Here is a 57,671-nt window from a genome sequence, read left to right on the forward strand (position 1 = left end):
GTCGATCTGCAGACCTGTTTTTTTATCTTTGATCTCTGAAATAAGAAAGTCACTCTGCTCTTTTGAACGACGCTGCTGTGTCAGGGCGTCTTCGAGATTATTGATTTTCTGCTTATCTGCATAGTAGTTGTCTTCCAATTCTTTAAGACCATCTTCTAAAGCAATCTTCTGCTCATACATGGCAATAAGATCCTGATCTTCTTCATCTTCAAATGGAATGGTTGTTCTTAACGCTTCTTGCACTTCAACTAATTCTGCACTGTTTCGCTCCACACGGAGTTCGTGGTCATCTTTCTGCGTCTCTCTAAATTCGAGATCTTTCGTGATATTGGAAACTTTGTTTAACTGTTGATGATAAGCGATATTCTCTTGATTGTATGCGGTCGATTTTTCGTTAAGTATTTCAGCTATTTCATGGAACTGGTCCTGTAATGTCGATAATTCGGCGATACTCTGTTCTTTTTCCTGGCGCAGCTCCTGAAGCTGTGGCTCGGCAATCCTTAAATCTGATTCTATACTTTCAATTTTCTCCTGAATATCTTTTTTACGGGCCTGGGAGTTATTGATGAAGGCTTGATATTGCTCTTGCTTTGTTTTGACAGTAATTAATTCATTATTCAGTCTATTGAGCTGAAAACGAAGCTCATCGATTAACTCTTTCTGCGAATTGCCGCGTAGTACATCCAAGCGAGCTGTTTCGGCCGTTATTTTATCTTCAAGTTTTGCTATTTCCTGATTTAAGGTTTTGATCTCTTGGGATAGCACTTCGAGGTTTTTCGCTCTTCCGATACGTTTGCCCTCAAATAATCCCACGGAACCACCAGAAAGACCCAAATGATGTTTCGAATAACGTCCATTTTTTTGCAGAATCACCTGTCCCAGAGCAGGTAGCTTTTCATCCAGTTCTTTTTCATTGTCATGTTTAAGAATAAAGACCTGCTGGAGCAGCATCGTACATAAAGCCTTGTACTTTTCGTCTACTGTAATCACATCCAACGCAGATATCAAATTGTCATTTGGTGCAGGGGCAGCGTTTGGCGAGTGTGTTATGGCGTCTAAAACAAAGAAATTAGCTCTTCCTTTTGCGGAATCGCTCAATAGCTGAATTGCTTGAACAGCATCTTGTTGTGTTTCGACAACATAGTGATTCATTATAGGCTCTAGATAGTTCTCAATAGCCACGCGATAATCTTCCTGACAGAAAAGGACATCTGATAGGAGCGGAGGTTGCTTTTTCCATCCTGCATTTTTCTTGAGGAACCGAATGGAATCGGGGAAACCTTCTAAATTATCAACAAGAGATTTCGTGAGGTTGTATTCGTTTTGTTTGGCATCTACCAGGCGGAGGTCTTTGGCAAGCTGGGCCTTAAGTTCTTCTAGGTTTGCCTGGCACTGACTGATCTGTCCTTGGAGCTCTTCTTCCAGCTGGTTTGCTGAGTCATACTGTAACTGCTGTGCTTCCACACGGCCTTCCAGTTCAGTAACAGCAGAATTAAACTGCTGCAATTCGGCTTCTTTTGCTTCTGTATCTACACTATTGCGAACAGATTCTTGGAGGAGGGCTTCTTTCTGAATGGTAAATACGGCAAGATCTTTTTCTAATTTGTAGATTTTTGCCTGTAATTCAGCATTACTCTTATTAAAAAGATCAAGCTTTCCCTTTGCCGATTGTTGCTGTCCCCTCAGTTCGTCGACTTCGGATTTATCCGATTCAAGATTCGTTTTTAACGAATCGAGTTTATTTTGTTCATCAAACAATTCTTCATTCAGTCGTTTGATGGTGTAGAGTACATGATTAAGCTGTTGTTTATCGCTGTTGATATCGAGGTTCAACCGGTTCTCTTTATCTTGAAGATTTTTGACCTTTTCGTTTTTGATCTTCTTTTCCGATTCATAACCTCGGATTTTATTGACAAATTCCTGCGTTGTTTTTTGCTGTACCGAAAGGTTTTTTTCCTGTTCCAAATTTGTCTGGCGGAGTGATTGGAGTTCCGTTTCCGCATTCAGGATATTTTGATGTGCATTGGTAGCATCTTTCTGAACCTTGGATTCTTGTGTTTGAAGTCTTTCCAATTCAGTCGAGAAATCTGCTATTTTATAATAAGCCAAATCTATACTGCTCTGGCGGTATTCTGCTTTAAGTGAGGTATATTTTTCAGCTTTTTTAGCTTGATTTTCTAATGATTTGAGGTTCTTTGTGATTTCGTAAAGCAAGTCATCTACACGGCTAAGATCGGCCTCAGTATCTCTCAGCTTTGCCAAAGTCTGTTTTTTACGAACTTTATACTTAGAGATTCCAGATGCTTCTTCGAAGAGGTTGCGACGTGAATTATCTTTATTATTGATAATTTCATCAATCATTTTCAATTCGATGATCGAATAGCTGTCCGCACCAACTCCGGTATCCAGGAACAGATCTGTGATATCTTTTAAACGACATTTGACATCATTCAATCGATATTCACTATCGCCGTTGCGAAACAGCTTCCGCGTGACGGTCACTGTAGAGAATTCCGTTGGCAAAATATTATTGTTGTTGTTGAAGGTCAGCGAGACCTCTGCAAGGTTTGCCGGTTTTCTATTTTTCGTTCCATTGAAGATAATATTTTCCATCTTATCGGAGCGAAGCATCTTTGTGCTCTGCTCTCCCAGCACCCAGCGTATGGCGTCGACCACATTGGACTTCCCACATCCATTGGGGCCAACAATCGCTGTGACACCATCATTGAAGTTGATCGTGATCTTGTCTCCGAAACTTTTAAATCCTTTAATTTCTAGTTTGGTTAACTGCATTTATACCAAATTTGTTTGTCGTTATAAGCTTGCGAAAATAGTAAAATTAAACAATAATTTTTCCTTTCTTTATTCACATTTTCCTGTTTCACGATCACATGAAGGGCCTTCTTCGCCTCTGCGTTCAAGCGGTGTTGGCTGACTGGCCAAGCATTCATTTATGGTGTTGTGAAAGACTTCCATGGGCTGTGCACCGGGGATAGCATATTTTCTGTCAAATACAAAGAAAGGGACACCTCGGAGTCCTAAGCTGACACCTTCTTGAATATCCTGTGCAACATCATAAGCATATTCATCAGATTCCAATAAGTTTTTTACCTCCTGAGCGGAAAGATGCTCTTGCGTAGCAATCGTGCTGAGCACCTCGTTGTTATTTACATCAAGACCATCCGTAAAATGAGCTTTAAATAAGGCTTTCTTGATTTGAGTGCCTTTTTGTTGCGCTTGGGCAAAATGGATCAGACGATGTGCTTTTTTGTATTTACAACGATTGCTTTTTCAAAGTTCAGATCAATACCCAGCTCTTTTCCTTGGGCACTGAGCTGTGAGGTCATCGCAACGACATCGTCCATACTCATGCCTTTCGTTTGAACGAGGTAATCGTAGGTTGGCATTGCCGGAGCATCTTGGGGATAATCAGGGTTAAGCTGATATGATTTCCAGATGATTTCAGCGGATGGCTTACTTGTGGAATCCTGAAGAGCTAGTTCAAGCTTTGTCAGACCAATATAACAAAAAGGACAAATGATGTCCGACCAAATTTCTATTTTCATATTTCTTTTTTTACTGCGTATATTGTAATCAAAAATACATATAATAACGATGATTATCTGTTTACATTGTTGCATGGATGTAAACAAGTGTTTCAAGTATTTGTATAACTATGGTGGAGAAAGCTTTTTTAAATCGTAAAGTTACCCTTGTTCTGGGCGGGGGTGGTGCAAGAGGCCTGGTGCATATTGGTATTATTCGACGTCTTGAAGAGCTGGGCTACGAAATCGATGAGGTGGTAGGTTGTTCAATAGGAGCGCTTGTCGGTGGTATCTATGCACAGGGGAAGATGGATGTTCTGGAAGAATGGATGCAGCGCCTGACGAAGAAATCGGTCTTTAATATGATGGATTTTAGCTGGAAGGGACTGGGGATGATGAAGGGGATCAAGGTGTTTAACGCCTTGAAATCTGTGATTCCGGATGCTAATATTGAGACTTTCCCTATTTTGTTTAAAGCCGTTGCGACAGATCTAAACTACGAAAAGGAGGTTGTGCTGGACTTTGGAAGTATGTATGATGCTATTCGGGCGTCGATTGCCATTCCCGCGGTGTTTACAGCTGTAGAAGACGACAATCATGTCTATGTTGATGGCGGGGTACTCAATCCATTGCCTATAAATCATGTCACCAAGAAAGAGAACCTAATCATAGCGGTTAATCTGGAATCTAAACCGGATAAACAATATTCTGTTATCAAAAAACTGGATACAAGGACTTCGAATTCGTTGGATATACTCCAAGCGTCATACTATGTGATGCGCAGGAAAATGAGCCGTATGATTGTTGATTTGTACCGGCCCGATGTGGTGGTAGACATTCCCTATAATATCTGTAACCTTTGGGATTATCACCGCTCTGAATTTTTGGTCCAGAAGGGGCGGGAATATATTGACAAAGCATTAAAAAACAAAGCCAAAGCAAAGTAGTTTAGGACGATCAAGGGACTACTTTGCTTTGGCTGTACATGGTTTCTCTGGCATTGAAACATACTGAAACTGATATTTTTATTCTAAGCGAACCATGTGAAGTATTTATTAAAACAAATTGGGGTAATCGCTAATAATGCCATCAACTTTCACGGCTTTTAGTTGCTCGATTTCTTCTTTCATATTGACTGTCCAAGGAATGACCTTGATACCAGCTTTGTGACACTGCTTGACATAATCGCTTGTTACTATTTTATAATGCGGACTTATAATAAAAGGCGTGAAACCCAAAGCTGCAATTGTTTGCTCAACACTTTTTGTATGGTTTGCATCAATAAGATAAGAAACTTTGATTTGAGGATATGCTTTGTGCAGATAGTTAATGGCTCTGCTATCAAACGATTGAATAACGGTTCGCGCAGCAATTTTTTTATCGGTGATTACCTGTACCATAAGATCCACAAATTCTTCAACCCTTGGATGGAAAATACCATCTTTATCTTCCTTACTTTTCACTTCGATATTGTAAAACATCGGCGCTTTCCTTTTTAGATTTGCGTAGGCTTCAGTACTATCAATAAGGTCTGCTAGTTTTGCTATACGTGTAACCTGTTTTTTTTGTTCAGGAAACTCTTTGTAAAATTTCGATCCGATATCGTACTTAACCAGATCTTTATAAAGCATATCGTAAATTCTCAACGGTTTGTCCTTGTCAGAAATTTCGGTGCCATTGGGTTTCAATACAAACTTCGGGTTAAGGTAATCGTCGTGAAAGACAACAACCTTACGGTCTTTGGTAATATGACAATCCATTTCCAGTGTGGTCACCTTTGCAAAATCTATTGCATTTTTCATGGCAGCGATAGACTCTTCAGGGTATAGGCCGCGGCCACCACGATGCGCTTCCAGGCTAAGTTTAGGGAAATTGTCTGAAGTTGATTTTGCTGAATCTTTCATAACTGAACAAGATGCAAATGGTAATAACGTGCCCCAAAAGGCAATTCTGAGAAGACTTCTTTTCATTATTAAAATATTTAAACAAAATAGCGGAGTTGTTAATATTGCCCTTTTGAATAAGCGAATATACATATATATTTTGCTTTTACGTATTTTAACTGTTTCGAATACTTGATTTTGCAACTTTATGAAGGTGAATTCGAAACCGAATAAAGTTAAATGAATTTGTTTTGGTCTGAAATTGAGGGGCACAAAGTAGTTCGATGGGCAAATTACCTTGATCTGACAGCGTTTCTATGCCAACCATGAGCTCGTTACCTGCTTCTTTATTGTAGGATAAATTTCTTAATTGTCGACATGAAATCTATTTTTTTTGTCTTTTTTGTAAGAAATTATTGTCATTCCTTTCAGAATTCCCTTTATTTGCACAAATCTCAAATTAGATGGCGAAAAATTTATTGATAGTTGAGTCTCCGGCGAAAGCGAAAACGATAGAAGGGTATTTAGGAAAGGATTTTTTGGTCAAGTCAAGTTATGGACATATTCGCGACTTGGTGAAAACCGATGATGCAATTGATACCGAAAAGAATTTTGAACAAAAGTATGAAGTTCCATCCGACAAGAAGGCGGTTGTAAGTGAACTGAAGAAATTGGCTAAAGCTGCAGAAACCGTTTGGTTAGCGTCCGATGAGGACCGCGAAGGAGAGGCTATTTCATGGCATTTATTTGAGACTTTGGGATTAAAAGATGAAAGCACAAAAAGAATTGTGTTTCATGAGATTACAAAGCCAGCTATTTTGAAGGCTATTGACAACCCGCGTAAAATAGATTATAACCTCGTAAATGCACAACAAGCGCGAAGGGTGTTAGATCGATTAGTCGGATTTGAATTGTCTCCGGTTCTATGGAAAAAGGTGAAACCTTCTTTATCTGCCGGACGCGTGCAGTCAGTTGCGGTTCGTCTGATTGTAGATCGTGAGCGTGAAATCAATAAATTTGAACCCGAAGCGGCTTTTAAGATCGTTGCTTTTTTTCATACGGGAAAAGTTAAGGATAGTTTTAAAGCCGAGCTTCCGCAGCGTTTTGCGACAGAGGCAGAGGCGACCAAATTTTTGGAGGATTGTAAAGCAGCGCTTTTTTCTGTAAAAAATCTCGAAACAAAACCTGCGAAGCGTTCACCAGCAGCGCCATTTACAACATCAACATTACAGCAGGAAGCAAGCCGGAAACTTGGATTTTCGGTTGCCCGCACCATGCAGGTGGCTCAAAGGCTGTATGAATCAGGACGAATTACCTATATGCGTACCGATTCTGTTAATTTGAGTGATACGGCGATTGAGGCTGCTGAAAAGGAAATCAAATCGGCTTATGGTAACCAGTACCATAAAGTCAGAAAATATAAAACAAAGACATCGGGTGCACAAGAGGCGCACGAAGCTATTCGTCCTACTTATTTCTCTGAACACACCATCGATGGCGATGCATCCGAAAAAAGATTATACGAGCTTATTTGGAAAAGAGCAATTGCTTCTCAAATGAGTGAAGCGGAGTTTGAACGTACATTGGCAAAAATCGACATATCAACTCGTACTGAAGATTTGAATGCTTCGGGAGAGGTGATGAAATTTGATGGATTCTTGAAAGTTTACATGGAATCCTTGGATGACGATCAAGACAGCGCGATGGACGAAGATAGTGACAATGCTATTCTTCCACCATTAGCTGTTGGTATGCCATTAACGTTGAAAAACATGTCGGCGACGGAGCGTTTTACACGACCGCCAGCACGTTATACGGAAGCTGCTTTGGTGAAAAAATTAGAGGAATTGGGAATTGGCCGTCCTTCAACCTACGCCCCTACAATTTCAACGATTCAAAACCGCGGGTATGTCATAAAGGAAGAGCGTGAAGGTAAATCGCGCGATTACCGTGTACTGACATTAAAGGATGCCGAATTAACAGCGGTAACAAAAACCGGAAATAACCGGTGCCGAAAAAGGAAAAATGTTTCCAACAGATATCGGTGTTGTCGTGAATGACTTTTTGGTTGAACACTTCAACGGTATTGTGGATTTTCATTTTACGGCCAACGTAGAAAAAGAATTTGATGATATTGCGCATGGACTGACCGAATGGACAAAAATGCTGCATGATTTCTATGGGCCTTTTCATTCTGAGGTAGAAGATACTTTAGTCAATGCAGATCGTGCGAATAATGAGCGTGAGCTCGGTGTCGATCCGGTTTCCGGTAAGCCTGTTTCGGTTCGCATTGGTAAGTTCGGCCCATTGGTACAGATTGGTTCTCCTGACGATGAAGAGAAACCTCGTTTTGCTTCCTTGAGAAAGGGACAGATGATCGAAACCATTACTTTTGAGGATGCCATGGAATTGTTCAAATTACCGAAAAAAGTTGGTTTATTTGAAGATAAGGAAATGACGGTTGCTGTTGGGCGATTTGGACCTTATATCCGTCACAATTCGGCGTTTTACTCACTACCAAAAGGTGTTGACCCATTGGATGTGACAGAAGAAGAGGCGATACAGATTATCAAGACAAACGTCAGAAAGATATCGAAAAAGTGATTCGGGTTTTTGATGAAAATCCGGATGCTCAGATTGAACAGGGACGCTGGGGGCCATTTATTCGTTTTGGCAAGCAGAATCTGAAGATTCCTAAGGGAACGGAAATTGAAAAAATTACCTATGAAGATGTGTTAAAATGGGCTGAGGCGGATGCGCCAAAAGGAAAAGCAACTAAAACAAAAACAACAGAAAAGAAAACTGTAGCAAAAAAGACTACCGCTAAGAAGGCTCCAGCTAAAAAAACTACAAAGTCTAAATAAGGATGAAAGCAGATTTGCCTGAAAATATTGTCAAAGACATTATGATCGCCGTTGTTTTGGAAGGTGAGACGGTGGAGACAAAAAACTGGACTGTCTATGTTATCAACGACAAGAACATTGCTATTCAGAACGTGCTGATTAGCTCAAAAGGTTATGGCGAAAAGGATGGCCGACAAGTAACAACAACGACTTTGCGTCATTTTATTGGTAATATAGAAGCTAAATCTTTCGATCGTGTTGAAGCGATTGATGAACAGGTATTCGGGCTTACAAATGAATATTGGTTGAGTTTTTATATTGATAACATTATTTACGATAAAAAATATATCTTTTTACCTGAAAGCATTGTGGATGGTAACCTGACTAAGGTTCCTTTGGTCAATCGCCCAGGTGTAATCATAGGAGGAAACGAATAATGAGTGGACGTCACAATTTTATTATTGCCATAGATGGTTTTTCCTCCTGCGGTAAGAGTACACTGGCAAAAGCTTTGGCAAAAAAACTGAAGTTTGCCTTTATTGATAGCGGAGCCATGTATAGGGCTGTCACACTCTATTTTATCCGGCATAAAATAGCGCTGGATGATCAAGAAGCGATCGAAAGCGCACTAAAAGATATCCATATTGATTTTATCCCAAATGCAATAAAGACGGAGATCCATCTAAATGATGAGGATATTTCGGAAGAGATCCGTCAGATGTATATTTCTGATAAAGTTAGTGATGTGAGTGCAATTAAAGCTGTCCGGGTTGCCATGGTCGCCCAGCAGCAAAAATTGGGTAGCAGACGAAATATTATTATGGATGGCCGTGATATCGGTACTACTGTTTTTCCAGATGCTGATCTGAAGATTTTTATGACGGCCGATCCTAAAGTACGTGCTGCGCGACGTTATCTGGAGTTGACGGAAAAAGGGGAGGATGTGACGTTGGAAGAAGTCGTGGAAAATCTTGCAACACGTGACCGTATCGACAGTACCCGTGCGGAAAGTCCATTACGACAAGCGGAAGACGCGATTGTTTTGGATAATTCTAATCTGACACCAGAACAACAGCTCCATTTTGTTGAAGAAGAGTATTTGAAAGCTAAGGCTGCAAAAGTCCAATTATAAAACACAAAGAAGGCCGATTATTTAGTCGGCCTTCTTTGTGTTTGGAATATCATTATTTTATACTGTTAATTTGTTGTTGTTCCAATAATTTTCCAACATTGTTCTTTTCCCCAAACTCTGCTGTCTCATCTTGAAAAGATTCCAGAAGAGCTTTAATAGCATCTGAATTATCTGCTGTACGTTGATAGATATCGGGAATTGTTTTTTCGATATTTTTATCGCCGAGTTCAATGTTATCAACTTCGATTTTACCTATTTTTTCCAAAACAGCTTGCTGGCTATTTCTGACATCTTCTAATTCTCTTGCTATCTTTTCCATCAATTGGAATTTCTTCAATTTATCCATATGAAATCGCTTTTGTTACTATTAGAAGAACAAGATGCTTCAAAACTTTGTTTTGTTTTTTTTAAAAAAGAAATAGAATTGGGGTTTATGGGAAGGAACCATGAAAAAAGAAAAAGGCGGAACATGCATGTCCCGCCTTTCTTAAGTGCTATTGACTTATTGTTAATTTGTGCGTCCCGGATACACTTGGAGTGCTTTCTCTAAGCAAACTAAAGCGCTTTTAAGATCATCCTGATTCAGTACATAGGCCAGGCGGACTTCATTTACTCCAGCACCCTCTGTACTATAAAAGCCCGTAGCTGGAGCCATCATAACTGTTTCGTTATTGTAAGAGAACTCTTCCAACATCCATTGACAGAATTTATCTGCATTATCAATTGGTAATTTGGCTACGACGTAAAATGCGCCACCCGGGTTAGGAGAGTAAACTCCTTCAATGGCATTGAGCCCTTTTACGAGGGTATCTCTTCTTGCTGTATATTCTTTGGATACCGCCTCGAAGTAACTGTCTGGTGTATCAACAGCAGCTTCACCCGCTATTTGTCCTTCTAAGGATGGGCTTAAGCGCGCTTGTGCAAATTTCAGTGCTGTCTGATATAGTTCTTTATTTTTGGTAATGATACATCCAATACGCGCACCACAAGCGGAATAACGTTTTGATACTGTATCAAAAATAACGACATTATTTTCGAGACCATCTAAATGCATTGGTGAGATAAACGCTCTGCCATCGTAACAAAATTCACGATAAGCCTCGTCTGAAAAAAGGTAAAGATCATATTTTAGACAAAGTTCACGAAGAGCTTCGAGTTCTTCTCTGGAATAAAGGTAACCCGTAGGGTTATTTGGATTACAGATGCAGATCGCTTTGGTTTTAGCGGTAATTACCTTTTCAAATTCGGCGATGGAAGGTAATGCAAATCCACTTTCAATATAGGACATGATTGGTTTGATTACCACATCGGAGGAACAAGCAAAACCATTGTAATTTGCATAAAATGGCTCTGGAATTATGATCTCTTCGCCTTCATTTAAACAGGCTTGCATAGCGATCATAATCGCTTCCGAACCACCATTTGTCACTAATATATCTGTCGGCTCGATATTATAATTTAGCTTATTATAATATTCTGCTAACTTGTTTCGGTAAGAGGCTGTACCTTCAGAAGGTGTGTAGGCCCACACTTTGAACTGTATATTTTTCAAAGCATTAAGCATCACTTCAGGTGTTTGGATATCAGGTTGTCCGATATTGAGGTGATATATCTTTTTACCTTCTTTTTTTGCTTGATCAGCATATGGCGTCAACTTTCTAATAGGCGACGCAGGCATATTCAGCCCTTTTTCTGATATTACTGGCATTATAGTTTTTTTAAAATTAGTAGTGCAAAGCTAACCAAAATAAAACGAAAAAAGCCACATGATGATGTGGCTTTTTTCGTTTTATCTATGGGAATTGTTATTCTACAATACCCTTAATGTATAGCGTTTTTACAGGAGTCTTGGTATTCGACTGCACCGTGAAGCTCTTTGTGAATGGCGCTTTTGCTGCAGCATTGTAAGTCACTTTAATCGTGCCACTTTCTCCTGGTTTGATTGGCGTTTTTGTAAATTCTGCTACAGAACATCCACAGGTAGGCACCACATTGGAAATGATAATTGGCTCGCTACCGGTGTTAGAAAATTTGAAATTATACGAAACGGGCGTGCCGGCCGGAATTTTACCAAAATCATGTGTTTCTTTTTCGAATTTAAATTCTCCTTGTCCTGTTTGCATCGAAGAAAAACCAATAAAGGAAATGATGACTGCTAAGATTGTTATATACTTTTTCATGCTTCTAAAATATTACTTTACGATTAAAATAGTACAACTGATATGCCAAATTTAATATTTATTGCCAATTTATTGTACATCTAACAACTTTATTACAGTTATATTATCCCTTCTTTCAATAGATCCTGTATGTGGATAACACCAGCGTAATTTCCTTTGTCGGAAACCAATAGTTGTGTGATGTTGTTTTCACGCATAATATGGAGCGCATTGGCGGCCAATTCATCTTTATCGATAATTTTAGGTGATTTTCCCATGATATCGGCGGCAGTAATTGTCGCTAAATCCGTGTGTTTCTCCAGCATACGGCGGATATCACCATCTGTGATGATGCCAAGTATGTTTTCATCATCCAACACGGCGACAGCTCCCAGTCTAAACTGTGTTATGGTGATGATGATATCACTTACTGTGGCTTGTTGTGGGACGCTAGGTTTGCCATTCTGATCGGATAGATCGCCGACTCTTAAGTACAGCTTTTTGCCTAATGCTCCTCCTGGATGGTATTTTGCAAAATCTTTATCCGTGAAATCACGGCACTCTTGTAATACCACGGCAAGCGCATCACCCATTGCCAACTGAGCAGTTGTACTTGAAGTTGGTGCAAGGTTGTTGGGACAAGCTTCTTTCTCAACGGTGGTATTTAAAATATAGTCGGCATTTTTAGCGAGGTAGGAATCTGTATTTCCGACCAAAGCAACCAATACATTCTTTGTCTGTTTTAAAAAGGGAACAAGTACTTTAATCTCAGGTGTATTACCACTTTTAGAGATGGCAATAATCAAATCATTTTGTTGGATGATACCAAGATCTCCATGGATAGCATCAGCAGCATGCATAAAAATCGATGGTGTACCTGTCGAATTGAGCGTTGCAACTATCTTTTGAGCGATAATAGCGCTTTTACCAATTCCAGTTACAATAACTCGGCCGTGCAAATTAAGAATACGATCGACAACGGTAACAAAATCATCATCAATATATTGAGCTAAAGCAGCTACTGCCTTGGCTTCTTCTTGAATAGCTTGAATAGCTATATTTTTTATTTCGTAGTTGTTTTTCACAAAAAATACTCTTACTTTTATGTATTAGAATAGATTGCAAAAATAGATTATTTTTCAAGATTATTTCTTCATTTATCTATCTTATTTTTGCCCAAGGCGCAATGGAAATAGAAAAATCACTTTTCGACAATTTACAAGATTTTTTTGGTTTTGATACTTTTAAGGGGGATCAGGAGGCAATTATAACCAGTATTCTTCAACGGAGAGACACGTTTGTAATTATGCCAACCGGAGGAGGGAAATCAATTTGCTATCAACTTCCAGCACTGATGAGTGAGGGAACTGCAATTGTTATTTCTCCGTTGATTGCTTTAATGAAAAACCAAGTAGATCAGCTTCGTGCATTCGGTGGCGAAGATAGTATCGCTCATTTTTTGAATTCTTCATTGAATAAAAGTGAGATTACAAAGGTTAAGGATGATGTAATCGCTGGGAAGACCAAATTGCTGTATGTCGCTCCGGAATCTCTTGCTAAGCAAGACAATTTGGACTTCTTACACCAAATCACCGTGTCATTTGTAGCGGTTGACGAAGCGCATTGTATTTCCGAATGGGGACACGATTTTAGACCAGAATATCGTAAAATACGCCAGGTCATTAATGAAATAGGGGCCAATATTCCTATTATTGCGCTTACAGCGACAGCAACACCTAAAGTACAGTCTGATATTCGTAAAAATTTGCAGATGACTGATGCTGTTTTATTTAAGTCATCATTTAATCGTAGCAACTTATATTACGAGGTAAGACCTAAAAAAGATGTCGTAAAAGAAATTGTACGTTTTATTAAAACCAAATCGGGTAAGACGGGCATTGTCTATTGTTTGAGCCGTAAAAAGGTAGAAGAAATCAGTGAGGTTTTGAACCTAAATGGCATCAAAGCTTTACCTTACCACGCGGGTTTAGACGCCAAAACAAGAGCAGATACACAGGATAAATTTTTGATGGAGGATGTCGAAGTGATTGTGGCTACCATTGCTTTTGGTATGGGAATAGATAAACCTGATGTTCGTTATGTGATTCACCACGATATTCCTAAATCCATGGAGGGATATTATCAGGAAACTGGACGTGCTGGACGTGATGGGGGCGATGGTTATTGCTTGGCTTTTTATTCGGAAAAAGATGTTGAAAAACTGACCAAGTTTATGAAAGATAAACCTGTGGCTGAACGTGAGATTGGCACACAGATCTTAAAAGAGGTTATTGATTATTCGGAGTCTGCAGTATGTCGCCGTAAACAGATTCTTCATTATTTTGGAGAAAATTTTGACGAGCAGGGCTGTAATAATATGTGTGATAATTGTCGTTCGGAAAAAGAATATTTTGAGGCCGAAGACGCTTTAAAAGATGTATTGGGCTTTATTCAAGAACAGGGTGAAAAATTTGATGATCATCACGTGATTAACGTCATGATCGGCCAAAACAACCAACCCGTATCCGCCTATAAACATGATGAACATCGTCTTTTTGGAAAGGGCAAAGATAAAGGTGTTATTTATTGGAAATCCTTACTTAGGCAGGCAGTGCTTGATAACTTTATCGAAAAAGATATTGATCATTATGGCCTTTTAAAATTGACAGCTATTGGTCGTCATTATCTGGATAATCCTTATCAACTAAAATTTGTTTTGAATCGTCCAATTGAAGGGGGGGATAATACAAGTTCGGAAGATACAGGCCAGGGTACAGGGGCCTTAGATACCGTCTTGTTGGGAATGCTTAAAGATTTACGTAAGAAAATTGCAAAGGGCAAGTCCCTGCCGCCGTTTGTTATCTTTCAAGATCCTTCGCTGGAAGAAATGTGTACACATTATCCAATTGCTATCGATGAGTTGAAACAGATTCAGGGGGTAGGGAATGGTAAAGCGATTAAATTTGGTGCCCCATTTATTGCCTTGATCAAAGACTATGTTGAGGAGAATGAAATTGATAGACCTGTGGATCTTGTCATTAAGAGTACAGCTAATAAATCGGCATTAAAAGTGTCTATTATTCAAAATATCGATCGTAAAATTGCATTAGATGATATTGCCTCAGCTAAGGGGATAACTTATGAAGAAATATTGAAAGAAATTGAGACGATCGTAAACGCAGGAACGAAAATCAATATCAATTACTTTATTGATGAGGTCATAGATGAGGATCGTCAAGATGAGGTATATGACTATTTTAAGACAGCAGAGACTGATTCAATTAATGATGCGCTTAAAGAATTAGGTGGAGACGATTATAGCTATGAGGATCTCCAATTGATGCGAATCAAATTTTTATCAGAACTCGGCAATTAATTTTTTATAATTATATGATTAACAAATACATTCCCGAAATCAAGAATGGGACATCGCAGAATTTCTTTTTAATGGCGGGGCCATGTGCAATTGAAGGAGAAGAAATCGCTTTGCGTATTGCTGAAAAGATTGTTACAATTACAGATAAACTAAATATTCCGTACATTTTCAAGGGATCTTACCGTAAGGCCAATAGATCGCGGCTAGATTCATTTATGGGGATAGGTGATGAGAAAGCGTTGAAGATTTTAGAGAAAGTTGGGAAAACTTTTGGTGTACCGACGGTGACGGATATCCATGAGAGCCATGAGGCGGAAATGGCAGCCGCATACGTTGACGTTCTTCAAATTCCAGCATTTTTGTGCAGACAGACTGACTTATTAGTTGCAGCAGCAAAAACGAACAAGGTCGTCAATGTAAAGAAAGGTCAGTTTTTGAGTGCTGGATCTATGAAATTTGCAGTGGATAAGATCGTGGAATCTGGAAATGAGAAGGTTTTTTTAACTGATCGCGGTAATACGTTCGGCTATCAGGATCTCATTGTAGATTATCGCGGGATTCCCGAAATGCGTTCTTTTAACGTGCCCACAATAATGGACTGTACACATTCCTTACAACAACCGAATCAAACTTCTGGCGTAACAGGAGGGAAACCAGCATTAATTGAAACAATAGCCAAAGCTGCAATAGCGGTGGGAGCCGACGGCCTGTTTATAGAAACACATCCTGATCCGGCAAATGCGAAGTCTGATGGCGCCAATATGTTACATTTGGATTTACTTGAAGGCTTGATGGAAAAACTGGTCCGAGTTAGACAAGCTATTTTATAGTATAATAAATAAATCGCAATAGAAAGGAGCCAATAGGCTCCTTTTTTATAATCAATTACACCAAACTTAAAGCTAAATTATTGTATGTTCTCAAAAGTTGCATTGACAGCGTTTTTGTTGTTGTCTTTTTCTGCCATCAAAGCGCAGGAGAGTTATAGTTGGTTTTCTCCACTAGAAGATAAGCATGTGGAAGGTAGGCTGGAGAATCAGAAGCTTTCGGCCTTCAATAGACTTCCGGATGAACTGGAAAGCCAGGTACGTAAACCCGTATGGGAACTGGGGAAGAATAGTGCGGGGTTCTATATTGACTTTCAAACTACTTCACCTGAGATTACGGTTCAATACCAAGTGGCTGGCGGTTTAAATATGCCCCATATGCCAACAACAGGTGTCAGTGGGCTTGATCTTTATGCTTATGATACTGTAAACAAGGAATGGAAATGGGCTTATGGCAATTATGATTTTTCGGATACCATTTCTTATACATGGAAGAATATAGGGCGCAATGGAAAATTTAATTACCGCTTATATCTTCCGCTATACAATACGGTTAAGTGGTTAAAGATTGGTGTGCCAAATACCGCTAAATTAACGTATACCCATACCACAGCAGCCAAACCTATTGTTGTGTATGGGACCTCGATTGGACAGGGGGCCTGTACCAGTCGCCCAGGCTTAGCTTGGACCAACCAAGTGGGACGTGCGTTTGACCATGAAATGATCAACTTATGCTTTTCTGGTAACGGTCGATTGGAACAACCGATTTTGAATGTGATGAATAGTGTTGATGCTGCCTGTTATGTGTTGGATTGTATTCCTAATCTTGCTATTTCAAAGTCGCTAACAGAAAAGCAATTGGATTCACTGTTGGTCAATGCGGTGACATTTTTAAGAAAAGAACATCCGACGACACCCATTATTTTGACACAGCATAGTTCGGGGAGCATAGCCGAAGTCTTTAATGAAGATAAAAATGCGGAATACCAGCAAAGTAGCCGTGTGCTGAAGGCGACTATTGAAAAATTACAATCAAAAGGAATCCGTCAGCTTTTCTTATTGTCGAGTCAAGACCTTAATCTGGATCTGAATTCGACCGTTGACTACGCTCATCCAAATGATCAAGGTATGGAAAGAATCGCAAATGCGTATATTAAATTGTTGAAGAAAATTCTCAAGTAAACTACAGTCAACGAGGACTTCACCATAGCAGTATTTCGAATTTACCTCATCGAAGGGAAATTGTGTATGAAAGGGATTTGTTGATAAAATGATAACAGTATGCTGTTATTTAAAAAAGGGAAGTTTAAAACTTCCCTTTTTTATTTCTTTTTCATTTTCATGGTCATTTTTGCCTTTTCGCCACCGCCATAATTAAAAGTCTTGGCATTGCTTTCTTTCTTTTGGTGGAATGCGCCACCTCGGGAAAGATCTTCTTTATCTTCCTCCTTGCTCGACTTTTTCTTTTTGTCGGTGATGGGATTATAGATTACAAGATCCTCAGGCAGTTCCAAAACATCCATTCTTTTACCGACAGCCTGTTCTATTTTTTTAACCATGGGTAATTCCAGATCTGTTGTGAAAGTCAACACGACTGATTCTTCATTTTCGTCATTTTTAACAAGATGATTTAAGAATTCCTCCTTTTCATTTGGTAACTCAAATTGAAAAATGAATGGAACAGCGGAAAGGTCTACATCGTTCGTATTTTCCCGTGCAATTATTAGGACACGAGATTGACTATTTTCCTTGAAATCTTCCATCGTCTCATAGCCAAAATCATCATAGAACAATGGATTGAGGATAGCAATTTCTTCTTTATTGCTACTGAACAAACTGCTGGCCAACTTTTGGGCAGTAAGCTTCGAATTTACAAAGACGACTACTTTTTGAAATACTTCTTTATCCTGCAACAGAAGATTTAATAAATTGATCTTTGTTGTGAAATTAGGAACATGATATAATAATAGATCTAGGGTGTCGACAGTGTCATTCTCAAGTTCATCTATTTCGACCGAGGCACAATTTTCATTCATGAAATTGTCGATCATGTCATAAAGTTTTTGGTGTTCAACAGTACTGAAAACTAAATGTTGTACTTTTCCGCAGCTTTCGGCTAATTCCCTTACCGTATTTTGCATTCCTTGTTTGATAATCTCTTCAGCATCATCGATAATCAGTGTCTGAATACGGTTGAGATTCAAAGCCAATTTAAGATAGATAGCTCTTGCACGATTTGGGGTAGCTACAACAATGTCTTTTCCATCAACCAGTTCTTCGATTTCTTCTTCCATGCTGCCTGAAGCCCGCAATCCAATGATGCGAAGATCTTTATTTTTGCTTAATTGATAGAATCTCTCAACAATTTCGTCGATACGTTCTTCATTAGGCGCCAAGATCAAAAACTTCGGAGCTTCATCTGTTGTGAATTTCAACTTCATCAAGGTAGATAAGACATAAGTTGTGGTTTTGCCTGCACCTTCCGGAGCGATGGCAATCACATCCTGTCCACCAAGAATTCTGGAAATGCATCTACTTTGAATTTCCTTTGGAGCAAGATAACCGAGTTCGGTCATCGTAGCAGTCAATCTTTTGCTAAGTTTTAGTTTCTCTAACGACACGTATCCTTTTATTTATGTAAGTTACAAAAATACAAATTTTGATCTTAGATCAACTAATGTGCGCCCATTTTTGAAAACAGATTGATAATAATGACGCCAACAACAATCAAGACCATACCGATAATGGCTGCTGTATCGGGAATCTGTTTAAATAAGAACATACCAATAAGCGTAATGGCTACAATACCAACGCCAGACCAAATTGCGTAGGATATTCCGACGGGCAGGTATTTAAGTGTGATACTTAAAAAATAGAAGGCAATAATATAGCCTACAATACAGAGAATGGTAGGCTTTATAAGGGTAAAACCCGCAGACTTCTTGAGGAAAGTGGTTGCAAATATCTCTGCGGCTATAGCAAGAAAAAGATAGATGTACTTCATTGTTACAAAGGTACAATTTTTTGCTCAGCAAGGTTCGGTTAATTAGGTCAATAACAGGGGGAAGTTAATTTATTTTCGAGACAACGAATTGCGTATAAGAGCAATTTTATCTATGTTTGGCCAATTCACATAGCTAGACGCTAGATTTGATTTTATGGGGCATGTTCGAACTTTTTGGAAATCTGTACTAATATTCTTTGTTTTATTGTGCTTTTGCGATGCTATTGTTGCGCAAGAACAGCTGCAAGATTTGCAGAAGTCGTATTACAGTATTCCTTTAGGAAGTAAAGAACGGTTTGTGTTAACGGGTAAATATGCACAAGCCCTATATTTTAGTAATGAAAAAGCGCTGGCCAGTCAATTGCTTAATGATAATATTCAGTTGGCCAGAAATTATCCTGACAAGCAATATTATGCCTATTTGAATTGTATTGCTGCCATGAACAGTTTTAATGATCAAGCATTTGAAAAATCACGCTATTATTTAGAACATGCTAAATCTGTACTCCCCATAGTTAACGATAATGGAATAAAGGGGTATGTTCATTATTGTGATGGATGGGTTATGACACGACAGAATAAAGAGGATGAGGCTGTTTCCCAATTCCATAAAGCAATTTCATTTTTAGAGAAGGCGCCACCGACTGAGGCAAATATCGCCCGAAAATTGGCAGTTTATAAGGAGCTTACAGCGATCTATGCAAACCAACGCAATTATGATTTTCAAGAAAAGTATACCACGCTTTTGCTGGAAACGGCTAAGGAAGGAAAGAATGTCAATAGCCTATTTGACGCTTACATGCAGGCTGGTTACCTATTTGAAGAGGAGTATAGATCCAATAATGCAGACCAAAATCTATTAAGGAAAGCTGAACAACACTATGTTGAGGCTTACAATTTGGTAGAAAAGAACGAGAAACATCTTGTTAATCCAACAGATTTAGCTTACGTTTCTGTTAATTTAGCGAATCTGTACCATGAGTTTTATCCAGAAAATGGTGGTAAAAAAGCAATATCATATGCGAAACAGGCCTTAGATATTGCTGCTGAAACGGGACAATATGCCATTACAATACCTGCTTACGGTATCCTCGCTGATGAATCTTTCAAAGCCGGGCATCGAGAGGAAGGAAAAAGATATCTGCAGCAGGCACTGCACAATCTTCAAAGAGAGCCCCATTATGATTACCAAGTCGGGTTAAGCCTGTTTAGCAGACTGGCTGAAGTAAGTGTTGAAGAGGGTAAATATGAGGAAGCTTTCAATTATCAAAAAAGTTACATAGATGTATTTGAAAAAGCATTTAATTCGGATAAACTGGATAAGACGAAGCAACTTGAGCTAAAGTATGAGCGTGAATTGCAAAACCAAAAGTTAATGCGGCTTCGATTGGAAGGCGAGAAAAAGGAACAGCAGATCAAGCTGATGAAAGTCTTGAACGATAGACAACGTCAACTGGTGGAGAATTTGAAATTAAATGAACTCAATCGAACACAACAGCTCAAGGTACTCCAACTTGAACGGGATAAAAAGGAACAGGATTTGCAATTAAGCCAACTGGAAAATGAACAGCGCTTGCAAGAACTTGACGTGTCAAAAAAGCAAATTGCCTTTAAATCACGAATGAATTCAATTTATATTTGGTTGTTCGTCAGTTGTTTGGTTGTGATTGTTTTGCTGTTTTATGCGTATTGGCAACGTTCAAAGGCCTTGAAGCAGAAGGTTCATTTGCATGAGCTGGAGATGGAAAAGAATAATCAACAACATGCCATTAAAAACCTGACTGCAATGCTGGCCGGGGAAGAGAAAGAGCGTACCCGTCTTGCTCGCGACCTGCATGATGGATTAGGAGGTTTGCTGTCAAGTACCAAATTGGGATTATCAGCCATAAATAAAAATGTATTGGAGCAGGAATCCATGAAAGAAGGAATCGATCGAAGTATTGATTTGCTGGACGGGGCTGTAGATGAACTTCGCCGGCTTGCACATAATCTTATGCCAGATTTAATTGTAAAATATGGTTTGAAAGAAACTTTAAGAGACTATGCAAACCGAATGAGTCAATCGACATGTCAAGTAGAATGTGAATTTTTACAATTTGAATCAACCTTAAGCACGGAACAGGAAATTTCTTTGTACAGAATTATTCAAGAATTGGTGAATAACGCGTTGAAACATGCTAATGCGGCCAACATTTTAATACAGCTTTCTTCACATAATAAACGTTTACATATTACTATTGAAGATGATGGCAAGGGTTTTGATATGGAAAGTGTCGATTTGCAGCACTCTGCGGGAATGCATAATGTGCGGTCAAGACTTTCGTTTCTACACGGGGAAATGAAGGTTATGTCGGAGAATGGAGCGGGTACAACCATAGAATTGGAATTACCTATGATTTAACTTTTTGGAAAAATGATAAAAATAGCGATTACAGACGATCACCCTTTGCTACTTGAGGGATTGAAAAACATTATAAATGCGCATGAAGATTTTGAAGTTGTGGGCATGTATTCCAGCGCCACTGAACTGTTCCATCGTATTCCTGCTGATATGCCATTGGTATTGCTGCTCGATATCAATCTGCCGGATGCTAACGGTATCGATTTGGTTAAAGGTCTAAAGGAAAGCAATAAGGATTTGAAAATTATTGCGTTTAGTGTACATAATGAATTTGCAGTGATTAACAGCATTTTAAATGAGGGTGCCAATGCCTATCTACAGAAAAATGCAAATGGTGATGAAATAATTGCTGCCATTTCCGCTGTTCTTGTCGGCAAAAGGTATCTCTGTGAGAAAACGCAGGCGATCCTGAACAAGAAGGTGGAAATGGGGCTTAAGCAGGTGCCAAAATTGACACGTCGCGAGAAAGAGGTGCTTACTTTCGTGGCGCAAGGAATGACAACAAATCAAATTGCCGATTCATTGTTTATCAGTTCACATACGGTAGAGAGCCATCGCAAAAATCTAATGGAAAAATTTCAAACCAAAAGTGTTACTGCGGCAGTAAAATCGGCTATAGAATACGGATTAATTCGGGAAGCCTAATTAGACTCCCCAATTCCCTGATTTCAGGGATGAAAAGATCCCCAGGCATTTGATACTTTTGCTATTATTGATTTTAAAATAGAAGGTATCAAGTGCATTGCTGAAACCTAGTTTTTACGCTCTTTTCAGAGAAGATATTGTTTCAGCCTTTGATTCATTGATCTATTTTAAATCGAATAGGTTTCAGAACAAAATTTTAAATCTAGGATTTTCTTAAGGAGCTCAATACTGCGGAATCTAATTTCTTAGTTGAGGGGTCTGTCAGATAGTTCTTTACGAGATAAACTACCAAAAATTACTGATTCAATTGTTATGATTAAAAAAATAATGCTTTGGACGATAGCTGTCCTCGTACTGTTAGCGATTGTCGCCTGGGGCGGATATATACTACGACAGCAAGAATCCTATAAATCATTGGTCCATAAAAAAAGTAAGGCTTTGTTGACCATATCATTGGATGATATCCTGCTGAATCAGTTTTTTAATAAATGGCAGTCAGCGCCGAAAGAGGGACAGGATTTTGGCAAAAAACTAAGTAAACTCAAAGATAATGGTATTGATATCAAAGCGAATGTATTTCTTTTTGCTTTGGAACCGCATCCAAAAAACTTTTATGCTTTTTTTCAGCTAAAAAATAAACAACAATTTTTGACCTTTCTAAAGGATGTATTACAGGTTGGTGCGGTGGAAAGTAATCTCGCCCCTGATGTGAGCTATGCCTATCATCAACCGAGTAAAATCGCCTTTATCTGGAAAGGGGATGATCTGCTGCTAGGTCTAGGCTTTGATCTTGATACAAAGAAGGAAGAAATGCTTCAGCTAATTCAATCAAAAGAGGACCGGGTTACCATAGAACAATTTATCAACCGTCCAAGCACGTTGACCGGAAAATCACTGCGTTATAGCAATATTTCAACAGATAATTTTATCGAACTTGATTTGAAAGGAGACCATGTCGAAGTATCCGGCGAATTTTTCTCAACAGATTGGAATTTTCCAAAGGAATATCTTGTGAGAGAACTCGCTTCCGCAAAATACATTGGTAAAGCTTGGATCAATATACCCAATAGTCAATTTAAAAATCAGCTAAAACAACTACTTAGTGAACTCCCTTTAGCCGCCGATTCTATTATAACACATTTGGATGGAAATTACGTCGATATTGAAATTTTGAAAAATAAGGTCATTCAAACAGATACCATTATAAATTATGCGGTTGATGAAAATTTTGAAACGATCGAAGAGAAAACACCGTACGAAACGAAAGTTCCGGATGTAAGAATAGCCATGCGTGGAGATAGCGACATGAGTAGATTCCTCCCCAATAAATTATTTTATCACTGGTTTCAAAAACAAGATAAGGGATTTAGTTTGCTGTCCACATCAAAGGATATTGATAAACTTAACGTAGCTTACAATAAGACGGTTGAACTATCCCATGTGGCAGTTCATTTGGCGGATTGGCCAAATGAGGCTAAAATATCACCGATTCTATTATTGAAAACGATCGCGTCAGACATTACGCTGAGCCTTAAAGTTGCAGACCACAATCGCTTGGTTCTCCAGGGAACAATAGGAGACTACTCGCATTAAAACGCGTTAACGACAAACATTCTTAGCTTCTCAATGGTTTGTTTTGGAGTACAAAGTACAAGAACATGGATAAACGAACTAAAAGTAGAAGTAAGGTGAAAACCTATTGGCGAATTTTAAAGAGTACGGTGGCTGGATTTTTGAATGAGGATTCGATGAAATATAGTGCTTCATTATCTTATTATACTGTTTTCTCTATTGGTCCTATATTGGTTTTAATGATTGCCTTAGCTGGAATTTTTTATGGTGAGGATGCGATTGAAGGGAAAGTATTCCTGGAACTCCGCGGTTTGGTGGGAAGCAATGCTGCAAAACAGATTCAAGAAGTTATTCAGAATTTGCAGCTTTCGGGAAAATCAAACCTGGCGTTGCTTATCAGTAGCATTACATTGGTTTTAGGAGCAACGACGGTTTTTGGGGATATACAGAATTCGATTAACAAAATTTGGCACGTAAGGGCAAAGCCGAAAAAAGGCTGGTTAAAATTGATTCAGGATAGATTGTTATCTTCGTCTTTGGTGATTGGATTGGGCTTTTTATTAGTCGTTACACTCATCGTAAATGGTGTAATATTGGCGTTGACAGATCAGCTACAGCATTATTTCCCGGACGTGACCGTAATGTTAATGGATGGGATTAACTTTGCATTGTCTTTTGGAATTATATTCTTGTTATTTAGTGTCATATTTAAAGCACTTCCGGATGTAAATATTCACTGGCGGACCGTACGGGCGGGTGCCTTATTTACGTCAATTTTATTTGTATTGGGACGTTATTTAATTGGAGTCTATCTGGAGCATTCTGCAACCCAAGATACCTATGGTGCGGCAGGTTCATTTGTGTTGATCTTACTTTGGGTCTACTACACAGCAGCTATTTTATATTTTGGTGCGATCTATACAAGGGAGTACGCCACTGTCATGGGCATCCCTATTGAACCCTCGCAATATGCCGTGCATGTTGAAACGCAGGAAATTGAGCGTAATGTAACCGAAATACCTCCGGCCCCGTTAACACAAGAGGAGCAGACGATTACCGAAGAGGATACTACGATCCCCAAGAAAGCATAAACATTAGATTTACTGAATTCTTACCACCAAATTCTGTAAATTTGATGGTAAGATCGATCTATTGTTTATGAACAAATTACAATCATTACGTGAGAAACTCAATTTAACACAAGAGGAACTAGCGCAAAAATCAAATATTTCAGTAAGAACAATTCAGCGGATTGAAGCGGGGCAGTCGCCAAAGGGTTACACCCTTCGCGCACTTGCACAGGCATTGAATGTGGAGGAATCGGAGTTTTCTGCGTATGATATACCTCTTGAGTCAGAAAACTTGAGATGGATCAAGATTATCAACCTGTCTTCCTTACCCTTTTCTATATTGCCACCATTAAATATTTTGGTACCTGTCGCAATTATGCTCTTCAAAAAACAGCATTCATATAAAGTTCGCCAGTTAATCTCAATTCAAATCGTATCGACTTTAATTGCTGTTTTACTGATGCTTATTATTTTTATACTGAACGATTGGGTAGGTATTAAAAGCAATGTGAAATTGCTTATTCCGTTATGTTGGATACTTATGAATATAATCATTATACTGCGAAATGCGATTGGATTAAATAAAGCTGGGCATGCACGTATTTTGCCCGATATAAGTATATTATAGGTGCTTTTATACAATTGTCGGCTAGCTGTCGGGACATTGTCGGGCTGTAAAAGGGTATTCTTCGTCTGGTATTTTTTTTCTTTGATCTTCAAAAAAATGCAAAATTATGAAAACAGACAATCAAAAGAAGAAACGTCATATTGCCTTGGCTACCTTTGCTATTATTCTTTCTTTTTTTACGATGACGAACGTCTTTCCGCAAGCTAAGATTCCTTTGATCAAAGCTTCATCTGAGAAAGCCGGTATTACAGATGGCGCCTATTGCCATGTTGACTGGAAATCAGATCCCAAGGCAGATCCCGACGTCTATTTCGTAAATATTCCAACAAAAGAAAGTACAGTTGTTTTTTTAAAACAGATCAGGAGGAATTGACTGTGATGACTAAACCCGGGTCGATGTATGATTTCATAGTACTATTGAATGGAACGGATTCTTGTCACGTTCGTATAAGCGCTCAATTACCGCCGGATCTACCCACAATGGATAATAGTAATTTATTTCCGATGCGGATACCGTTTCGTCTTATTGGCTCACGGATTTTCCTGAACGGTACAATTAACAAAAAAGACGTTACGATACAGTTTGATTTAGGAGCTGGAACTGGCGTTGTTAATAGAAATAACGCAAAGCAGCTGGATTTATCATTTTCATCGTTTACGACAGTTGCGAATACCGACGGGCTTAATAACGAGCGGACAAGTCTGGGCAATGAATTGCATATTGGGCCGATTGTTTGGAAAAACGTGTCAGTGACTGAGGTCGGTAATATGAAGCCTTTTGAAGATCTTATTATTGGCAACAGTTTCTTTCGAAATCACATTATTGAAATCGATTATGATAAAATGGAATTGGTAATTCATCGCGATCTCCCCACTAAAGCAAAGAAGTATACAAAGCTTCCAGTATACTATGAGCAAAACCGACCCAAGTTTAAAGCTGCTTTTAGACATAACCAACAAGACTACGATTTTTGGTTCCTTTTTGATACAGGTCGTGATGGTACGATGCTGTTAGGGAAGATTTTACCGGTATAGATCATAATTGGACCGATCTAACGCCGCTTACCATGATCAGTAACCGTAAGATTATCCGTTTGGATGCTTCAATAGCTGGTGTGGAGTTTAAAGATATTGTGACGAATGCCGCTGATCCGGCCAAGCCCAATGGCAGACCAAGCCTGTTCGGAAATCAGATTCTGAACCATTTTAATGTCATTTTGGATAATCAGGAAGGATTTCTTTATCTGAAACCAAACAGCAGGATCAAGGAACCTTATTCAAACTATGAGGGCTATTTGAAACAGATGTCTCAGTCAATGCAGAAAAATTAAAGTGAGCAGCCAATGCCGTTTGTTCAGGGAGCAAATGACATTGGCTACTTATGGTAAGGATGTATCTAACGAATAAAATCGGTCCATTTCTGTTCGGATTTTCCCGAGGCAATTACAGTTTCTAGAAACTTCATGCCACGCAGACCATCAGCTACAGTTGGAAAATCAGTATCTTCTTCTCGCGGCTCTATACCTTGCATTGATGCCAATAGTGTGGCTGCAAAATTTCTATAAATATTGGCAAATGCTTCGATATATCCTTCGGGGTGACCGGCCGGTAGACGAATGTTATGTTTGGCGATTGGTGAAAGGTACTGCTGACCTGCACGAAATAGCTGGATTGGCGCATCGAGCTGTTTAAAGATGAGTGTATTTGCATCCTGCTGGTTCCATTCCAATCCCCCAAGTTCACCATATACTCTAATTTTTAACGCATTTTCTTCTCCTGCAGCAACCTGGGATGCCGATAGTACGCCGGTGGCTCCATTCTCAAATCCAAGTAATATGTTGCCGTCATCTTCAAGTTTTCTTCCGGTCACAAATGTTTGAAGATCGGCACACATTTTAGTGATTTTTAAACCGGAGATATATTCCGCTAGGTGGGCAGCATGTGTCCCAATATCGCCCATACAACCACTTTTTCCGCTCTTTTCCGGATCTGTCCGCCAGAAGGCCAGAGAAGGACTATTTTCGATCATCTTACTTAGCCATCCCTGCGGATACTCGACCATAATTTTTCTAATCGAACCTAATTGGCCCTCTTTGACAAGATGACGGGCTTGTTTCACCATCGGATAGGCAGAGTAGGTGTATGTGACACAGAGTATTAGTCCAGTTTCCGCTACTTTTTGTTGGAGCAATTCGGCCTGTTCTGTTGTCAGAGTCATCGGCTTTTCAAGCACGACATGGAAGCCATGTTCCAGCGCCATCATTGCTGGTTCGAAATGAGCAAAATTGGGCGTGACGATACTCACAAAGTTCATGCGATCATCCGCCGGACGTTTACTTTCCTCGACAATCATTTCCCGATAACTTCCATAGCTCCTTTCCTCTGGAAGCCCTAAAAGCGCAGCGGATTCTTTTGCGACAAGTGGATCAGCACTCAGTGCTCCGCAACATAATTCAATCTGACCGTCAATTCCAGCAGCCATGCGATGTACAGCCCCTATAAATGCATTTTTTCCACCGCCGATCATGCCCATTTTTAGTTTTGTATTGCGCATAAAGTTGATTTTTTAATGAGGATATCTTTCGTATTTACAAACCCAATAGTTTGCGGTTAAGGCTATCATTGGTTTCGACGGCAGCAAAATTATCGAACGCCTTGTCAGTAACACGGATAATATAGTCTTTAATATGTAGCGCGCCTTCCCGTGCACCATCTTCAGCATTTTTGAATGCACATTCCCATTCCAGTACTGCCCAGCCTTGATAATCATATTGTGTGAGTTTGGTAAATATGGATTTGAAATCCACTTGTCCATCACCAATTGATCTAAAACGACCTGCTCTTGACTGCCAGCTTTGGAAGCCACCATAGACGCCCTGACGACCAGAAGGATTGAATTCAGCATCTTTAACATGGAACATTTTAATTCGTTTATGGTAAATGTCGATGAATTGAAGATAGTCAAGACATTGAAGGACAAAATGGGAGGGATCATAGAGAATGTTTGCCCGCTTGTGATAATTTACATTTTCGAGAAATAAGTCAAAAGTAGCACCGTCATGGAGATCTTCTCCAGGGTGTAATTCATAGCATAGGTCGACATCATACAGGTCACATTCATCAAGAATGGGTAACCATAATTTTGCAAGCTCAGCAAAACCTGTTTCGATCAACTTCGCGGGTCTTTGTGGCCAAGGGTATATAAATGGCCATAGAAAGGCTCCACTAAAGGTCGCCAGCGCTTTAAGCCCGAGATTGTGGGAAGCTCGTACGGCATATTTTAATTGCTGGATCGCCCACTGTTGTCGTGCTTGAGGATTACCATGTAAATGCTGTGGTGCAAATGCATCAAATAGATCATCGAAACTTGGATTTACAGCCACTAATTGCCCTTGGAGATGGGTTGAGAGTTCGGTAATTTCCAATCCGAAAGACTGTACTTTCGCTTTTAGATCAATTGCATAGCTTTTATCGAGCGCTGCTTTTTCTAGATCGATAAAACGGGCATCCAAGGTGGGCAGTTGTATACCCTTATAGCCAAGTGCTGCAGCCCACTGGCAGATAGAGTCCAAGGAGTTAAATGGCGCTTCATCACCGATAAACTGCGCGAGGAAGATGGCAGGGCCTTTAATTGTTGTCATATGTATTGCGTTTAGAAAAAGACTACGTTATGTACAAAACAGATCCATATTCCAATACGTTTAAAGAAATGGCTGCGTCTGTCGTTTATACTATTATAATTTGGTTATCCAAGCTACCTGCTTGTTTAATACAATATTACAAAAATTTGCAACCGGTTGCAATAAAATCAAAAAAAAACCTTAAACTTGTCTAGACGATCCATTCTTACGCTTTCCAAATGATATAAGAATGTCTCGTCTAAACAAGTAAAGCTGTCAGGCACCAGTGTGGCGCTTGATTGTGGAGAAGACTTGATTTGAGCGGGAAATTTCCCCTCGAGTAATAACCCAATAAACCAATTATAAATAAATGGCAAATAATGTTTATGATGCAATTGTCATCGGGTCTGGGATCACAGGTGGCTGGGCAGCCAAGGAGCTAACAGAGCGTGGACTTAAAACCATAATGTTAGAAAGAGGACGCAATATTGAGCATATCAAAGATTACCCATCACCCAATAAAGATCCATGGGATTTTCCGCATCGGGGCCGGGTGCCATTGGATCGCGCCCAGCACTACCTACCTTTTGGAATTAAAAATCAATGGATGAATGAAGGGAACATCGACTTTTGGACTAATGAGACAGAGAGTCCGTATAAGGAGATAAAACCCTTTAATTGGTTCCGGGGTTATCACGTTGGCGGGCGTTCGCTTATGTGGGGACGGCAGAGTTATCGTTGGTCGGATGTTGATTTTGAAGCAAATAGCAGAGACGGACATGGCATTGACTGGCCCGTACGTTATAAAGAAATAGCACCTTGGTATAGTCACGTTGAAAAATTTGCCGGCATTTCGGGTAATAGAGACGGTATAGCGGTGTTGCCTGATGGCGAATTTATGCCACCCATGGACATGGATATCGTGGAAAAAGACCTTGCCGCACGCTTAAAATCGCATTATCAGGGAAAACGACATTTTATAATTGGCCGGGTAGCCAACATAACAGTGCCCCACCATGGCCGTGTTAATTGCCAATACCAAAATAAATGTTGGTTGGGTTGCAATTTCGGCGCTTACTTTAGCACACAATCTGCAACATTGCCCGCAGCAGTGAAGACAGGGAACCTTACCTTACGGCCATTTTCAATTGTAAAGAGTATTATTTACGATCGTGATACCCAGAAAGCTAAAGGAGTAGAAATTGTTGATGCGGAGACGAATCAAACCTATGAGTATTTTGCTAAAATCGTCTTTGTATGTGCTTCAACGTTAAATTCCACCTGGGTATTAATGAATTCCGCTACCAATGTATGGGAGGGTGGGCTTGGAAGCAGTAGTGGTGAACTGGGACATAACCTAATGGATCACATGTTAAATAGTGGGGCTGGGGGAAGAGTAGAGGGATTTGTGGATAAATATATTTTTGGACGACGGGCCAATGGATTATATGTGCCCCGATTTGCCAATATTGCCGGCGATACCAAGAGGAGAGATTACGTCCGTGGTTTTGGCTATCAGGGTGGGGCTTCGAGGGGACAATGGTCGGGTAAGGTCGATAATAAGAGCGTGGGCGGCGCTTGGAAAGATGCTATCGCCGAGCCGGGCAGCTGGGGAGTGGGTTTCAGCGCGTTTGGTGAAATACTCCCATATCACGAAAATAAAGTCCTATTGGATTCATCGGTAAAAGATAAATGGGGACTTCCCGTATTGGCAATAGACGCAGAGATTAAGGATAACGAGCGGAAAATAAGGGTTGATGCAAGCAATGAAATGAAGGAAATGTTAGAATCTATCGGTGTCAAAGACGTAACAACCTACGATAACGGGTTTAGTATGGGACAGGGAATTCATGAAATGGGAACAGCACGAATGGGAAATGATCCGAAAACCTCGGTATTAAACAAATTTAACCAAGTATGGGATGCTAAAAATGTTTTTGGGACAGATGGGGCCTTTATGACTTCTTCTTCCTGTGTGAATCCATCGCTTACCTATATGGCATTTACAGCTAGGGCAGTAGATTTTGCTGTAAATGAATTAAAAAAAGGGAATCTTTAATTATTTTATGATGTAATAGTTATGAATAGACGAGAAGCAATACAACGTGTAGCCATGCTCATGGGCGGAACAGTTATTGGTGCTTCATTATTTTTGGAAGGATGCCAAAGGTCTGCTTCGAAAGATATAGAAATGCTCTTTGATTCAAAATCAATCGATTTTTTGGGTGATCTCGCTGAGGCCATTCTTCCTAAAACCACTACACCGGGGGCGAAGGAAGCTGGTGTAGGTTCTGAGATTCCCGTTCTGGTGCGAGACTGCTATAAACCTGAAGAACAGCAGGTCTTTCTGGCTGGAACAGCCGGAATTGACGAACGTGCCAAGAAAGAATTTGGACGCAATTTTCAGCAACTCGAAAAGAAAGACCAAACGGCCTTTGTCGATATTTTGGACAAGGAAGCGCAGGATTATGACGAAAAGAAATCCGCTAACGATCTACCTCATTTTTTCACACTGTTTAAACAGCTTACTCTCCTTACATTTTTTAGCTCAAAATTGGGAGCCACGGAAGTATTCCGTTATGTGAAAATCCCAGGGAAATATGATGGCGATTTCCCTTATCAAAAGGGTGACCATGCCTGGGCAACCTAGCTAAAAATCGTATAAATTTAATATTGACCCCTTGTCCTTAATTGGCAGCGGGGTCAATTAAAGAGGTTGTCAAGCCTATGAACTTTAACAAATTTTTGCTATCGAAAAGTAGAGTGGTAAAATGTGTCCCTGTTTTCATCGTCAGTCTGGTACCGCCCGGAAACGAGCTTCCCGCATCAAGTTTTTGCTTTTTGACATGGTGTTGGCTGAATTTTGAAAGAGCCTCTTTAACTGTTGTTTTATTGATCGCCAGATCAAAAGGTAATCCTTCGACAATCAAAAACTTGTCTTCTGGTATATCAAAAAATAGTTCATTGACGGATTTATCAGCCCCATAATTGCTATAAAGTTCTAAACCGGATTTTGTGATCCATTTTGCATACTTTTCTTCGTTGGCATCTTCATAGAATTCTGTTTTCACATTCAATGTAGCAGCAATTTTATCCACTGTCTGTGGAAATACAAATTCACTGTTTTTATTTAACAATGATTTTAAGTCGGCTTTATTCTGTGCGAAAGTCGTTGCCGCAAAAAGGAAAAGACCTATATTTAATGTTAGTGCTTTTATCTTCATCGTATCTTCGTTATATCTTTGGCAATTGTTTTTATCTGTAAGATTAAAATTAATCAAATACATAAAAAAATACAATAGTGCTTTATACGTGTTTATTAATCAGTACTGGAATGATGGTAAGGTTGTTGTAGTTGTTGGACCTATCTATCGCGTTGAAATTAGTTGATCAAATATCGTTATGCCGAAAACAATTTGAAGTATTGGACAGTTACAATTTAAATTGTACTTTCATAGCGTTTTTAATAAAGGAAGATATTTACTTTTTATGATCACAACCAAGTATTTCAACTATCGACAAATATTTAATTTAGCGGGCGCACATTTAATATGGCTGACGCTTTGGTGTTCTTTGGTGGCGGTCATTTATTATTTTTTCAATTGGCAGTGGATGATAATTCCGTGGGTGCCATTGGCATTAATCGGAACGGCCGAATCTTTTTACGTTGGTTTTAAAAATAATCAAGCCTATGACAGGCTTTGGGAAGCCCGAAAAATCTGGGGTGGAATTGTCAATTCAAGTCGTTCGTTCACGGCTATGTTATATGCTTTTGATACCCAAGACGGTGATCATACCGATTTGGAGGAACGGAGGAAAAGAATCGCCTATCGTCACATTGCCTGGCTCTATACTTTTCGTGAGCAGTTGTTGGTCCCGACAGAGTGGGAGCATATCAGCATGAAAAAACATTTTGGTTCAATGAATGTGAAGCGGAACAGGTTGATAAAGGCTGGCTTTCCAGATTATAGTAGAACTTCGATTTTTTTGCGTAAATATCTTTCTGCGGAGGAGTTTAAGTTGCAGAGTGAATATAAAAATTTTGCGACTTATTTGATTTCTAAACAAGCAAAAGAAGTGAATGCGTTGAAAAATGATCAGATTATTTCGGATTTTAACCAAACGCAACTGCAGAATTGCCTGAATCAATTTTACGATTATCAAGGACAGGCAGAAAGGATCAAAAAATTTCCATCACCTAGGCAGTTTGCCAGTACAGCCTTTGTCTTCAATGTTATTTTAATCATTCTACTTCCTTTGGGCCTCGTGAATGAATTTGCGAAATTAGGGGACTGGGGTATCTGGACCAGTATTCCTTTTTGTGTGGTCATAGGATGGATTTATATTGTGATGGAATTGGTCGGCGATTATACCGAAAATCCTTTTGGAGGTCTGATGTTTGATGTACCGATGCTTTCCATTTGTAGGACCATTGAAATTGATTTATTGCAGATGGTGGGAGATGAGGATCTTCCGGAAGCTATTGCATCGAAAAACGGTGTGTTGGTTTAGAACTTCTTACAGATCTATTACCAATGTATTTTTTACCTCAGCGATCATAAAGGAACTGTGGGTGCTTGCAATGTGCTGTAAGCTAGTTAGTTTTGTTAACATGAAGCTGCGATAGTCTGCCATGTCCTTGACACAAATCTTGAGGATATAGTCGTAGTCGCCACTCACGTGAAAACACTCGGTTACCTCTTGAAGGTTCATGACCTCTTTTTCAAACTGTAAAATATACTCCTTTTTGTGCTGTGTTAATTTTACGTGGCATAATACGAGGAAATCTTTTGCTATCTTCTTTTTATCCAGTATGGCGACATAGCCTGCGATAATTCCCGTATTTTCGAGCTTGCGGACTCTCTCATAGACTGCTGTCACGGACAAGTTCAGCTTGTAGGACAGTTCTTTGGTCGTTTGTTTCGCATCTTCTTGGAGAAAACGCAATAACTTAAGGTCAATTTCGTCAAAGTGCATAGATTATTTTTTTGTGTTTGGTATCAGTTTTTAAAGTGTTCAGATGTTTTAACTAATTATTGTTGATATAATAGATTTATATTCTAATATAGATAAAAATACTTGTGATATAATCTAAAATATCTCAATTTTAAAGATAAAAGTATGGATAATTTTAATGCAGCAAATGAAATTCAAGATTTGCAATACTTTGGAGAGTTTGGAGGTGTGAATCCGTCAATTTCAGACAGCTCTACCTATACCTTTCTTTCCGCTAAAAAAATGTTCGACACATTTGAAGGGAATGCAGAAGGCTGTTATCTCTATTCAAGACATTCCTCGCCAATGAATTTGTATTTGGCGCAAGCTTTAGCAAAAATGGAGAATACCGCTGCGGCCAATGTAACATCTTCGGGTATGGGAGCGATCACAACAGTTCTTTTACAGTTATGTAAAAGCGGCGACCATATTATTTCCAGTAGGACGATCTACGGTGGAACTTATGCCTTTCTCAAAAATTTTCTCCCACCTTTCCAGATTGAGACAACATTTTTGGATATTAATGATGCCCACGAAATCGAAAGATCGATAAGACCTAATACAAAGGTGCTGTATTGCGAAAGCGTGAGCAACCCTTTATTGCATGTGGCTGACTTAAGAAAACTTTCAGCCATCTGTAAAAAACACAAGCTAAAACTGATTGTCGACAATACGTTTTCTCCGTTGTCTATATCGCCGATACTTTTGGGAGCAGACATTGTCATCCATAGTCTAACGAAATTTATCAATGGCAGTAGTGATACAGTAGGTGGGGTTTATTGTGGAAGTCAGGAGTTTATTAATGAAACGAAAAATGTGAACACAGGGACTTGTATGTTATTGGGACCGACGATGGACAGCTTACGTTCGGCGAGTATATTGAAGAATTTGAGAACACTTCATATACGGATGAGACAACATAGCTATAACGCGATGTATCTTGCAGAACGGTTTGAGAAAGATGGACTAAAGGTATCTTATCCGGGCTTACATTCGCATCGAGATCATGAATTAATGAAAAGTATGATGCATGAGACCTATGGTTTTGGAGGCTTAATGACAGTTGATGTGGAAACCACTGAAAAAGCCAATGAATTAATGGAACTGATGCAGGCTGAAAATTTAGGGTATTTAGCCGTCAGCCTAGGATTCTATAAGACGCTATTCTCCTGTTCAGGTAGTTCTACGTCATCAGAAATTCCTGAAGAAGAGCGCTTAAAGATGGGTATTTCCGATGGATTGATCAGGTTTTCCATTGGCCTAGATCAAGACATGAGCGCACTTATCAAAAAATGAGAGCATGCATGCAAAAGATTGGGATTTTGGAGTAATAAGCAGTATCTCGGTTGGGTTCATTTATGGGATAATCAGACATCTTGACATGTTTTGGAGGAAACTATGGATAGTTTTCTGATTGATTGGAGTGCAAAAAGTTTCAATTGTCACATAGACATCACTATTTACGATGATAGGGGCTGTAATAGCTCAAAAATCTCTTTTGGCATATCATTAGCAATTTAAAATCAATATTTTAGTTAATATGGCAAAGAGACTTTTACTGATATTATTCTTATTTGTTTTGGGTGATATCTATTTTTTTCAGGCTTTCAGTACGGTTATTCGTGGTTCGATTTGGCAGAACATGTATTGGGGGATTGATATCCTGTTGTTTTTTGGTGTTTTTACATTAATTTTTTTGCGGAGAGCGGGTTATGATGTCCAGGAGACAGCAACAAGTCTGATTACAGCATTTTTAATTGTTTTCATACCAAAATTGCTTGCTGTTCCCTTTTTATTTGTTGAAGATCTGATGCGTATTTTTCGTTCCTTTCCTCCACGTAGTATATTTTTGAGTGAGATTGTATTGTTTTTGGCGGGGGCCATGTTATTGGTTATTTTTTTCGGTTTAACGAAAGGTCGTTATTTTTATAAAGTGAGAGAGGAAGTATTGAGTTTTCCTGATCTACCTACGGCGTTTGACGGTTTTAAAATTACGCAGCTATCGGATATTCATTCTGGTAGTTTATCTGATTTCAAAAGGGTACGTAAAGGTATCGAATTGGCAAATGCACAAAACAGTGATCTGGTATTGTTTACGGGCGATCTAGTCAATAATAAAGCTTCCGAAATGGAACCCTGGGTTTCGGACTTCAACCGATTAGAAGCTCCTTCGGGCAAGTTTTCAGTCCTTGGAAATCACGATTATGGGGACTATGTGCAATGGGAAAGTGTTGAATCAAAAGCCTTAAATTTGAATAGGCTTAAGGAAATTCATCATGAAATGGGATTTAAATTGCTGCTAAATGAATCGATAGCGATAGAAAAGCAAGGTGAGCGTATTTCGTTAATTGGAGTTGAGAATTGGGGGAAAGGAGGGTTTCATCAATATGGTGATCTTGCTAAAGCAACCCTTGGATTGGAAGCGGATACCTTCAAAATTTTGATGTCTCATGATCCTTCACATTGGGATCATGTTACTTTGGACTATGACCAACATGTCCATCTGACGCTGGCAGGACATACGCATGGTATGCAGTTTGGGATAGAACTATTTGGGTTAAAATGGAGTCCAATTCAATATTTTTATAAACAGTGGGCCGGACTCTATCAAAAACAAGGAAAATATCTTTATGTCAACCGCGGTTTTGGTTTTCACGGCCTAAAAGGTCGGATAGGTGTTTGGCCTGAAATTACGGTTATTACATTACGGAAAAGCGTTGTCTGATATTTTGGTATGAGAAACAACGCTCATCTGTTCTATCAATCGATAAGATTCATTTCCTTTAATCGGCTAAAGATAATCTGATCTACGGCAGAAGTCCTATGTTTGTCCTTATAGGTTAACCATTCAAATGTCTCGATTTCATTCGCTGGATGCAATACTCCTTCGAAATCAGAAAAGTAGCAGGTCATTCTTACGAGCGTATCTTGATTTCGTCCATCGGCGATTGCTTCAAAGGTGCCCAAAAGGCGCATTGATTCTTCGACGATGTGCACAGAAAGCTCCTCCAGTATTTCTCTTTTTAAACAGGTAATATCGGATTCATTATTCTCTCGTTTACCACCAGGAAAGTAAAATTTTGTTTTAGTCTTGGAACGTGTGCTCAGTATTTTCCTGTCTTTAATGTTAATTAAAGCAACTTTGTCTATTATTTTATGCTGCATATTGCAAAACTAGCCATTGAGAATGAAAAATCAGATAGCATGGTGGAATACTGCTTGAAATTTTATTCAAATTGGAGTATTTAAAGGAAGATGAACCTTTATATTTCTGATGTTAGTATCTTAACAATTTCATTGAAGCCTCTTTGTTTTGCGTGTTGCAAAGGGCTTGTGCCATTGAAATCTGGAATATCCAATTTTGCCCCAGCATCTTTTAGAATCTGAATAATTTCCTGATATTTTTTGCTTCCGTCACCGAGTACAACGGCTTCCATCATAGCAGTCCATCCTAAACGATTGACATGATCCAAAGGGAAATTTTTGGTATTGGCCAATAATCTTACCGTTTCTACATATCCACGTTCGCATGCCGGGATTAAAGCTGTGCCGTTATATCGATTAAATAGATCGAAGCGAGGGCCGTGATCTAAGAAAAGTTTGACGAGTTCAACTTGCCCACTTGCACCTGCGTATAAAAATGGGCTATCCATATTGTCGGCCTGAAGGTTGACATCGGCACCATACTCTACCAATAATTTGGCCATTTCAATATTTCCATTGTTTGTCGCGATAAGTAGAATAGAACGTTTATTCGTATCTTCGCTATTTACGTTGGCATTATTCTCGAGCGCTTTTTTCACTCCCTCTAAGTCATTTTTGGTGACCAATTTAATAATTTCTTCCTGGGACGAATTTTCGGTATATGAGTTTTCTGTTAATGCCGATCGGCACGAATTTGTTATGCTCATCATTATCAGGAGTATTAAAGTTGTTTTCATCATTTTATTGTGCTATAATTTTTTCGATAAAGCCGAAGAAGCTTCGATGTTTAATACAAAAATAGTAGCTAAGGCTGTTTTTACAATGTGGTTTTCATTCCATCTGTTGGACAATTTATTACTACAGTGTATTTTAAGTGTCGTTCTCATTGGTCTCATGCTGGCTGAAAGTACATTCGTGGTAGTTTCACCTTATGTATACTGTTGAGCAAAAGTCGGCGCTGTGATAAATTGTTCAAATATCGAGATGTATTCTGCAAAAGATCAGGGAGAATCATTGCGACCTTTGTTCTGGTGATACTGAATAATAAATGTGGAAAAATAATACCGTTTCTATTGTCCAGTAAATTTTAGAGAACAAGAAAAAGAATATTATCAAAATAAATATGAAAGCTAAAACATATATTTTAAAAAACGTACGGCTTGAGACAGGATTCGAGTTTGATGGAAAGGAAGTTATAAGCACAAATACGGCTTTATTCTGTGTTGAAGTTGAAGAGGGTAAGATCAAAGGAATCAAACCAAATACTGCAAATGCTAATGCGATCGATGCAAAAGGACACTTGATGTTGCCGGCTTTTAAGGATATGCATGCCCATTTGGATAAAATGTTGTTTGGTCTGCCATGGGAAGCTGTATCGCCAACACGGCATACCGTAAAAGATATGATCGCGTATGAGCAGAAGATGATCCCAGAATGGTTAAGCACCTCAGTCGAAAGAACGGGCAAAATGCTGCGTTTTCTGCAGGCATACGGAACTGATTTTATTCGTTCACATTTCAATGTCGATCCAACATCTGGACTAAAATCGTTAACAAATTTGGAAAAGGCACTGGCATCGAAAAAAGACACGGTAGAAGCGGAGCTGGTTGCTTTTCCACAGCATGGCCTTTATTATACAGATACTTTACCCATTTTGAAGGATGTTGCAAAACTGGATGCTGTTAGTTTCATAGGTGGAGTAGATCCGTACTCTTTGGACGGAAGTATCGAAAAAAGTATGGACCAGATTACGCAGTTGGCGCTTGATAACAATAAGGGCATTGACATACACCTCCATGAAATGGGAGAAAGTGGTATGAAGACAATCGAGTTTTTGATCGACCGTACATTGGAAAACCCTCAATTAAAAGGGAAAGCTTTTGTTAGCCATGCTTTTGCACTTAGTCGTCTCACAAATGTAGAAGCCGAAAAAATTGCGGCACGTCTCGCAGAGGCGGGTGTAGGAATCGTGTCCTCTGTGCCCTTTGGCAATATGATTATGCCTATTCCGACACTTCGGAAATATGGTGTGAAGGTTTTGATTGGAAATGACAATATTCAGGATCACTGGAATACGTTTGGTTCGGGAAACATGCTCCTGAAAGCGAATCTAATTGCTGAGCTGTATGGCTATGGAACAGAATTCGGCTTATCCAGAACACTCGCTTTCGCCACACGTTACAAATTGCCTTTGGATAATAATGGAAATCAACAATGGCCGAAAGTGGGCGATGAAGCCAGCATGGTGTTTGTTGAGGCAAGTTGTTCTGCTGAAGCAGTTTCTCGGATTTCACCGGTGACTTCATTGATCCACAAAGGCAATATTGTGTTCTAAAGTACGCCACTATCGGATAATAATTGCGTTCCGAACGCTAACTGCCTTCGGGATTCCAGCAATGTGTCGTTTCCTAAATGCCCAACCAATTGTACGTTATTGCGTGGAGAAATATTGAATTTAAGAGAACAATTTTGTTGAAGAGCCGGTTATCCTCATAACTGGCTTTTCACGTCTAAGGCCTTGCTGTAGAACAGATGTTTTTAGGAGTGGTCATTTGTAATTGAGGCGAGAATAATGTATGTTGGATAAAAAATAATTTATACGATGGAATTTTCACCATTTAACGGGGTTGTCAAACTTTGCCTAAAAGGCATACAATTGAAAGAAAACGGTAAACACGATGAAGCCCTGTCCTTTTTTACAGAGGGTTATCGGGAGGCAAGCGATGACCATGAGAAGGTTTATTGCAGCCTATTTTGTATCTCGACAGCAGAAAACGGTTTCGGATCGTTTAAAATGGCTGCACATAGCCTTAGATCACGCATTGGTAATCAGTGATGATCGGACTATCAGTGCATTGCCCGGAATGTATTTGAAGATTTGTGCCTGTTACACAAGTTTAGGAGAAGAAGCAATGGCAAGTGAATATGCAAGGTTGGCCTCTTGTTTTAAGAACATTCCCTTTGATAAGGGACCTTTTTATCACGGTACAAAAGCAGATGCACAAATCGGCGATTATTGGTTCCAGGCTTCAATTCCAACTATCAAGCCGACTTCAAAATGAATCATATTTATTTTACAGGTATGATGAATGGGGCCGGACTTGCAGCGGTCCTGGCAAAAGGTGAGCGCAGCGAGCGGGTATTTATTGTTGAACCTACCGGTTATTATGAGCATGACCCTAATCTGACGGACCAGAAGTTTCCCGGAAATCCGACACGTTCTTATAGATCTGAGTTTCCATTAAAAATTATAGGTGAGGTTGCTGAGTGGGCAAAACCAGGTGTTCAGGAACTTGAAAAATTTCGTGATAAACTAGATCAGAATGGTGGCGAGATTATCATTAAGAAACCAGGAGCGGTTGCTCCGGCAATCGGAATTATGTCTTACTGATAACAATCTGACTGATGACTTCAAAATCTGAAATTCGATAATCGTCGTCAAAAAATAACCCGTTGATATAACGTTGTATAGGATAGAACAGATCGGCCGGTGTATCACCGAAAATGTTTTGAAATCGTTCGGAATAGAATACAGATAATTGTATTGCCCTTTACCCAAACTGATACCGCCGATCTTTTTGAGATAACCCGTTATCTTATGTTTAGTTTTGTTGGAGAATGCTTCTTTCGTCTCTATAAAATAATCTTCAATGTAAAAATTACGGATATCATGAAGATTAAGTATGCTGTTTGGAGCAGGTTTGATACGTCTTGAATAGGATACATCAACCAAAATACAACTGGCTTTATGCGCTTTCGAGAGATCAATAAAGTAGCTTCATCGACCATAAGGTGTTTACTGTCTTTATATACACCGAGCAGCATTTCATTGATCTCCCGATCCGAATAATCGGATATATTAGAAGATCTTCCCAACTTTTCAAATGCGAGATCACTTTCACTCCAATTTTTTCTAATTCTATTAAGCTCGTGCTGTTGAAAAGTTTTTATTTTCTCCATATATAATTTGTCTAACCTTACTTTAGCGAGTTTAAAGATAATTTTAAAACTTTACTTTCATCAATCTTATGGCTTGCAAAGTGCAATTTGAATCAAATCTAATTTAATAGAGTCTTTGTTTAATGCTGTCGTACTTCGCTAATGCGCTATTTCTGAGGAAGAATAAGTGTAATAATTGTTGGATTTTCCGTGTCGATATAAGGTGACATCACAGCTTTAAGTAGTCCGTGTGTCAAATCATTTTGAGTAAATCGCATCGATTCTCGGCGCGATTATGTAGTGAAGGAAGAGCCACCTGTATTAACAAATGGCTCCTACGAAGTTTTTATCTTACAGCCTTAAGCACGATATCTAAGGTGAATTCATCATCGATGGCGCGATTGCCTAAGTCGGAGAAAAGCTTGCTGAACGATACTGTATATCAAAGTCCAGTCGATTTACCTTAACTCCTATAGCTTCAGCAGAAAGTCCGTCTGCAGTTGTGGTGACTTTTGCTGGAAGGAGATCGATTTTGTTTTATTCTGATCGTCAGATTGCCCGTTATGATTGGATTACCTTTGCTATTATCAACTTTACTGATGACAAATTTACTGCTGGGGTAGGTCGGCACATTGAAGAAATCTTCATTTTTTAGGTGCCCGGTCAATTTAGGAGCATCAGTACAAGCCATGGAATTCATATCTATGGTAAAACCACCGCCGGTAATTTTCCCCTTTTCTGTCTGTACCGTTCCATCTTGTATATTGATTGTTCCCACATGTCCCCCGACAACTTTTTTCGCATTCCATTTGATCGTCGAATTTTGTGTGTTCACTTTGTAGCTTATCTTTTGGGCGAAGGCCATTGATGTTAAGCAAATAATTGCTAGCGTTAGACTGGTTCTTTCATTGAAGTGATTTATATGAACTCAAATATACATGGTCTTTTGCGGATACTTCTATGTTTAAACTTGTTTTTTTGTTTGCGCAGTGTCAATATTGTGCTTGCCTTTCTTGATTCGTCATCGATACCCGCTAACTTAGTACAACGTAAATTAGGGGATCGAAGATATCTTCGTATCCAAATTGTGGTCTATAAAAAAAGATAATATGATTAAGTCGAAAGGTTATGCGGCGAAAGACAGTAATTCTCCACTTGAATACTGGGAGTTTGAAAGGAGAGAGCTTGGTGCAAACGATGTTTTAATAGATATCTTGTACAGCGGGATCTGTCATTCTGATATTCATCAAGTACATGATGAGTGGGGTGGAACACAATACCCAATTGTTCCTGGGCACGAAATTGTTGGTCGGATAAGTGCAGTTGGTCCTGGGGTGACTAAGTTCAAAAAAGGTGACTTGGCGGGTGTTGGTTGTATGGTTGCTTCTTGTGGCGAATGCGATAACTGTAAGTCAGACCAACAACAGTTCTGTTCAGAAAAAAAGACCGTTTGGACGTACAACAGTAAAGATGTGATGCATGATCACAGCTTTACTTTTGGTGGTTATAGCAATAATATTGTTGCGGATGCAGATTTTGTCTGCATGTGCCGGAATCTTTGGACATTAAAAAGGTGGCACCGCTACTCTGCGCTGGAATCACCACCTATTCGCCATTAAAAAGATGGAATATTAGTAAGGGCATAAAGTTGGTGTGTTGGGCTTAGGCGGATTGGGACACATGGCTGTTAAAATTGCAGTGGCAATGGGGGCAGAAGTCACAATGATAAGCCATTCACCACGCAAAAAGGACGATGCCGCTCTACTTGGAGCACACAAATTCTTAAATACCCATGAGGCCGATGAAATAAAGAAATTCTCCTCGTATTTTGATTTTATTATTGATACCGTATCGGCACCACATGACTATAACCTCTATCTTGCATTATTGAAAACAAAAGGAGTTTATATTTGCGTGGGGATTCCAGCTGCACCCATGGAAATTAATGGACGCTCAATCATGGGGGGAAATAAGATCCTAACGGCTTCCAGCATCGGGGGAATACAGGAAACGCAGGATATGCTTGATTTTTGTGCTGAACATAATATTCTACCCGAAACAGAAATGATTGATATCGATTATGTAAATGAGGCGTATCAAAGAGTATTGGATAGTGATGTGAAATATCGTTTTGTAATCGATATGTCGTCTATTGAAAAGTAATGAAAAAACAGGTCGGTTAAAGAGCCGACCTGTTTTTTAAAATCTTATCCTTGTTTGAGTACTTCATATGATATGAATGCTCATCTTCTCCGATAATTTCGAAACCAAGACTAAAGTAGAGCTTTTGCGCTTTATTGGTTTTTAATACATGTAATGAAATCGACTTCCCTTCGTAAATTGCTTCATTTATAAGGTCTTTTAATATCTTTTTTCCTAGCCCTTTCCCTTGGTATCGGGGATCGATCTGTATTTGAATCAACTCGATATGAGCCCGTCCTTTCTCGGTTTTCAAAAGTCCGATAGGGATATGGTTGTATTCAATGATAGCAGCATGTTCAAATTTGTATTTAATTCTTTGTAGATGTGAATCCCTCGTTGTGGGTAAAGCAGCGGCTATTAAATGTTGGGTCATTGTCTTTAATAGTAGATCTAAAAGAAAAGTCAAATCACTTTCCATTGCTCGTCTATATACTATTGGGATCATAGATGATTGGGTTTTATCAATGTAATCTGTTCAATCTATCGAAGGCTTTATCTGACATTCTCAAAGAAGGTCAGATTGATATGGGCCATGAGTACGAAGATAAGATTTTTAGCTATGAGCACAATGATCTGATCGAAAGTCGGCTGCAATTTAGTATAATCATAGTAACTGCGTACTAAATTGCAATAGCGTACTTTAATCTTTTTGACATTTAGATGTGAAGAATGCTGGCGTGGCTCAAGATGAATACCGTAACTTTAGCTTTATAGCTGTACTTACATAGCGATTTTTTATTTAAAGGAACAATAAACAGATAATTTCAATGAAAAAGGTAGAAATACAACACACAGATTTGCAGATAGCTCCAATTAATTTTGGCGGGAATGTTTTTGGCTGGACATTAGATGAGCAAAAATCGTTTGAAATGCTAGATAAATTTGTAGGAGCAGGATTTAATTTTATCGATACGGCAGATACGTATTCTTGGTGGGTGAATGGAACTGGCGGGCAGTCCGAAGAAATTATTGGGAAATGGTTAAAAAGCCGTGGCAACCGTCAAAATATAGTAATCGCAACAAAAGTTGGATCCGAGACTAAGGAGCACGGGTATGATATCTCAAGAAAACATATTTTGAAATCTGCTGATGAATCGTTGCGACGATTGGGAGTAGATCATATTGATTTATACTATACCCACTTTGACGATAACGTAACCCCTGTGGAAGAGACATTGTCGGCTTATGCTGACTTAATAAAAGCAGGTAAGGTACGTTATATTGCCGCTTCTAATCTATCGCCAACTCGGTTAACGGAAAGCTTTGATGTTGCGGAGAAAAATGGTCTTCCTAAATATGTTGCTTTGCAACCGCATTACAATTTGGTAGAGCGTGCTGGTTTTGAAACAGATTATGCGGGATTGGTCGAGAAGTACGGTTTGAGCGTATTTCCATATTGGTCGCTTGCTGCAGGTTTCTTGACCGGTAAATACCGTACTGAAGCTGACTTTGATAAAACGGCTAGGGGTGGTGGGATCAAAAAATATTTTGATGCTAAAGGTAAAGCTGTCCTAAAAGCGCTCGATGTTATCTCCGAGAAACACGGGACAAAACAGGCTACTGTAGCATTAGCATGGTTGTTGGCTAAACCGCTAATTACCGCTCCCATTGTAAGTGCAACAAGTGAGAGTCAATTGGATACGCTATGTTCGGCGCCGACTCTTAAATTAGATACGGAAGATATTGAATTATTAAATGAGGTCAGCAAATGAAATAGTGATAAAGAGTAAAAACAAAATCCCTACATTTCTTAGGGATTTTGTTTTATTGGGAAGCGGTTCCTAATAGAAGGTAGAAATTGCTTACGCATTTTAACAAGTTTATCGTAAATTGGACGCTAAATTGATCTTATGAAACGGTTCCTGATATTATTTTCTTTTATGCTTTTTGGCAGAAGTTATGCGCAAATGCCTACACCTTTTGAACGGGGCAATGGTAATCAATCCACAACATTTGAAGAAATGCGGGCCTACTATCAGGAATTGGCGGAGAAATATACAACAATTCACTATGAAACACGGGGAGAAGACGATAACAATAAACCAATAGATGTGGTCGTATTTAATCCGTTTGGAAAGACACTGGAAGTCGCTAGGAAAGGGAAGTGTATTTTATTGGTCAACAACGGTATTCATCCCGGAGAACCCGATGGTATTGATGCCACTATGATGCTCATGCGGGATTTGGCGACAGGAAAGGTAAAGGCACCTCAAAATGTTATCGTTGTTGCGCTCGCGAGTTACAATGTCAGTGGGATGTTAAATCGTGGGAGCTTTTCCCGAGCTAACCAAAATGGCCCTGAAGAGTATGGCTTTCGTGGAAATGCAAGGCATTATGACTTAAATAGGGATTTTATTAAGACAGACACTAAAAACTCGCGCAGTTTTCAGCAGATTTTCCACTGGGTCAAGCCGGATGTTTTTATCGATAATCATGTGAGCAATGGGGCCGATTATCAGTACACTTTTACTTATATCTCAACAAACAAAGAACGTCTGGGAAACCTTTTAGGTAATTATTTTAATAACAACATGCAAAAAACCTTACTGAAAGATCTCCAGGAGAAAGGGTTTATGTCTGTTCCCTATGTTAACATCCACAACGATGTACCTGATGGTGGTTTTCCAACTTTTATGGATTCGCCAAGATATGCAACAGGTTACACCAGTCTATTTAATGTCATCGGAACCGTGGTGGAAACACATATGTTGAAACCTTATCAAGAACGTGTCAAAGCGACTTATGATTATATGCGTTGTAATCTGGATTTTATGGAACAGCATTATAAGGAGATTAAACAAAAAAGAACTGAAAACCTCACGCAATATCAAATAGGGGATAAATATGCCATAGCATGGAAGCTTGATTCATCGAAATATGAACCACTGGACTTTAAGGGCTTCGAGGCAAAATATAAGCCGAGCGATGTCTCCTCGAAAGATAGATTGTGGTATGATAGAAACGCTAAGTTTTCAAAACAAGTTAAGTTATATAATACCTATGTTCCGACAAAAGAAGTAACTATTCCATCGTATTATGTCATTCCGCAGTCTGAATGGGAGATTGTTAACTTGCTAACACTCAATCAGATCAAAATGATTCCGCTAAAACAAGATATGGTAATAGCGGTGGAACAGTATCGAATTAAGGATTTCAAGACAACTTCAAGTCCTTATGAAGGGCATTATTTACATTTTGATACCAGCCTCCTCCGGGAATCCAATAAGGTAAACTTGCGTGCTGGTGATTATTTAGTCCCCTTGAATCAGGACGGTGTAAAGTTCTTGCTGGAAACTTTAGAACCTGAAGCAATAGACTCTTATTTTAATTGGAATTTCTTTGATGCGATCTTAGGACAGAAAGAATATTATTCAGCATATGTTTTTGAAGATACAGCAGCCAAACTTCTAAAAGAGAATAAAGATTTAAGAGCTGCCTTTGAACGCGAGAAGATGAACAACCCTAAACTTGCTGCGAGTAGTAGTGCGCAGCTGGATTGGATATACAAACATTCACCTTACTATGAAGAGTCACATCTTCTTTATCCTATTTATCGCATCAATTGATCACCGGTGATTTTTGATACACAAGGCTGCGTTCGTTACAATATGGCTATCTTATAAGTATATCCAGGGTAATACCAATGAACATTATGACGATCAAATAGGAGATAAAGCCTATTATTAAAGCGGCAAATGCTTTGAAATAGCTGATCTTTTTAGTCTTATCAAAAAACTGTCCCATGGCCCAGGAGTAATATGCAAAGGTCACCAATGTTGCGTATAAGATAAAACGCTGGTGGGTTATACCATCAATTATTGCAAAAAAAGCATAAATTAACATCGCCATCCCCATAATAAAACATAATAAGATGATGATTTCAAAAAGATTATAGCCGTATTTTTTAAAGAATAATTTAGTCCAAAGGGCGATAAAGAATCCCATGATAATGTTAGCATAACCATAATGATCTTGTAGCCATCGGAAGATGTGGGTCGTGATGATGAGTTTACTTTCAATACCATGGCTGTCGATTGACTGCATATACTGTTCTTCAGTATGGAAAAAGTGGGCAATAATCGAGTACACTAAAGAGGTTACAATAACAAAAATAATAGGTTTGACCAGCCGGCTACGATTCTCAGAAATGTAGTTTTGCACATTCTTCCCCGGCGCTGTTACCAATCCGCTAATGGTATAGAGAATACCGCGTTCAAAGTGAAGCACATGTTCTATTTCATGGGTGATATAATGCGCATCTATTCTTTTCAGCGTTGCAGGTTGGCCACAATCGGGACAAAATTTTGACGTAATGTCTGTACCGCAGTTTTTGCAAGTTATCATGTTGAAGTTTTTCTTTAGGTAATTAAGGTTAGGTACTCTATATCATTTTTAAAGCCTATAAAGGCAAACTTTCTTTACGGACCATTTTATTGGAGGTATTCAGCAACTTCCACAAGCTTGTATTTGGGGCTCCGTTGCAAAAACTCACCAAGAAAAGCTGCGTGAGTAGCACCGGTGATCAGCAAAATACGATCTTGCGCCGTGACAGGGATCTGATTTAAATTGGAGAGTATCCGTAGATTTCTTCCGTAAAATTTAGTGGCTTCGTCTGCTCCTTCAAAATTACCTTTTGTACTACTGTAGGTTAAGATATCAGCGTTTACATTGATAAATTTTTGCAGGGTCTCTTTATGATTAAATACCTTTAATTTATCTAAAATGGAGAGTTGGTCAATATGGGTGAATTCCTTCATGATTTTTCCCATGTAGTTTTTATACGTTACAGTATCCACCTGGTTCTCCAGTTCATTGGCAATGTTGTAATTATATGCTGCAGTTTGTTGTTCATCAATTCCATAAATTGTTTTTACCCCTGCAAGTTTGCCAACTTCATAAGCGATTAACGCTATTTCACCACCAAACTTAGCTTTATGGCTTTTGTCGTCGATAAAAGATCTGTAGTCACTGTTCAATTCTTTGTTTTTTTCAGGAATGACTTCTACGCAAATGATGGTTGGTTTAAAATCAGCCAACAGTTTGGCTACATGATAAGTTTCTCTTCTGTTTTTTTGATCTTTTTCATCAAATTCTACTTTATGGGCATCAGGGGTATAGCTCATGTGAAATGTCCCAAAATTTAAAACTTCGATTTTCTGCTGTGCGTAGCTGTTCCCAAAAAATAAGACCCCAAGGGCGATTCCAATATTTCGAATCTGTATAGTTTTAATAAGCATCTGTGTAAGAAATGGTTTTATGTTTTTTCCGGCTTTTCGTTCAGTTAGCTGTATTTTTCTAGCTGTTTTGTCCAAAAGTATTACAGTTTGTCCAAATAAAAGCTACACTTGAGTGTAGTTTTATTTAACTTCGAAACTTAGAATTTCGTTATGGATTTTAACGCGCTATTTTCACAAAAAAATACTGTTGATCGTCTTTCAGAAAAGGACATCCTGCAGACGCATGGCTATATTGAGCTTGTCAAAGCTTTCTCACGAATTACTTACCAAAGTATCTATCTAATCGATTATCAGGCCAAAAGCTTTGAGTTTGTTTCAGACAACCCGCTGTTTCTCGCTGGTTTAACAGCCACAGAGGTGATGGAAATGGGCTATGGTTTTTATCAAAAATATGTTCCGTCCGATGATTTCCGGATGCTCATTACGATTAACGAAGCGGGGTTCAGTTTTTACGAAAAAATACCCATCGAGGAACGGAAGCTTTACGTTATATCGTATGATTTTCAGATACAAAATGCGCATAACAAATTTATTTTGATTAATCATAAACTGACGCCGGTTTTTTTGACAGAAGAGGGGAAAATATGGAAGGCAATTTGTATCGTATCTTTATCCACCAATGTGTCTTCGGGCAACGTGACGATCGAAAAGTTGCACTCCAACTTAGTTTGGGAGTTGGATCTGTTGACTGGGAAATGGAACTCCCAAAAAAAGATTAACCTTACTGAACGTGAAATAGAAATTTTACGCTTTTATCATCGCGGTCTGACCATTCATGAAACTTCCGAAAAAATTTTCGTTTCCATTGACACGGTGAAATTTCATCGGCGAAAATTATTTGAAAAACTGGGGGTAAGTAACATGAATGAAGCATTGGTTTATGCATTGAATAATAGGTTATTGTAACGATGGCTTGACGGATGTTGAAATGTTCAGGGCAAGCGCCTCAACCGAGGCGCTGCAGATTATTTTTTTACCAATAAGGGTAAGTACTTCTCGTAGCCCTGTGCTTTCATCTTGTCTTTTGGAATAAATCGAAGTGAAGCACTGTTTATACAATAGCGTAGACCACCTTTATCTGCCGGTCCATCGTTAAAAACATGGCCGAGGTGTGCATCACCAGTTTTGCTACGTACTTCCGTTCTGCGCATCCCGTACGAATTGTCGGAGTGTTCTTGAATCAAGCTATCGCTAATTGGTTTGGAAAAACTTGGCCATCCACAGCCCGATTCAAATTTATCTGTTGAGACAAATAAGGGTTCTCCGGTTGTGATATCGACATAAATGCCTTCCCTAAATTCGTCATTATAGGCATTGTCAAATGCGCGCTCTGTTGCACTGTTTTGTGTAACATCGTATTGCAATGGAGTTAACTCCTTCTTCAAGGTCTCCTTGTCAGCTTTTTTATATCTGTTTTCAATGTTCACTTTGGCTTTTTCGGGGTTGGCATTTCGTGCAAGTTCAAATAAATCAGGGCTTATATGGCAATAACCACCGGGGTTTTTGTCCAGGTATTTTTGATGATAAGCTTCAGCATTATAGTAATTCTGTAAAGGTTCTATTTCCACCACTATTTTGCTCTTGTATTGACTTGCTAAAGCAGCTATTTGCTCTTTGATAACAGCAGCATCGTCGGCATTGGTATAATAGATGCCTGTACGGTATTGCGTACCGATATCGTTGCCTTGTTTATTCAGTGAAGTTGGGTCAATTGTTTTGAAGAAAAGGTCTACGAGCAGCTTTAGATCGACAAGCGCTGGGTCGAAGTTTACCTTTACGGTTTCGGCAAACCCGGACGTTCCTGTCGAAACTTGTGCATAAGAAGGGTGCTGAAGGTTTCCATTGGCATAGCCAACTTCCGTTGCGGTGACCCCGCGCACTTGTTTAAAGAAGTGCTCAGTTCCCCAGAAGCATCCTCCTGCAAAATAGACAACATGATCTTTTTGATTTGTAGTATTCATAGTATTTTGTGTTGACGGTTTTAAGTCTTTCCCTTTTTGTGAAAAGCAAACCTTGCTGATCAGAAATAAGCCGGTCGCTATAGCAAGGAGAACGAATAAGTGTTTCATGGTATGGATTGCTACATGAAAGAAACAACATTGTTTCTTTCATGTAGGCTACAAACACCGTACCTTTCTGGATGTTTAACTTAGAAGATATAAACAGTTTTGACTCTAATAGATTCTTTTTACAATTGGAAGACGAAATAAGTCTATGAAAGGTATGTCCTGACAAAAAGACCTTTTAGCTAAACTTCGCCAGCTGTATCTCTGACAGGAGAGTTCCTATATAGGTGATGTCCTACGAACTGCGCACGCGATCGTTTAATCCATATTGTTTTAAGTACTGTTCTTGTGACAAAGTTAACTGTCAGGGAAAGACTCGTTCGGCTTAAGGCTACAGCATGACTCTGTCGGTTTGATCAGGCCTATGTGTAGCTGTCTCACTGTGGCTATAATAGCCTGTTTGTCGTAGTAATAAAGTTGGTGAAGCTGTTGCTGTGTACCCCGTACTGCGAACGAGTCGGGCAAACCAAGACGTTTTAACGTAGCCGAGTAACCATGTTCCACCATAAATTCAAGCACTGCGGTGCCCACTCCACCTGCGATACATCCATCTTCGATGGTGATGATAGACGAATATGATTGGAATACCTCATGTAATAACGCTTCGTCGAGCGGTTTAAAAAACCGGAGATCATAGTGCCCGACGTGGATGTCCTCCTGGAGCAGCTCGCAGCAGGCGTCCTGTGCATATTGACCAACGGGTCCAAGAGAGAGTAGGGCAATGTCTTTACCTGAACAAAGTCTTCTTCCTTTTCCCATTTCAAGTCTTTTATATTTGTCGGATTGCTTCTCTTGGTTACCTCGACCTTTTGGGTAGCGGATTGCAAACGGTCCGTCGAGAGCGATGTCCTGAGCCGTGAACAACAAATTTTTAAAGTCTGTAAGCGTCATGGGGGAAGCGCCCGTAATGTTGGGTATGCATCGGAGAAAAGCAATGTCGAATGCCCCCTGATGAGTGGGGCCGTCGGGACCGACAACACCGGCCCTGTCGATACAGAATACGACTGGCAATTTCTGCAAAGCGACGTCGTGGATAAGCTGATCATAGGCGCGTTGTAAGAATGTCGAATAGATAAAGCAGAAAGGAAGTAGTCCATCGGCAGCAAGGCCAGCAGAAAAAGTAACGGCATGCTGTTCGCAGATACCAACATCAAAAACACGGTTGGGCATCTGCTGTTTCATTGCGGTTAGCCTGCTGCCGGAAAGCATCGCTGGGCTAATAGCCATAATACGACTATTCCTTCGGGCCAGCTGTGTCAGCGTTTCGCCCAGCACCTGCTGAAAAGTCTCGTTGTGGAGTTGCGGTAGCTGGTGTTCTAACCGTTCACCTGTCAGTTTGTCGAATTTCCCGTGGCATGCCATTCTGCCTTATTTAACATGGCCGGCGCAAAACCTTTTCCTTTTTGCGTCACACAATGTACTATTTTGGGCCCGGGTATATGCTTCAACTGCTCGAGTATTTTGATAAGCTTATGGAGATTATGCCCATCCACTGGTCCAAAATAACGTATACCTAAGGCCTCAAAAATATTGCTTGAAGCAAGTAGTCCCGTTTTTATCAGTTTCTCTATTTTTCTAATCGCAGCAATTGACCATTGTGCCCGATCCTTATTACGCGACAGCAGCTTTTTGATCTGTGATTTGAACTGATTATAGGCTTGCCCCGAGGTCAGGTCGGTCAGATAATTTTGTAGCGCTCCCGTACCGGCATCAATAGACATATTGTTGTCATTTAATATAATCAGTAGGTCGGGCTGTTCGAAACCAATATTATTTAAAGCTTCGAATGCTAGACCGGCAGTCATGGCGCCGTCACCGATAACAGCGATGTGTTGACGGTTATGATCACCCTTATACCTGGCCGCGCAGGCCATACCCAGAATTGCTGATAAGGATGTGGATGAATGACCAGTACCAAAGGCGTCAAAGTTATTTTCTTCCATAACAGGAAATCCGCTGATGCCATGTAGAAGCCTGTTCGAATGGAAGCGAGCCGCTCTACCCGTGATTAATTTATGGACATAAGCTTGATGACCAACGTCCCATATCAATTTATCCTCAGGGGTGTTAAACACATAATGTATTGCTATGGTAAGTTCTACAACACCAAGGCTTGAACTAAAATGACCGCCATGTGTAGCAATATGGTCAATGATGAGGTTCCTTAATTCCTGACTTATCCCGGGTATACCTCCTGTGGGAGAGCTCGTAATTCACTGGGGCTGTTGATTTGATAATTACCTGTCATTTCTTTTTTAGACAAATTTAGATTGATTAGATTTGCGATACAGGTACAGTATAGTTAAAAGTGATCAATACAGATGAAGAACTATAAATTTGAAATCTTTACACAGGCAATCGAGAAAAATATAAAATCAGGGGTCTATAAACCCGGACAAAAGCTTCCTTCAGTACGTGATTTTAAAGATTATTATGGTTTAAGTATGAGTACTGTTCAAGCTGGATACGAATATCTTATGATTCGTGGTCTAGTGGAAAGCGTTCCGAAATCTGGATACTATGTCAGTACGAAAAATGAAATGCTGGCAGAACCAGGAGGGCATGGTCGTCCACCAATAGTAAGGGATGCTGTCTTTGAACAAAGGCTGGGCCTGACAACAGCGTCACCTTTGGGGCGGGGTTTTTCGGAATTTAATGTTGCGGCTCCAGGGGATCTCCTTGTTCCGCAAAAACTTTTACTTCGGACGATGCAACAGGTCATTCGGGAACTAGGGGCGGGATTGCTACGCTATTATCCGTCTAATGGCTCTGTACAATTGAAGGACAACATTGTCAGCCGTGCGGCCTCTCATCAGACCTTGCTGCATGCAGATGAACTGCTGATCACAGATGGCGCCTTACAGGCCTTGTATATCGCCTTGGCAGCCGTATGCGAAGCCGGAGATATTGTTGCTGTGGAAAGTCCATGTGTATTTTCTGTATTGGAGGTCATTCGGGTGCTCAAACTGCGTGTCATTGAAGTTCCTGTTCTGACTAAAGAAGGCTTCGATATTGATTTTTTTAGAAGAGCATGTCAAAGAAGTGCTGTAAAAGCCGTCGTGCTAACACCGAATTTTCATAATCCAACAGGTATTTTGCTTGCAGATGAACAGAAAATTACTTTATTGGCGATTGCTCATCAATATCATGTTGCTGTTATCGAGAACGATATATATGGCGACCTAAACTTTCACGGGAGTAGACCATCAACTTTAAAACAATTTGATGAAAGCGGATTGGTGATGACTTATTCATCTTATTCAAAAACCCTGGCACCTGGAATTCGACTGGGCTGGTTAAGCACAGGGCTATTTCTGAAAGATGCCGAACAGATCAAGTTTGCGTTGGGCAGTACAGTTTCCCCTTTGAATCAGGAGACTGTAAGCCGTTTAATCGGCAGCAGTAGTTACGATCGGCATATTCGTTCACTGAAGATGCAACTGGCAAAAAATGCCTATCTAGCCACCAACCTAATCGCTTCCAGTTTTCCCGAACAAACCAAAGTGATTGCCCCGGCAGGTGGATATAATCTTTGGGTTAAAATGCCCGAAAGTACAGATATGTCGGATTTTTATGCGCAGCGTGAAAAAATTGGTGCGAGATTCACACCGGGTTATACGTTCTCTTTTGCAAATACTTTTGGACATTATTTTAGGTTGGTCATCGCGGATAAATTTTCTGATAAACGAATTGAAGCGATCCAGCATATAGGTCGGTATTTATGTGGGAACCTGTAGCTGTACTGATGCTAAATGAATAATGTGTATCGAATAATAGCAAGTGATAGCATGTACATTTGTTTGTTTAATAGGAGATGCATATATGAATATAGTTACAAAATTTACGGTGGCAACAGAGCAGGGAATTGAAGCGTTGTCGATGATAATTAAAACACTGGCGCTAGAAAAATTCGCCAGCTTAGTGGAGCCAGCTGAACTGGAACATTACATCGCTGACAATTTTAATTCCAGAACACTTGTCAACGAAATAAACAGCATGTCAAACCAATGGCTGGTGGTGTATGCCGACGATCAACCAATGGGTTATGCAAGAATAACCTCGAAAGGGCAGAAGCCGGATGCCCTGGCAGGTACGCGTGCGATTCGAATCGCGGACTTTGGTGTCCGCCAACATGCAGCTCGGTAGCAAATGGAGACATCTTTAATGGACAAATGTCTTGCCGTCTGCAATCCGTATGACGTGATATGGGTCAATGAACTCATAATAAGTTCGTCGATAGGATTTTTTGAGCAGAATGGATTTATAAAACAGCCAGGGATTAGCAGATTCGAGGGATTGGCCTTGTAATCAGCAATATATCTTAAGGCGACCTCATAGTTCAAAAGAACTTTATCGTGAAGTTTAAACAAAGCATAATAATGTTTAGCAAAAAAAGTGCACAGATTAGTGCGCTTTTTTTTGTTTAATGATAGATATTTTAGTTTTATAATGTGTATTTTTAGTTTTTAAAAAGAAGGTGTTTGTCAAACTTTAACAATATCTTTAAACTAAAAAATATCATTTATCATCCCTTTTCATAATTGTTTAATGAAGAAAATAGTTATAACGCTTCTATAAGAACAACGAATGCATTTGAAGGATGCTTTGATTTTTCGGAAGTATCGAAAAAATCAGCATTAAATACTGGTAAATATAGGAATATCGCCCAAATTTCATAAAAAGCTTACCCTATGCTATTCAATTTTTAGCTATCGATCGGGAGATAGCTTCGAGTTATTTTTTAAACATAATCCAGCGCATTTAATGCCCTAAATTTTCGGGGACTCAGACCAGTATGCTTTTTTATAAACCGTGTTAATGATGCTGAAGAACTAAAACCATAATACGAAGTCAACTCTTTAATCGGAATTTCAGTGGTAGCAAGTTTTTTGGCAATCTCACTTGCGACAATTTCCTTGACGATCGTGCTGGGTGAAGTTTCACTGCTTGAAAGTGTCAATCGATGTAAGGCCATTCTTGAAACGTTGAGCTTTTTCAAGTAGAATTGGAGATCCCAGTGATTCTGAGGATACTGGTGAATGAGTTTTTTAAATTCTACTATAATGGGGTGTTCCGCTAGCGGTGCTGAATTTTGATCCAATTGATTTAATGTTTCTTTTTGTTCCTTTATGTTATTTTTCATGTTTTAAGATAATCGCTTGTTATTGATTCACTATAGTGTTCTGAGGCTATAGTTTAGGTTAAATATTTCATCAAACTTTTTTGAATACAAGCAAAATTAGGGTATTAATTTCATAGTGTACTTTTCGAAATTAACGATTCGCTTTTTAAAATTATAATTTTTTATAATTGATTCTGGTAAACTGAAGCGAAGCAGATTATCCTTTGAAAAATAGACGGATAAATTAAAACTTGGCTCCGAGAAGAGAGAAATCGTTTTTTTGTTCTATTTTCTGATTTCATTTTTCTCTTGTTTTATTTTGTATTATTCTTTGTAAAATAGGTTTTTACGTATGTTATCTTTATTAAAAATAAAACTATGAAATACATTGATTATAACCTTTGGTTATACTGCTTTTTTTTAGGTTTTTTAGGACTCACGTCTAATTAATCCACTTCAAGTCATCTTCATCTATAATTTAATCATGGTTATTGAGATGATCATGCGCAGCTCCGCTAGTGCTGGATGATGGAGTGTTCGAGCGAATAGCGTTAGATCTGAGCGATTAGTTTGAATAACATCTAGCTTCTATCGCGGTACAGAATAAGGTTATTACTCGATTCTTGTTATTTATTATAAAATATACTTTCTTTTCGGTTATTTGATGTTCGTCTAAGCGAAAAGGTTTTCGTTAATTGTGCAAATGTTTGATCTGAAGCTGTTGATTATTTTTCTGTACAATATATTATATCTTGCTTTAAGATTATGAACTAATACTTTACCGAAGGTGAAGAGAATTCTTTGTATGGATCATCTTGTTTCAAGTTTTGTGGAATCCTAAATCGATCAAAAAAATAAAAAACTTCGAAACAGCCGCTGAGGCTTTGTAGGATGATCGGAAGCAGTGCGGACAATTAATACAATTTATAAACTTTATTTAAAAATTATGAGAAAGACCGTGTTTTCCTTAATCACGATTTTAGTGATCGCTATGAGCATTTCCTGCCGGAAAGATGGCAGCTTAATGTACACCTTACCAAACGATACCGGCGCAGAATCCTTAGCAATAGCGGATTCGGTCCAACTATTCAACGTAAGTCCTTCGGCCGCAACGGAGGCTGATAGACTTCAGTTTCGAGCGAATCACAATGAGATGCAAATGACCGGATTTTATGTGGCGCCAAACAGTACCATAACCATAAACGTAAAAGTCAACTCGGGTACTACAGCAGCACGCTTAGCGATCGGGACGCCTTTTAGAGATAATATTCGACCAGTCCGGCAGTATTTCAATCTCCAGGCAGGTACGCAAACTTTCACAGTGGATCAATACGGGGGATTGGTTTATGTGATTTATACAGCTGATAATTATACAACAACTGGAGAAATCGAGCTTTCTTTTGGCAATGGATTTATTCCGGTCCCTTACTTTCAAAAGGGGATAACCTCCCATGAGCAATGGGTAGATACATTGGATTCGTTGAAAAGTACCGTTCCGGATGTCGTCTTCTCGTCGGATCACACCATTATGGTAGCCAAAATTGCCGATGCCCTGTTGTACAGGGACGAAGATCAACAGCTGATTGTTAATAGATTGGATTCAATTATTGACTTTTCCAATCGAATCAGTGGCTTGAATGGTACCAGTGGAGTTCATGCGATACCTTACAATAAGCATCTGATTACAGTGAGGGATTCGAGTTCTGGAGGCTATATGGCAGCCGGTATTTCTATTTATTTTACCGATGCCTTATCTTATCGTATGTTGCAGCCAAAATATCTGTCCAATACAAATGGATGGGGAATATGGCATGAGGTCGGCCACACCTATTAACAAAAAGCTTGGACGTGGGGCAATCTGACAGAAACAACCGTGAATGTCTATTCGTTAGCCAGCGAAAGGGGATTTGGATTGCCGGTAAGTCGAGTGACAGCCAATAATTCCTGGCCTATATTGACGACTTACTTTCAAAAAAATATCGCTGATCGTAACTTTAATTTGGGGGATAATGATTTGAAAATGATTATGTTTCATCATCTCTGGTTGGGATTTGGCGACGATTTTTACATCAAACTTAGCAAAACTACGCGCGAGAACAGGCCCGCAGTTTCGACAGATGCAGAGAAAATGCGCTATTTTATGCTGTCTGCATGTCAGATTGCTCAAAAAGATCTCTCGGATTTTTTTAGAAAATGGGGGT

At 39.3% G+C, this 57,671-nt stretch carries 52 protein-coding genes and 3 pseudogenes (2 of these 55 cut by a window edge); 31 read left to right on the top strand and 24 right to left on the bottom strand.

All coding sequences use genetic code 11. From position 1 onward, the window contains the following. Positions 1-2,793: the 5' portion of a chromosome segregation protein SMC gene (gene smc / locus DTA23_RS25470; protein ID WP_112376376.1), read on the bottom strand. The gene continues 750 nt to the left of window position 1, outside the view; 2,793 of the gene's 3,543 nt are visible here — the first part of the coding sequence; the start codon lies at positions 2,791-2,793; its stop codon lies beyond the left edge, outside the window. A 69-nt stretch (positions 2,794-2,862) separates the two neighbouring features. Then, positions 2,863-3,641: pseudogene (locus tag DTA23_RS30780) on the bottom strand (DsbA family oxidoreductase). 35 nt (positions 3,642-3,676) lie between these two features. On the opposite strand from DTA23_RS30780, the gene DTA23_RS25485 reads away from it, so the two are divergent. Then, on the top strand, positions 3,677-4,492 hold the full coding sequence (locus DTA23_RS25485) for a patatin-like phospholipase family protein (protein ID WP_070561100.1): 816 nt from the start codon (positions 3,677-3,679) through the stop codon (positions 4,490-4,492). A 108-nt stretch (positions 4,493-4,600) separates the two neighbouring features. Here the strand turns inward: DTA23_RS25485 and DTA23_RS25490 are convergent, their stop codons facing one another. Beyond that, entirely contained in the window at positions 4,601-5,515 is a 915-nt protein-coding gene (locus DTA23_RS25490) for a glycerophosphodiester phosphodiesterase family protein (RefSeq protein ID WP_112376379.1), read from the bottom strand. A gap of 377 nt (positions 5,516-5,892) precedes the next feature. Here DTA23_RS25490 and topA point away from each other — a divergent pair. The 3 genes and pseudogenes from topA (at position 5,893) to cmk (ending at position 9,403) form a co-directional block, all read left to right on the top strand. Next, positions 5,893-8,292 (top strand): annotated as a pseudogene (gene topA / locus DTA23_RS25495) (type I DNA topoisomerase). Positions 8,293-8,294: 2 nt separating this feature from the next. Further along, complete coding sequence (locus DTA23_RS25500; RefSeq protein WP_046672862.1) at positions 8,295-8,708, top strand: hypothetical protein; 414 nt, start codon at positions 8,295-8,297, stop codon at positions 8,706-8,708. After that, a complete protein-coding gene (cmk, locus tag DTA23_RS25505) occupies positions 8,708-9,403 on the top strand; it encodes a (d)CMP kinase (RefSeq protein ID WP_070561097.1) in 696 nt (231 codons plus the stop codon). The genes DTA23_RS25500 and cmk overlap by 1 nt, the downstream gene beginning before the upstream one ends. 52 nt (positions 9,404-9,455) lie before the next feature. On the opposite strand, the gene DTA23_RS25510 is transcribed toward cmk, so the two are convergent. The 4 genes from DTA23_RS25510 to DTA23_RS25525 all read right to left on the bottom strand — a co-directional run bounded on the left by DTA23_RS25510 (position 9,456) and on the right by DTA23_RS25525 (position 12,647). After that, positions 9,456-9,749, bottom strand: coding sequence for a hypothetical protein (locus DTA23_RS25510; RefSeq protein WP_070561096.1), 294 nt, complete (start codon positions 9,747-9,749; stop codon positions 9,456-9,458). A 162-nt stretch (positions 9,750-9,911) separates the two neighbouring features. Next, positions 9,912-11,111: a pyridoxal phosphate-dependent aminotransferase gene (locus DTA23_RS25515; protein WP_112376380.1), complete on the bottom strand. Its 1,200-nt coding sequence runs from the start codon at positions 11,109-11,111 to the stop codon at positions 9,912-9,914. A 97-nt stretch (positions 11,112-11,208) separates the two neighbouring features. Continuing rightward, complete coding sequence (locus DTA23_RS25520) at positions 11,209-11,583, bottom strand: DUF1573 domain-containing protein (protein ID WP_075992841.1); 375 nt, start codon at positions 11,581-11,583, stop codon at positions 11,209-11,211. A gap of 98 nt (positions 11,584-11,681) precedes the next feature. Continuing rightward, on the bottom strand, positions 11,682-12,647 hold the full coding sequence (locus DTA23_RS25525; protein WP_070561093.1) for a KpsF/GutQ family sugar-phosphate isomerase: 966 nt from the start codon (positions 12,645-12,647) through the stop codon (positions 11,682-11,684). A gap of 101 nt (positions 12,648-12,748) precedes the next feature. Between DTA23_RS25525 and recQ the strand changes: the two genes are divergently transcribed. The 3 genes from recQ to DTA23_RS25540 all read left to right on the top strand — a co-directional run bounded on the left by recQ (position 12,749) and on the right by DTA23_RS25540 (position 16,947). Beyond that, on the top strand, positions 12,749-14,938 hold the full coding sequence (gene recQ / locus DTA23_RS25530; RefSeq protein ID WP_112376381.1) for a DNA helicase RecQ: 2,190 nt from the start codon (positions 12,749-12,751) through the stop codon (positions 14,936-14,938). 14 nt (positions 14,939-14,952) lie between these two features. After that, a complete protein-coding gene (gene kdsA / locus DTA23_RS25535; protein ID WP_070561091.1) occupies positions 14,953-15,768 on the top strand; it encodes a 3-deoxy-8-phosphooctulonate synthase in 816 nt (271 codons plus the stop codon). A gap of 84 nt (positions 15,769-15,852) precedes the next feature. Next, entirely contained in the window at positions 15,853-16,947 is a 1,095-nt protein-coding gene (locus DTA23_RS25540) for an SGNH/GDSL hydrolase family protein (protein ID WP_112376382.1), read from the top strand. A 140-nt stretch (positions 16,948-17,087) separates the two neighbouring features. Here the strand turns inward: DTA23_RS25540 and DTA23_RS25545 are convergent, their stop codons facing one another. Then, the gene (locus tag DTA23_RS25545) at positions 17,088-18,386 is read right to left on the bottom strand and encodes a DEAD/DEAH box helicase (protein ID WP_112376383.1); all 1,299 of its coding nucleotides are present in this window, start codon (positions 18,384-18,386) and stop codon (positions 17,088-17,090) included. Between the two features lie 53 nt (positions 18,387-18,439). After that, positions 18,440-18,769: a DMT family transporter gene (locus DTA23_RS25550; RefSeq protein WP_112376384.1), complete on the bottom strand. Its 330-nt coding sequence runs from the start codon at positions 18,767-18,769 to the stop codon at positions 18,440-18,442. Between the two features lie 250 nt (positions 18,770-19,019). Between DTA23_RS25550 and DTA23_RS25555 the strand changes: the two genes are divergently transcribed. The 8 genes from DTA23_RS25555 to DTA23_RS25590 all read left to right on the top strand — a co-directional run bounded on the left by DTA23_RS25555 (position 19,020) and on the right by DTA23_RS25590 (position 26,416). Continuing rightward, a complete protein-coding gene (locus DTA23_RS25555) occupies positions 19,020-21,170 on the top strand; it encodes a sensor histidine kinase (RefSeq protein WP_172462511.1) in 2,151 nt (716 codons plus the stop codon). Between the two features lie 12 nt (positions 21,171-21,182). Continuing rightward, a complete protein-coding gene (locus DTA23_RS25560) occupies positions 21,183-21,815 on the top strand; it encodes a response regulator (RefSeq protein WP_070561086.1) in 633 nt (210 codons plus the stop codon). Between the two features lie 312 nt (positions 21,816-22,127). Then, a complete protein-coding gene (locus DTA23_RS25565) occupies positions 22,128-23,408 on the top strand; it encodes a hypothetical protein (protein WP_115048823.1) in 1,281 nt (426 codons plus the stop codon). 65 nt (positions 23,409-23,473) lie between these two features. Continuing rightward, the gene (locus tag DTA23_RS25570) at positions 23,474-24,478 is read left to right on the top strand and encodes a YihY/virulence factor BrkB family protein (protein WP_070561084.1); all 1,005 of its coding nucleotides are present in this window, start codon (positions 23,474-23,476) and stop codon (positions 24,476-24,478) included. 67 nt (positions 24,479-24,545) lie between these two features. Then, positions 24,546-25,085: a helix-turn-helix domain-containing protein gene (locus DTA23_RS25575; protein ID WP_070561083.1), complete on the top strand. Its 540-nt coding sequence runs from the start codon at positions 24,546-24,548 to the stop codon at positions 25,083-25,085. A 106-nt stretch (positions 25,086-25,191) separates the two neighbouring features. Beyond that, complete coding sequence (locus tag DTA23_RS25580) at positions 25,192-25,458, top strand: hypothetical protein (protein ID WP_112376387.1); 267 nt, start codon at positions 25,192-25,194, stop codon at positions 25,456-25,458. Between the two features lie 23 nt (positions 25,459-25,481). After that, positions 25,482-26,120: a retropepsin-like aspartic protease gene (locus DTA23_RS25585; RefSeq protein ID WP_172462512.1), complete on the top strand. Its 639-nt coding sequence runs from the start codon at positions 25,482-25,484 to the stop codon at positions 26,118-26,120. Positions 26,121-26,152: 32 nt separating this feature from the next. After that, positions 26,153-26,416, top strand: a complete 264-nt coding sequence (locus DTA23_RS25590; protein ID WP_112376389.1) for a hypothetical protein — start codon at positions 26,153-26,155, stop codon at positions 26,414-26,416. Between the two features lie 65 nt (positions 26,417-26,481). Here the strand turns inward: DTA23_RS25590 and DTA23_RS25595 are convergent, their stop codons facing one another. After that, positions 26,482-27,639 carry a Gfo/Idh/MocA family protein gene (locus tag DTA23_RS25595; RefSeq protein ID WP_112376390.1) on the bottom strand — a complete coding sequence of 386 codons (1,158 nt, stop codon included), beginning with the start codon at positions 27,637-27,639 and terminating at the stop codon, positions 26,482-26,484. 34 nt (positions 27,640-27,673) lie between these two features. Then, positions 27,674-28,726, bottom strand: a complete 1,053-nt coding sequence (locus tag DTA23_RS25600) for a sugar phosphate isomerase/epimerase family protein (RefSeq protein WP_070561081.1) — start codon at positions 28,724-28,726, stop codon at positions 27,674-27,676. A 349-nt stretch (positions 28,727-29,075) separates the two neighbouring features. Here DTA23_RS25600 and DTA23_RS25605 point away from each other — a divergent pair, with 349 nt between their 5' ends. After that, entirely contained in the window at positions 29,076-30,764 is a 1,689-nt protein-coding gene (locus DTA23_RS25605; RefSeq protein WP_112376391.1) for a GMC oxidoreductase, read from the top strand. Between the two features lie 21 nt (positions 30,765-30,785). Beyond that, positions 30,786-31,355 carry a gluconate 2-dehydrogenase subunit 3 family protein gene (locus DTA23_RS25610; RefSeq protein WP_070561079.1) on the top strand — a complete coding sequence of 190 codons (570 nt, stop codon included), beginning with the start codon at positions 30,786-30,788 and terminating at the stop codon, positions 31,353-31,355. Positions 31,356-31,392: 37 nt separating this feature from the next. Here the strand turns inward: DTA23_RS25610 and DTA23_RS25615 are convergent, their stop codons facing one another. After that, on the bottom strand, positions 31,393-31,929 hold the full coding sequence (locus tag DTA23_RS25615) for a hypothetical protein (protein WP_139144872.1): 537 nt from the start codon (positions 31,927-31,929) through the stop codon (positions 31,393-31,395). A 265-nt stretch (positions 31,930-32,194) separates the two neighbouring features. Between DTA23_RS25615 and DTA23_RS25620 the strand changes: the two genes are divergently transcribed. After that, positions 32,195-33,217 (top strand): bestrophin family protein, encoded by a 1,023-nt coding sequence (locus tag DTA23_RS25620; protein WP_046672841.1) that lies wholly within the window; start codon positions 32,195-32,197, stop codon positions 33,215-33,217. A 6-nt stretch (positions 33,218-33,223) separates the two neighbouring features. Here DTA23_RS25620 and DTA23_RS25625 read toward each other — a convergent pair whose 3' ends face one another. Then, entirely contained in the window at positions 33,224-33,682 is a 459-nt protein-coding gene (locus DTA23_RS25625; protein WP_070561076.1) for an Lrp/AsnC family transcriptional regulator, read from the bottom strand. A 144-nt stretch (positions 33,683-33,826) separates the two neighbouring features. Here DTA23_RS25625 and DTA23_RS25630 point away from each other — a divergent pair, with 144 nt between their 5' ends. Together DTA23_RS25630 and DTA23_RS25635 are read left to right on the top strand one after the other, a co-directional pair. Continuing rightward, positions 33,827-34,996: an aminotransferase class I/II-fold pyridoxal phosphate-dependent enzyme gene (locus tag DTA23_RS25630; RefSeq protein ID WP_218565469.1), complete on the top strand. Its 1,170-nt coding sequence runs from the start codon at positions 33,827-33,829 to the stop codon at positions 34,994-34,996. A 244-nt stretch (positions 34,997-35,240) separates the two neighbouring features. After that, positions 35,241-36,425 (top strand): metallophosphoesterase, encoded by a 1,185-nt coding sequence (locus DTA23_RS25635; protein WP_112376393.1) that lies wholly within the window; start codon positions 35,241-35,243, stop codon positions 36,423-36,425. Between the two features lie 35 nt (positions 36,426-36,460). Here DTA23_RS25635 and DTA23_RS25640 read toward each other — a convergent pair whose 3' ends face one another. Further along, positions 36,461-36,865 carry an NUDIX hydrolase gene (locus tag DTA23_RS25640; protein WP_112376394.1) on the bottom strand — a complete coding sequence of 135 codons (405 nt, stop codon included), beginning with the start codon at positions 36,863-36,865 and terminating at the stop codon, positions 36,461-36,463. 98 nt (positions 36,866-36,963) lie between these two features. Continuing rightward, on the bottom strand, positions 36,964-37,614 hold the full coding sequence (locus tag DTA23_RS25645) for an ankyrin repeat domain-containing protein (RefSeq protein ID WP_204991121.1): 651 nt from the start codon (positions 37,612-37,614) through the stop codon (positions 36,964-36,966). 413 nt (positions 37,615-38,027) lie between these two features. On the opposite strand from DTA23_RS25645, the gene DTA23_RS25650 reads away from it, so the two are divergent. The 3 genes from DTA23_RS25650 (at position 38,028) to DTA23_RS28205 (ending at position 40,295) form a co-directional block, all read left to right on the top strand. Further along, positions 38,028-39,239 carry an amidohydrolase gene (locus DTA23_RS25650; protein ID WP_112376395.1) on the top strand — a complete coding sequence of 404 codons (1,212 nt, stop codon included), beginning with the start codon at positions 38,028-38,030 and terminating at the stop codon, positions 39,237-39,239. Positions 39,240-39,633: 394 nt separating this feature from the next. After that, complete coding sequence (locus tag DTA23_RS28200; RefSeq protein ID WP_218565470.1) at positions 39,634-39,966, top strand: hypothetical protein; 333 nt, start codon at positions 39,634-39,636, stop codon at positions 39,964-39,966. Then, on the top strand, positions 39,963-40,295 hold the full coding sequence (locus tag DTA23_RS28205) for an NAD(+)--rifampin ADP-ribosyltransferase (protein ID WP_256604680.1): 333 nt from the start codon (positions 39,963-39,965) through the stop codon (positions 40,293-40,295). Before DTA23_RS28200 ends, DTA23_RS28205 begins: the two co-directional genes overlap by 4 nt. 242 nt (positions 40,296-40,537) lie before the next feature. On the opposite strand, the gene DTA23_RS25660 is transcribed toward DTA23_RS28205, so the two are convergent. Then, entirely contained in the window at positions 40,538-40,864 is a 327-nt protein-coding gene (locus tag DTA23_RS25660) for a hypothetical protein (protein ID WP_112376396.1), read from the bottom strand. Between the two features lie 457 nt (positions 40,865-41,321). Beyond that, on the bottom strand, positions 41,322-41,678 hold the full coding sequence (locus DTA23_RS25665; protein WP_172462513.1) for a YceI family protein: 357 nt from the start codon (positions 41,676-41,678) through the stop codon (positions 41,322-41,324). Between the two features lie 274 nt (positions 41,679-41,952). Between DTA23_RS25665 and DTA23_RS30785 the strand changes: the two genes are divergently transcribed. After that, complete coding sequence (locus DTA23_RS30785) at positions 41,953-42,462, top strand: alcohol dehydrogenase catalytic domain-containing protein (protein ID WP_370445151.1); 510 nt, start codon at positions 41,953-41,955, stop codon at positions 42,460-42,462. Positions 42,463-42,496: 34 nt separating this feature from the next. After that, positions 42,497-43,006, top strand: a complete 510-nt coding sequence (locus DTA23_RS30790) for a zinc-binding dehydrogenase (protein ID WP_370445152.1) — start codon at positions 42,497-42,499, stop codon at positions 43,004-43,006. A gap of 16 nt (positions 43,007-43,022) precedes the next feature. On the opposite strand, the gene DTA23_RS25675 is transcribed toward DTA23_RS30790, so the two are convergent. After that, on the bottom strand, positions 43,023-43,490 hold the full coding sequence (locus tag DTA23_RS25675) for a GNAT family N-acetyltransferase (RefSeq protein ID WP_204991126.1): 468 nt from the start codon (positions 43,488-43,490) through the stop codon (positions 43,023-43,025). Positions 43,491-43,812: 322 nt separating this feature from the next. On the opposite strand from DTA23_RS25675, the gene DTA23_RS25680 reads away from it, so the two are divergent. Together DTA23_RS25680 and DTA23_RS25685 are read left to right on the top strand one after the other, a co-directional pair. Continuing rightward, positions 43,813-44,757 (top strand): aldo/keto reductase, encoded by a 945-nt coding sequence (locus DTA23_RS25680; RefSeq protein ID WP_112376398.1) that lies wholly within the window; start codon positions 43,813-43,815, stop codon positions 44,755-44,757. 138 nt (positions 44,758-44,895) lie between these two features. Next, positions 44,896-46,611, top strand: coding sequence for a M14 family metallopeptidase (locus DTA23_RS25685; protein WP_112376399.1), 1,716 nt, complete (start codon positions 44,896-44,898; stop codon positions 46,609-46,611). 46 nt (positions 46,612-46,657) lie between these two features. Here the strand turns inward: DTA23_RS25685 and DTA23_RS25690 are convergent, their stop codons facing one another. Next, positions 46,658-47,389 (bottom strand): DUF3667 domain-containing protein, encoded by a 732-nt coding sequence (locus DTA23_RS25690; RefSeq protein ID WP_053003552.1) that lies wholly within the window; start codon positions 47,387-47,389, stop codon positions 46,658-46,660. An 86-nt stretch (positions 47,390-47,475) separates the two neighbouring features. Next, positions 47,476-48,282 (bottom strand): DUF5694 domain-containing protein, encoded by an 807-nt coding sequence (locus DTA23_RS25695; protein WP_204991127.1) that lies wholly within the window; start codon positions 48,280-48,282, stop codon positions 47,476-47,478. 150 nt (positions 48,283-48,432) lie between these two features. On the opposite strand from DTA23_RS25695, the gene DTA23_RS25700 reads away from it, so the two are divergent. Then, a complete protein-coding gene (locus DTA23_RS25700; protein WP_112376400.1) occupies positions 48,433-49,188 on the top strand; it encodes a response regulator transcription factor in 756 nt (251 codons plus the stop codon). A 59-nt stretch (positions 49,189-49,247) separates the two neighbouring features. Here the strand turns inward: DTA23_RS25700 and msrB are convergent, their stop codons facing one another. From msrB to DTA23_RS30810, 3 genes are all read right to left on the bottom strand, one after another. Beyond that, positions 49,248-50,243, bottom strand: a complete 996-nt coding sequence (gene msrB / locus DTA23_RS31010; protein WP_239468853.1) for a peptide-methionine (R)-S-oxide reductase MsrB — start codon at positions 50,241-50,243, stop codon at positions 49,248-49,250. 402 nt (positions 50,244-50,645) lie between these two features. Further along, positions 50,646-51,710, bottom strand: a complete 1,065-nt coding sequence (locus DTA23_RS30805; RefSeq protein WP_370445153.1) for a transketolase C-terminal domain-containing protein — start codon at positions 51,708-51,710, stop codon at positions 50,646-50,648. Continuing rightward, positions 51,680-52,561 (bottom strand): 1-deoxy-D-xylulose-5-phosphate synthase N-terminal domain-containing protein, encoded by an 882-nt coding sequence (locus DTA23_RS30810; protein WP_370445173.1) that lies wholly within the window; start codon positions 52,559-52,561, stop codon positions 51,680-51,682. The genes DTA23_RS30805 and DTA23_RS30810 overlap by 31 nt, the downstream gene beginning before the upstream one ends. A 108-nt stretch (positions 52,562-52,669) precedes the next feature. Between DTA23_RS30810 and DTA23_RS25715 the strand changes: the two genes are divergently transcribed. Together DTA23_RS25715 and DTA23_RS25720 are read left to right on the top strand one after the other, a co-directional pair. Beyond that, positions 52,670-54,085, top strand: a complete 1,416-nt coding sequence (locus DTA23_RS25715) for an aminotransferase-like domain-containing protein (protein WP_172462514.1) — start codon at positions 52,670-52,672, stop codon at positions 54,083-54,085. Positions 54,086-54,170: 85 nt separating this feature from the next. After that, positions 54,171-54,494: a hypothetical protein gene (locus DTA23_RS25720; protein ID WP_112376403.1), complete on the top strand. Its 324-nt coding sequence runs from the start codon at positions 54,171-54,173 to the stop codon at positions 54,492-54,494. 595 nt (positions 54,495-55,089) lie between these two features. On the opposite strand, the gene DTA23_RS25725 is transcribed toward DTA23_RS25720, so the two are convergent. Then, positions 55,090-55,491, bottom strand: coding sequence for a helix-turn-helix domain-containing protein (locus DTA23_RS25725; RefSeq protein ID WP_112376404.1), 402 nt, complete (start codon positions 55,489-55,491; stop codon positions 55,090-55,092). Positions 55,492-56,494: 1,003 nt separating this feature from the next. On the opposite strand from DTA23_RS25725, the pseudogene DTA23_RS29995 reads away from it, so the two are divergent. After that, positions 56,495-57,671, top strand: a pseudogene (locus tag DTA23_RS29995) (M60 family metallopeptidase); it runs 86 nt beyond the window's last position.

Source organism: Sphingobacterium multivorum (assembly GCF_900457465.1).
GTDB lineage: Bacteria > Bacteroidota > Bacteroidia > Sphingobacteriales > Sphingobacteriaceae > Sphingobacterium > Sphingobacterium multivorum.

Excerpts from the sequence above, each read along its gene's own strand:
- DTA23_RS25485 (WP_070561100.1), top strand. The coding sequence starts at position 3,677 with ATGGTGGAGAAAGCTTTTTTAAATCGTAAAGTTACCCTTGTTCTGGGC.
- DTA23_RS25490 (WP_112376379.1), bottom strand. The coding sequence starts at position 5,515 with ATGAAAAGAAGTCTTCTCAGAATTGCCTTTTGGGGCACGTTATTACCA.
- DTA23_RS25500 (WP_046672862.1), top strand. The coding sequence starts at position 8,295 with ATGAAAGCAGATTTGCCTGAAAATATTGTCAAAGACATTATGATCGCC.
- cmk (WP_070561097.1), top strand. The coding sequence starts at position 8,708 with ATGAGTGGACGTCACAATTTTATTATTGCCATAGATGGTTTTTCCTCC.
- DTA23_RS25510 (WP_070561096.1), bottom strand. The coding sequence starts at position 9,749 with ATGGATAAATTGAAGAAATTCCAATTGATGGAAAAGATAGCAAGAGAA.
- DTA23_RS25515 (WP_112376380.1), bottom strand. The coding sequence starts at position 11,111 with ATGCCAGTAATATCAGAAAAAGGGCTGAATATGCCTGCGTCGCCTATT.
- DTA23_RS25520 (WP_075992841.1), bottom strand. The coding sequence starts at position 11,583 with ATGAAAAAGTATATAACAATCTTAGCAGTCATCATTTCCTTTATTGGT.
- recQ (WP_112376381.1), top strand. The coding sequence starts at position 12,749 with ATGGAAATAGAAAAATCACTTTTCGACAATTTACAAGATTTTTTTGGT.
- kdsA (WP_070561091.1), top strand. The coding sequence starts at position 14,953 with ATGATTAACAAATACATTCCCGAAATCAAGAATGGGACATCGCAGAAT.
- DTA23_RS25540 (WP_112376382.1), top strand. The coding sequence starts at position 15,853 with ATGTTCTCAAAAGTTGCATTGACAGCGTTTTTGTTGTTGTCTTTTTCT.
- DTA23_RS25550 (WP_112376384.1), bottom strand. The coding sequence starts at position 18,769 with ATGAAGTACATCTATCTTTTTCTTGCTATAGCCGCAGAGATATTTGCA.
- DTA23_RS25560 (WP_070561086.1), top strand. The coding sequence starts at position 21,183 with ATGATAAAAATAGCGATTACAGACGATCACCCTTTGCTACTTGAGGGA.
- DTA23_RS25565 (WP_115048823.1), top strand. The coding sequence starts at position 22,128 with ATGATTAAAAAAATAATGCTTTGGACGATAGCTGTCCTCGTACTGTTA.
- DTA23_RS25570 (WP_070561084.1), top strand. The coding sequence starts at position 23,474 with ATGGATAAACGAACTAAAAGTAGAAGTAAGGTGAAAACCTATTGGCGA.
- DTA23_RS25575 (WP_070561083.1), top strand. The coding sequence starts at position 24,546 with ATGAACAAATTACAATCATTACGTGAGAAACTCAATTTAACACAAGAG.
- DTA23_RS25580 (WP_112376387.1), top strand. The coding sequence starts at position 25,192 with ATGAAAACAGACAATCAAAAGAAGAAACGTCATATTGCCTTGGCTACC.
- DTA23_RS25585 (WP_172462512.1), top strand. The coding sequence starts at position 25,482 with ATGTATGATTTCATAGTACTATTGAATGGAACGGATTCTTGTCACGTT.
- DTA23_RS25590 (WP_112376389.1), top strand. The coding sequence starts at position 26,153 with ATGATCAGTAACCGTAAGATTATCCGTTTGGATGCTTCAATAGCTGGT.
- DTA23_RS25595 (WP_112376390.1), bottom strand. The coding sequence starts at position 27,639 with ATGCGCAATACAAAACTAAAAATGGGCATGATCGGCGGTGGAAAAAAT.
- DTA23_RS25600 (WP_070561081.1), bottom strand. The coding sequence starts at position 28,726 with ATGACAACAATTAAAGGCCCTGCCATCTTCCTCGCGCAGTTTATCGGT.
- DTA23_RS25605 (WP_112376391.1), top strand. The coding sequence starts at position 29,076 with ATGGCAAATAATGTTTATGATGCAATTGTCATCGGGTCTGGGATCACA.
- DTA23_RS25610 (WP_070561079.1), top strand. The coding sequence starts at position 30,786 with ATGAATAGACGAGAAGCAATACAACGTGTAGCCATGCTCATGGGCGGA.
- DTA23_RS25615 (WP_139144872.1), bottom strand. The coding sequence starts at position 31,929 with ATGAAGATAAAAGCACTAACATTAAATATAGGTCTTTTCCTTTTTGCG.
- DTA23_RS25620 (WP_046672841.1), top strand. The coding sequence starts at position 32,195 with ATGATCACAACCAAGTATTTCAACTATCGACAAATATTTAATTTAGCG.
- DTA23_RS25625 (WP_070561076.1), bottom strand. The coding sequence starts at position 33,682 with ATGCACTTTGACGAAATTGACCTTAAGTTATTGCGTTTTCTCCAAGAA.
- DTA23_RS25630 (WP_218565469.1), top strand. The coding sequence starts at position 33,827 with ATGGATAATTTTAATGCAGCAAATGAAATTCAAGATTTGCAATACTTT.
- DTA23_RS25635 (WP_112376393.1), top strand. The coding sequence starts at position 35,241 with ATGGCAAAGAGACTTTTACTGATATTATTCTTATTTGTTTTGGGTGAT.
- DTA23_RS25640 (WP_112376394.1), bottom strand. The coding sequence starts at position 36,865 with ATGCAGCATAAAATAATAGACAAAGTTGCTTTAATTAACATTAAAGAC.
- DTA23_RS25645 (WP_204991121.1), bottom strand. The coding sequence starts at position 37,614 with ATGATGAGCATAACAAATTCGTGCCGATCGGCATTAACAGAAAACTCA.
- DTA23_RS25650 (WP_112376395.1), top strand. The coding sequence starts at position 38,028 with ATGAAAGCTAAAACATATATTTTAAAAAACGTACGGCTTGAGACAGGA.
- DTA23_RS28200 (WP_218565470.1), top strand. The coding sequence starts at position 39,634 with ATGAGAAGGTTTATTGCAGCCTATTTTGTATCTCGACAGCAGAAAACG.
- DTA23_RS28205 (WP_256604680.1), top strand. The coding sequence starts at position 39,963 with ATGAATCATATTTATTTTACAGGTATGATGAATGGGGCCGGACTTGCA.
- DTA23_RS25660 (WP_112376396.1), bottom strand. The coding sequence starts at position 40,864 with ATGGAGAAAATAAAAACTTTTCAACAGCACGAGCTTAATAGAATTAGA.
- DTA23_RS30785 (WP_370445151.1), top strand. The coding sequence starts at position 41,953 with ATGATTAAGTCGAAAGGTTATGCGGCGAAAGACAGTAATTCTCCACTT.
- DTA23_RS25675 (WP_204991126.1), bottom strand. The coding sequence starts at position 43,490 with ATGATCCCAATAGTATATAGACGAGCAATGGAAAGTGATTTGACTTTT.
- DTA23_RS25680 (WP_112376398.1), top strand. The coding sequence starts at position 43,813 with ATGAAAAAGGTAGAAATACAACACACAGATTTGCAGATAGCTCCAATT.
- DTA23_RS25685 (WP_112376399.1), top strand. The coding sequence starts at position 44,896 with ATGAAACGGTTCCTGATATTATTTTCTTTTATGCTTTTTGGCAGAAGT.
- DTA23_RS25690 (WP_053003552.1), bottom strand. The coding sequence starts at position 47,389 with ATGATAACTTGCAAAAACTGCGGTACAGACATTACGTCAAAATTTTGT.
- DTA23_RS25695 (WP_204991127.1), bottom strand. The coding sequence starts at position 48,282 with ATGCTTATTAAAACTATACAGATTCGAAATATTGGAATCGCCCTTGGG.
- DTA23_RS25700 (WP_112376400.1), top strand. The coding sequence starts at position 48,433 with ATGGATTTTAACGCGCTATTTTCACAAAAAAATACTGTTGATCGTCTT.
- msrB (WP_239468853.1), bottom strand. The coding sequence starts at position 50,243 with ATGAATACTACAAATCAAAAAGATCATGTTGTCTATTTTGCAGGAGGA.
- DTA23_RS30805 (WP_370445153.1), bottom strand. The coding sequence starts at position 51,710 with ATGGCATGCCACGGGAAATTCGACAAACTGACAGGTGAACGGTTAGAA.
- DTA23_RS25715 (WP_172462514.1), top strand. The coding sequence starts at position 52,670 with ATGAAGAACTATAAATTTGAAATCTTTACACAGGCAATCGAGAAAAAT.
- DTA23_RS25720 (WP_112376403.1), top strand. The coding sequence starts at position 54,171 with ATGAATATAGTTACAAAATTTACGGTGGCAACAGAGCAGGGAATTGAA.
- DTA23_RS25725 (WP_112376404.1), bottom strand. The coding sequence starts at position 55,491 with ATGAAAAATAACATAAAGGAACAAAAAGAAACATTAAATCAATTGGAT.